The organism is Pseudomonas paraglycinae (genome assembly GCF_021601625.1).
Classification (GTDB): Bacteria; Pseudomonadota; Gammaproteobacteria; order Pseudomonadales; family Pseudomonadaceae; genus Aquipseudomonas; species Aquipseudomonas paraglycinae.
This window is the reverse complement of the sequence record NZ_BQHR01000028.1, coordinates 1-52,464: the sequence shown is the minus strand read 5'-3', so window position 1 is coordinate 52,464 and position 52,464 is coordinate 1. Positions and strand designations below refer to the sequence as shown.

48 protein-coding genes and 1 tRNA gene are annotated in these 52,464 nt (G+C 62.2%); 10 read left to right on the top strand and 39 right to left on the bottom strand.

Annotation, left to right across the window (positions count from 1 at the left end; translation table 11 throughout):
• Positions 1–153 precede the first annotated feature (153 nt).
• Positions 154–1,227 carry a fatty acid desaturase gene (locus tag L6D82_RS27415; protein ID WP_236192045.1) on the bottom strand — a complete coding sequence of 358 codons (1,074 nt, stop codon included), beginning with the start codon at positions 1,225–1,227 and terminating at the stop codon, positions 154–156.
• A 100-nt stretch (positions 1,228–1,327) separates the two neighbouring features.
• Between L6D82_RS27415 and L6D82_RS27410 the strand changes: the two genes are divergently transcribed.
• Positions 1,328–2,332 carry an AraC family transcriptional regulator gene (locus L6D82_RS27410; RefSeq protein ID WP_236192044.1) on the top strand — a complete coding sequence of 335 codons (1,005 nt, stop codon included), beginning with the start codon at positions 1,328–1,330 and terminating at the stop codon, positions 2,330–2,332.
• 131 nt (positions 2,333–2,463) lie between these two features.
• Here the strand turns inward: L6D82_RS27410 and L6D82_RS27405 are convergent, their stop codons facing one another.
• Both L6D82_RS27405 and L6D82_RS27400 read right to left on the bottom strand, forming a co-directional pair.
• Positions 2,464–3,849 (bottom strand): heavy metal sensor histidine kinase, encoded by a 1,386-nt coding sequence (locus L6D82_RS27405; RefSeq protein ID WP_236192043.1) that lies wholly within the window; start codon positions 3,847–3,849, stop codon positions 2,464–2,466.
• Positions 3,839–4,519, bottom strand: a complete 681-nt coding sequence (locus L6D82_RS27400; RefSeq protein ID WP_085697973.1) for a heavy metal response regulator transcription factor — start codon at positions 4,517–4,519, stop codon at positions 3,839–3,841. The genes L6D82_RS27405 and L6D82_RS27400 overlap by 11 nt, the downstream gene beginning before the upstream one ends.
• 136 nt (positions 4,520–4,655) lie before the next feature.
• On the opposite strand from L6D82_RS27400, the gene L6D82_RS27395 reads away from it, so the two are divergent.
• Positions 4,656–5,138, top strand: coding sequence for a GlcG/HbpS family heme-binding protein (locus tag L6D82_RS27395; RefSeq protein ID WP_102687467.1), 483 nt, complete (start codon positions 4,656–4,658; stop codon positions 5,136–5,138).
• Positions 5,139–5,154: 16 nt separating this feature from the next.
• On the top strand, positions 5,155–5,565 hold the full coding sequence (gene uraH, locus L6D82_RS27390; RefSeq protein WP_085746301.1) for a hydroxyisourate hydrolase: 411 nt from the start codon (positions 5,155–5,157) through the stop codon (positions 5,563–5,565).
• 124 nt (positions 5,566–5,689) lie between these two features.
• On the opposite strand, the gene L6D82_RS27385 is transcribed toward uraH, so the two are convergent.
• Both L6D82_RS27385 and L6D82_RS27380 read right to left on the bottom strand, forming a co-directional pair.
• Positions 5,690–6,010, bottom strand: coding sequence for a hypothetical protein (locus L6D82_RS27385; RefSeq protein ID WP_085746300.1), 321 nt, complete (start codon positions 6,008–6,010; stop codon positions 5,690–5,692).
• Between the two features lie 70 nt (positions 6,011–6,080).
• Positions 6,081–6,764, bottom strand: coding sequence for a Crp/Fnr family transcriptional regulator (locus tag L6D82_RS27380; protein ID WP_236192042.1), 684 nt, complete (start codon positions 6,762–6,764; stop codon positions 6,081–6,083).
• An 85-nt stretch (positions 6,765–6,849) separates the two neighbouring features.
• Between L6D82_RS27380 and L6D82_RS27375 the strand changes: the two genes are divergently transcribed.
• The gene (locus tag L6D82_RS27375; RefSeq protein ID WP_236192041.1) at positions 6,850–7,374 is read left to right on the top strand and encodes an Mpo1 family 2-hydroxy fatty acid dioxygenase; all 525 of its coding nucleotides are present in this window, start codon (positions 6,850–6,852) and stop codon (positions 7,372–7,374) included.
• Positions 7,375–7,497: 123 nt separating this feature from the next.
• Here L6D82_RS27375 and L6D82_RS27370 read toward each other — a convergent pair whose 3' ends face one another.
• The 6 genes from L6D82_RS27370 to dibA form a co-directional block, all read right to left on the bottom strand.
• A complete protein-coding gene (locus L6D82_RS27370; RefSeq protein WP_102687462.1) occupies positions 7,498–8,487 on the bottom strand; it encodes a sulfate/molybdate ABC transporter ATP-binding protein in 990 nt (329 codons plus the stop codon).
• A gap of 3 nt (positions 8,488–8,490) precedes the next feature.
• Entirely contained in the window at positions 8,491–9,363 is an 873-nt protein-coding gene (gene cysW, locus L6D82_RS27365) for a sulfate ABC transporter permease subunit CysW (RefSeq protein WP_011331905.1), read from the bottom strand.
• A 13-nt stretch (positions 9,364–9,376) separates the two neighbouring features.
• Positions 9,377–10,195, bottom strand: coding sequence for a sulfate ABC transporter permease subunit CysT (gene cysT, locus L6D82_RS27360; RefSeq protein WP_007952818.1), 819 nt, complete (start codon positions 10,193–10,195; stop codon positions 9,377–9,379).
• A 70-nt stretch (positions 10,196–10,265) separates the two neighbouring features.
• A complete protein-coding gene (locus L6D82_RS27355; protein WP_011331904.1) occupies positions 10,266–11,279 on the bottom strand; it encodes a sulfate ABC transporter substrate-binding protein in 1,014 nt (337 codons plus the stop codon).
• 132 nt (positions 11,280–11,411) lie between these two features.
• Positions 11,412–11,594, bottom strand: coding sequence for a sulfur starvation response protein OscA (gene oscA / locus L6D82_RS27350; RefSeq protein ID WP_007952821.1), 183 nt, complete (start codon positions 11,592–11,594; stop codon positions 11,412–11,414).
• 190 nt (positions 11,595–11,784) lie between these two features.
• The gene (gene dibA / locus L6D82_RS27345) at positions 11,785–13,704 is read right to left on the bottom strand and encodes a phosphodiesterase DibA (protein WP_085746295.1); all 1,920 of its coding nucleotides are present in this window, start codon (positions 13,702–13,704) and stop codon (positions 11,785–11,787) included.
• Positions 13,705–13,850: 146 nt separating this feature from the next.
• On the opposite strand from dibA, the gene desA reads away from it, so the two are divergent.
• A complete protein-coding gene (gene desA, locus L6D82_RS27340; protein WP_134021910.1) occupies positions 13,851–15,035 on the top strand; it encodes a delta-9 fatty acid desaturase DesA in 1,185 nt (394 codons plus the stop codon).
• Positions 15,036–15,180: 145 nt separating this feature from the next.
• Positions 15,181–16,170 carry a GGDEF domain-containing protein gene (locus L6D82_RS27335; RefSeq protein ID WP_102687460.1) on the top strand — a complete coding sequence of 330 codons (990 nt, stop codon included), beginning with the start codon at positions 15,181–15,183 and terminating at the stop codon, positions 16,168–16,170.
• A 27-nt stretch (positions 16,171–16,197) separates the two neighbouring features.
• Here L6D82_RS27335 and L6D82_RS27330 read toward each other — a convergent pair whose 3' ends face one another.
• The 3 genes from L6D82_RS27330 to gabD all read right to left on the bottom strand — a co-directional run bounded on the left by L6D82_RS27330 (position 16,198) and on the right by gabD (position 20,457).
• Complete coding sequence (locus L6D82_RS27330; protein WP_236192040.1) at positions 16,198–17,409, bottom strand: response regulator; 1,212 nt, start codon at positions 17,407–17,409, stop codon at positions 16,198–16,200.
• A gap of 141 nt (positions 17,410–17,550) precedes the next feature.
• Positions 17,551–18,828, bottom strand: coding sequence for a 4-aminobutyrate--2-oxoglutarate transaminase (gene gabT, locus L6D82_RS27325; RefSeq protein ID WP_236192039.1), 1,278 nt, complete (start codon positions 18,826–18,828; stop codon positions 17,551–17,553).
• A gap of 186 nt (positions 18,829–19,014) precedes the next feature.
• Positions 19,015–20,457: an NADP-dependent succinate-semialdehyde dehydrogenase gene (gene gabD / locus L6D82_RS27320; RefSeq protein ID WP_129973829.1), complete on the bottom strand. Its 1,443-nt coding sequence runs from the start codon at positions 20,455–20,457 to the stop codon at positions 19,015–19,017.
• A gap of 443 nt (positions 20,458–20,900) precedes the next feature.
• Here gabD and L6D82_RS27315 point away from each other — a divergent pair.
• Positions 20,901–20,977, top strand: a tRNA-Arg gene (locus tag L6D82_RS27315).
• Between the two features lie 65 nt (positions 20,978–21,042).
• Here L6D82_RS27315 and L6D82_RS27310 read toward each other — a convergent pair.
• From L6D82_RS27310 to L6D82_RS27290, 5 genes are all read right to left on the bottom strand, one after another.
• Positions 21,043–21,312, bottom strand: a complete 270-nt coding sequence (locus L6D82_RS27310; protein ID WP_011331897.1) for a hypothetical protein — start codon at positions 21,310–21,312, stop codon at positions 21,043–21,045.
• Positions 21,313–21,332: 20 nt separating this feature from the next.
• Positions 21,333–21,947 (bottom strand): hypothetical protein, encoded by a 615-nt coding sequence (locus tag L6D82_RS27305; protein WP_236192038.1) that lies wholly within the window; start codon positions 21,945–21,947, stop codon positions 21,333–21,335.
• Complete coding sequence (locus L6D82_RS27300) at positions 21,944–22,525, bottom strand: RNA polymerase sigma factor (RefSeq protein WP_039773061.1); 582 nt, start codon at positions 22,523–22,525, stop codon at positions 21,944–21,946. The genes L6D82_RS27305 and L6D82_RS27300 overlap by 4 nt, the downstream gene beginning before the upstream one ends.
• 29 nt (positions 22,526–22,554) lie before the next feature.
• Complete coding sequence (locus L6D82_RS27295; RefSeq protein WP_236192037.1) at positions 22,555–24,246, bottom strand: vWA domain-containing protein; 1,692 nt, start codon at positions 24,244–24,246, stop codon at positions 22,555–22,557.
• Positions 24,247–24,334: 88 nt separating this feature from the next.
• Positions 24,335–24,895: a YbhB/YbcL family Raf kinase inhibitor-like protein gene (locus L6D82_RS27290; RefSeq protein ID WP_236192036.1), complete on the bottom strand. Its 561-nt coding sequence runs from the start codon at positions 24,893–24,895 to the stop codon at positions 24,335–24,337.
• A 139-nt stretch (positions 24,896–25,034) separates the two neighbouring features.
• Between L6D82_RS27290 and L6D82_RS27285 the strand changes: the two genes are divergently transcribed.
• Positions 25,035–26,564 (top strand): FAD-dependent oxidoreductase, encoded by a 1,530-nt coding sequence (locus L6D82_RS27285; RefSeq protein WP_236192035.1) that lies wholly within the window; start codon positions 25,035–25,037, stop codon positions 26,562–26,564.
• Here L6D82_RS27285 and pgaD read toward each other — a convergent pair.
• From pgaD to L6D82_RS27210, 15 genes are all read right to left on the bottom strand, one after another.
• A complete protein-coding gene (gene pgaD, locus L6D82_RS27280; protein WP_074689361.1) occupies positions 26,557–27,090 on the bottom strand; it encodes a poly-beta-1,6-N-acetyl-D-glucosamine biosynthesis protein PgaD in 534 nt (177 codons plus the stop codon). The two genes, L6D82_RS27285 and pgaD, sit on opposite strands and share 8 nt — an antisense overlap.
• Positions 27,087–28,442, bottom strand: coding sequence for a poly-beta-1,6-N-acetyl-D-glucosamine synthase (gene pgaC, locus L6D82_RS27275; protein WP_085746287.1), 1,356 nt, complete (start codon positions 28,440–28,442; stop codon positions 27,087–27,089). The genes pgaD and pgaC overlap by 4 nt, the downstream gene beginning before the upstream one ends.
• Before the next feature lies 1 nt (position 28,443).
• On the bottom strand, positions 28,444–30,441 hold the full coding sequence (pgaB, locus tag L6D82_RS27270; RefSeq protein WP_085746286.1) for a poly-beta-1,6-N-acetyl-D-glucosamine N-deacetylase PgaB: 1,998 nt from the start codon (positions 30,439–30,441) through the stop codon (positions 28,444–28,446).
• A gap of 12 nt (positions 30,442–30,453) precedes the next feature.
• Entirely contained in the window at positions 30,454–32,934 is a 2,481-nt protein-coding gene (gene pgaA, locus L6D82_RS27265; protein ID WP_236192034.1) for a poly-beta-1,6 N-acetyl-D-glucosamine export porin PgaA, read from the bottom strand.
• A 257-nt stretch (positions 32,935–33,191) separates the two neighbouring features.
• Positions 33,192–34,697 (bottom strand): YdgA family protein, encoded by a 1,506-nt coding sequence (locus L6D82_RS27260; RefSeq protein WP_236192033.1) that lies wholly within the window; start codon positions 34,695–34,697, stop codon positions 33,192–33,194.
• Between the two features lie 199 nt (positions 34,698–34,896).
• Positions 34,897–35,532 carry an NADH:ubiquinone oxidoreductase subunit N gene (locus L6D82_RS27255; protein ID WP_085746283.1) on the bottom strand — a complete coding sequence of 212 codons (636 nt, stop codon included), beginning with the start codon at positions 35,530–35,532 and terminating at the stop codon, positions 34,897–34,899.
• A 93-nt stretch (positions 35,533–35,625) separates the two neighbouring features.
• On the bottom strand, positions 35,626–37,068 hold the full coding sequence (locus tag L6D82_RS27250; protein WP_236192032.1) for an efflux transporter outer membrane subunit: 1,443 nt from the start codon (positions 37,066–37,068) through the stop codon (positions 35,626–35,628).
• Positions 37,065–37,952: an efflux RND transporter periplasmic adaptor subunit gene (locus tag L6D82_RS27245; protein ID WP_129973835.1), complete on the bottom strand. Its 888-nt coding sequence runs from the start codon at positions 37,950–37,952 to the stop codon at positions 37,065–37,067. Before L6D82_RS27245 ends, L6D82_RS27250 begins: the two co-directional genes overlap by 4 nt.
• Positions 37,949–38,158 (bottom strand): DUF1656 domain-containing protein, encoded by a 210-nt coding sequence (locus L6D82_RS27240; protein WP_007957657.1) that lies wholly within the window; start codon positions 38,156–38,158, stop codon positions 37,949–37,951. Before L6D82_RS27240 ends, L6D82_RS27245 begins: the two co-directional genes overlap by 4 nt.
• Positions 38,155–40,218: an FUSC family protein gene (locus tag L6D82_RS27235; protein ID WP_085746280.1), complete on the bottom strand. Its 2,064-nt coding sequence runs from the start codon at positions 40,216–40,218 to the stop codon at positions 38,155–38,157. Before L6D82_RS27235 ends, L6D82_RS27240 begins: the two co-directional genes overlap by 4 nt.
• Positions 40,215–40,643 carry a MarR family winged helix-turn-helix transcriptional regulator gene (locus L6D82_RS27230; protein WP_011331882.1) on the bottom strand — a complete coding sequence of 143 codons (429 nt, stop codon included), beginning with the start codon at positions 40,641–40,643 and terminating at the stop codon, positions 40,215–40,217. The genes L6D82_RS27235 and L6D82_RS27230 overlap by 4 nt, the downstream gene beginning before the upstream one ends.
• A 124-nt stretch (positions 40,644–40,767) precedes the next feature.
• Complete coding sequence (locus tag L6D82_RS27225) at positions 40,768–41,049, bottom strand: type II toxin-antitoxin system RelE family toxin (protein ID WP_039773012.1); 282 nt, start codon at positions 41,047–41,049, stop codon at positions 40,768–40,770.
• Positions 41,039–41,284, bottom strand: coding sequence for a type II toxin-antitoxin system Phd/YefM family antitoxin (locus L6D82_RS27220; RefSeq protein WP_039773014.1), 246 nt, complete (start codon positions 41,282–41,284; stop codon positions 41,039–41,041). The genes L6D82_RS27225 and L6D82_RS27220 overlap by 11 nt, the downstream gene beginning before the upstream one ends.
• 95 nt (positions 41,285–41,379) lie before the next feature.
• The gene (locus tag L6D82_RS27215; RefSeq protein WP_085608554.1) at positions 41,380–41,622 is read right to left on the bottom strand and encodes a DUF2789 domain-containing protein; all 243 of its coding nucleotides are present in this window, start codon (positions 41,620–41,622) and stop codon (positions 41,380–41,382) included.
• A 128-nt stretch (positions 41,623–41,750) separates the two neighbouring features.
• Complete coding sequence (locus L6D82_RS27210; RefSeq protein ID WP_007957669.1) at positions 41,751–42,212, bottom strand: aminoacyl-tRNA deacylase; 462 nt, start codon at positions 42,210–42,212, stop codon at positions 41,751–41,753.
• Positions 42,213–42,408: 196 nt separating this feature from the next.
• On the opposite strand from L6D82_RS27210, the gene L6D82_RS27205 reads away from it, so the two are divergent.
• On the top strand, positions 42,409–42,936 hold the full coding sequence (locus tag L6D82_RS27205) for an NfeD family protein (RefSeq protein ID WP_085746279.1): 528 nt from the start codon (positions 42,409–42,411) through the stop codon (positions 42,934–42,936).
• A gap of 2 nt (positions 42,937–42,938) precedes the next feature.
• Positions 42,939–43,697: a slipin family protein gene (locus L6D82_RS27200; RefSeq protein WP_236192031.1), complete on the top strand. Its 759-nt coding sequence runs from the start codon at positions 42,939–42,941 to the stop codon at positions 43,695–43,697.
• On the opposite strand, the gene L6D82_RS27195 is transcribed toward L6D82_RS27200, so the two are convergent.
• The 5 genes from L6D82_RS27195 to L6D82_RS27175 form a co-directional block, all read right to left on the bottom strand.
• Positions 43,663–44,637: a sulfotransferase family protein gene (locus L6D82_RS27195; protein WP_236192030.1), complete on the bottom strand. Its 975-nt coding sequence runs from the start codon at positions 44,635–44,637 to the stop codon at positions 43,663–43,665. The genes L6D82_RS27200 and L6D82_RS27195 overlap by 35 nt on opposite strands.
• On the bottom strand, positions 44,625–45,410 hold the full coding sequence (locus L6D82_RS27190; protein ID WP_236192029.1) for an aspartyl/asparaginyl beta-hydroxylase domain-containing protein: 786 nt from the start codon (positions 45,408–45,410) through the stop codon (positions 44,625–44,627). The genes L6D82_RS27195 and L6D82_RS27190 overlap by 13 nt, the downstream gene beginning before the upstream one ends.
• Positions 45,407–46,012, bottom strand: a complete 606-nt coding sequence (gene cysC, locus L6D82_RS27185) for an adenylyl-sulfate kinase (protein WP_236192028.1) — start codon at positions 46,010–46,012, stop codon at positions 45,407–45,409. Before cysC ends, L6D82_RS27190 begins: the two co-directional genes overlap by 4 nt.
• Entirely contained in the window at positions 45,996–47,510 is a 1,515-nt protein-coding gene (locus L6D82_RS27180) for a TolC family protein (protein ID WP_102717897.1), read from the bottom strand. Before L6D82_RS27180 ends, cysC begins: the two co-directional genes overlap by 17 nt.
• Before the next feature lie 48 nt (positions 47,511–47,558).
• The coding region (locus tag L6D82_RS27175; RefSeq protein ID WP_236192027.1) for a beta strand repeat-containing protein at positions 47,559–52,464 on the bottom strand (4,906 nt) is incomplete at its 5' end.

Sequence of the window (52,464 nt, the reverse complement as noted above, 5' to 3'; positions counted from 1 at the left end):
CTGTACCTTTGCAACTTCTGTTTAGGCAGGCTTGAGCGCGGTGCCAACCGCGTATCAAGCCTGTAAAAGGTGTAAACGATGTCCCCGGTCTAATGTGTAAAGGATGTACCGGTCTCTACAGTGAGGGCTGGATCTCCAGCCGAAAACACAAAGTCAGTTCACCTCGATCGCCTTACCCGCCAACCCTTCATTTTCCTTGCGAACAAACCTGTTCGCCCGCCCAAACGTCCCGAAATCGTTGAACCGAACCCCCATCTCCCGCATCACCTTATGCGCCACCGGCACCGTCAACTGGCGAATGTAAAACGGCTCCCTCACCACGAAATGATGAATCCCGTGACTGCTGCCGAAATTGAAGCAGAACGCCTGCAAAGGCCACAGCCACCAAGGATTCAGCACCTGACATTGCTGAAGCACATTACCCGGCTCCACATCCCCGTAGTAATGCATGTTCGAACTGATGAAGTGCAGGCAGAAAGTGCGCAATACGTTCGGGCCAATGATCACCACGGCGGCGATGTCGATCACCTGCATCACCGACAACGTGGTCGCCGACCATTCAATCGGCGAGCCCATCAAGTAAGCGACGCCATTGGCGGCATGGAACCCGAGAAACACATACCACGCGCCCCAATGTACTAGCGCCAACGGTGCGTACACCTTCAGCGTGCGTTTGATAATGCTGAACTTGTGCGCCCAGGTCTTGGCCCGCAGCATGCGGATGAACGCTGACATCACGTTGTCGCCGACCATCAGCAACCGCGCGAAACCCCAAGGCTCGCCATTGGTGATCGCCCGTTCTTCCATGTCGGTTTCGGTACCGGACACCTTGTGATGATTGAGGTGCAGATGGCGGCGGATCCACGGGTTGATCGTGCTCGGCCGCGCCAGCCATACCAGGCCCATCATCAGGTTGTGCGGCACGCGCTGTTTGCGGAAATACATGCTGTGGATCAGGTCGTGTTCGAGTTCGTGGGTCAGCGAAGCGAAAAACGCGTTGAGCAACAGGCATACCCACCACGCCAGGTGCCCGCTGATATAGAGCGCTGCCGAACCGATCATTCCGGCCAGAGCAAAGGCGAGAATCCCGGCGCCGAGTGCATCCTGATGCTTGAGAATCGGGTAGCGCTCGCGCAGTTCCACGCCCTTGGCCAGCACCACTTCGCGAATATGCGCTGATCGCTGGGCAGCATTGTGTCGCTGGGGACTTGCAGAAGTACGGTCCATGCTTCCATCCTCTGGTTATTGATGTTCGCATCCTGCCCCGCGCGGACTCCAAACGCGGTAGCCGAGAACGCCAACCTGTTGACCGGAAGCGCCAATCAGCATGAAGGAACCGACTTCTCTCGCTAGCTGGACCCGTGCCCTGCGCAAGCAACTCGACGCGCTGGGGCTGGACAGCACTGCCCTGTGTCAGCAGGCCGGGCTCGATCCGCAACTGATGGACGACCCGAACGCCCGCTATCCGTTGTCCGCCACCACGCGTCTGTGGGAAATCGCGGTGCAGGTCAGCGGCGATCCGGCAATCGGCTTGCGGGTGTCGCGGTTCGTCAGCCCCACCACCTTTCACGCACTGGGCTATGCGTTAGTGGCCAGCGGCAGCCTGCGGGAAGTGTTCGAGCGGATCGTGCGTTATCACCAGGTGGTCAGCGACGCGCTGGAACTGGAGCTGACCCGCACCGAGGACCGCTACCGCTTTCGCCTGAAAATCCCGGCCGGCAACCCGGCCCCCGCCTTCGAAGCCATCGACGCCTTTGCCGCCATCTACGTGCGCACCTGCCGCAATCGCCTGGGTCGCGACTACGCACCACTGGCGGTGTACCTGCGCCGCCCGGAACCGATCGATGCGCATCAATGGCACAAGGTGTTCCGCTCGCCGGTGCATTTTTCCGCCGAAGAAGACCGCATCGAATTCGCCCTCGCCGACTTCGACAGCCACCTCGACGACGCCAACCCGGAACTGGCCGAGCACAACGAAGCAGTGCTCAAACGCACCCTCGCCCAACTCAAGCCGCTGACCTGGGAGCGCAAGGTACGCGACGCCATCGAAGAACAACTGCCCGAAGGCGAACCCAGCGCCGAACGCATCGCCCAGACCCTGCACCTGAGCCTGCGCAGCCTGCAACGGCACCTGGCGGACGAGGGTTGTCGCTTCGACACCCTGCTGAATGAAAGCCGCGAAAACCTCGCGCTGCTGCACCTGCGCGATCCGCAATGCTCGCTGAGCGAGGTCAGTTATCTGTTGGGATTTGCCGATACCAGCAGCTTCAGCCGCGCGTTCAAGCGCTGGACGGGGATGACGCCGGGGCAGTTTCGGGATCAGTTGCGCTGAAGGGGTTGGAATTTGTTCTGAATCGACCAGCCTCTTCGCGGGCAAGCCCGCTCCCACAAGGATTGGGGCGTACAAAAATCCGCGTCACACCTCGACTACTGTGGGAGCGGGCTTGCCCGCGAAGAAGCCATTCAGATCGCTGCAAATCCAAGCTCAAAAACCGTACCCGTTGCATCACTGCTGACCCGCACCCGCCCCCCATGCAACTGCATGATCGACTGCACGATTGCCAGTCCCAATCCGCCGGAGTCTCCTGGCTCCGCGCGGGACGGGTCGACGCGGTAGAAGCGGTCGAACAGTTTGCCCAGATGCTCATCCGCGATGACCGGGCCGAGGTTGTGCACTTGCAGCCAGCACAGGCCTGGCTCATCGCGTCGGCGCAGGCTGATGACCGAGCCGGCATCGGCATGGCGTACGGCGTTGGCCAACAGATTGCCCAAGGCGCGTTGCAGCAGTTGCTGATCCGCCAGCAACTCTCCGCTGAACGTGTTTTCGAGGCGGATTTCCCGGTCATCGGCCAGAGCTTCGAAGTAGTCGCACAACTCTTCGCCGATTTGGTGCAGCTCCAGCGGGCGCAGATCGAGCGCTCGCTCAGCCTGCTCGGCGCGGGCGAGAAACATCAGGTTTTCGGCCATGCGCTTGAGCCGTTCGAACTCTTCCATGTTCGACGCCAGCACTTCCTGATACTCGGTGCTGCTGCGCGGATAATTCAGTGCCTGGCCGTTGCTTGCGAGCAAGGTGTGCAGCGGCGTGCGGATTTCATGGGCGAGGTCGGCGGAAAACTGTGAGAGGCGCTGGAAGCCGTCGTCCAGCCGCACCAGCATGCCGTTCAGCGCGTGCACCGGCTCCAGTAATTCCGCTGGCGTGCCGGCGGTGGGGACGCGTTGGTCGAGGCTGCGCAGGTCGATGCCGCGCAGCGCTTCACTCAGCTTGCGCAGAGGCCGCAAACCACGGCGCAACAGCACCAGGCCCAGCGTGAAGGCGAGCACGGCACCCAGGCCGACGGCCAGATACAAGCGCAGGCGATAGCTGCCGAGCATCTGCTCGCGCTCGCTCAAGACCTTGCCGGCGATCACGGTCAGCGCTTCGCCGTTCGGCCCTTGGGCCTGTCCTGACAACAGGGCCAGTTCGACACCGTCCGCCGCCTGCCAGGTCAGCACATCGCTGCGTTGCGGCGGTTGATCCCGGGGGATGGCCTGCACCGCAGGCAGTGCACGTTGGCGAGGATTGATCGTGATTACGTTCGAGCCGTCCGCGCGTTGCACCAGCAGCAGACTGTCGAGGTTGCCGAGCATGTTCTGGTACAACCGTGGCCGTGCCTGCAAGGCGTCGAGGCTGTCACTGTCGGCGAGCAGCGCGCGCACCTGTTCCAGGCGACCGAGCAACGCCATGTCGTCGCGCCAGGCGATTTCCGAGGCCAGCGAGCGATACAGGAACACGCCAATCGCGCTGAGTACCAGCGCGCAGACGGCAGCGAACGCCAGAGCCAGGCGCCAGGCGATGGATCTAGCGCGCATCGTCGGGCGCTTCGAGTTGATAGCCGACCCCGCGCACGGTGTGGATCAGTTTGGGCATGTACGGATCATCGACTTTCGAACGCAGCCGACGCACCGCGACTTCGACCATGTTGGTGTCGCTGTCGAAATTCAGGTTCCACACCTGCGAAGCAATCAGCGTGCGCGACAGCACTTCACCCTGTCGGCTGGCGAGCAAATGCAGGAGGGCGAATTCCTTGTTGGTCAGGGCGATGCGCTGGCCGCCACGGCTGACCCGGCGGCGCAGCACGTCGATTTCCAGGTCAGCGATGCTGTACGACTCGGCCTCGCGCATCGGCCCGCGCCGCAACAACGTGCGCACCCGCGCCAGCAGTTCGGCGAAGGCGAATGGCTTGAGCAAATAGTCATCCGCCCCCAGTTCGAGGCCACGCACGCGGTCTTCGATAGCGTCCTTCGCCGTCAGGAACAGCACCGGCGTGGCGCCGCGCTGGCGGATCAACTGCAGCAATTGCCAGCCGTTGAGGCCCGGCAACATCACGTCGAGGATGATCAGGTCATATTCCTGCTGCTCGATGAAGTAGCGCCCGTCGAGACCATTGAGCGCCACATCCACGGCAAAACCCGACTCGCCCAGCCCTTTGGCGAGGAAATTCGCAGTTTTGGCTTCATCTTCTACGACCAGCAAACGCATGGCACACCTCGATTGATCAGAGGCACAGGCTAGGCTCCTTCGGCGGCGTTGCCCATTACAAACTTGTAATCCGGCTGACGAGGTTTCGACGGGGACCGGCGGATAAGGTGGCGGCCTTCGCTTCTGGAGCCTACCCATGTCCGCTAAATACTTGGTTGCCAGCCTGGCAATCGGCCTCGGCACTGCCGCAATCGCCGCGCCTGAGCTACCCCGTCACGCCGATCTCGATCTGAAAACCGCACGGCTGCTGGCCGACACAGCGCTGGAAAACTGCACCGGCACGGTATCGGTGCTCGACCGTGGCGGCAACCTGTTGGTGACCCTGCGCGGCGACGGTATCGGCCCGCACAACACCGTCGCCAGCCAACGCAAGGCCTACACCGCGCTGTCGACGAAAACCCCGACCCGGTTGTTCGCCGAGCGCGCCCGCAGCAACCCGGAAACCGCCAACCTCAACACCCTCGACGAGCTGCTTTTGCTCGGCGGCGGCATCCCTCTGTTCGCTGGCAAGGAACTGGTCGGCGCCATGGGCGTGGCCGGTTCCGGCGGCGGCGAGCAAGACGAGAACTGCGCGATCAAGGCTGCCGACATCGTCGGCCTTTCCATCAACCGTATTTGAACCCAGGAGCATCACCATGACCCCACTGCGCATGACTTTTGCCGCGCTCGGCCTGAGCGCTTTTTCGAGCCTGGCGCTGGCCGCCGGCAATCCGCTGAGCGTGCATGTACTCAATCTGGAAAACGGCCTGCCATCGCCGGGCATCAACGTGACGCTGGAGCGCCATGTCGGCCAGGACTGGCAGCCGCTGGCGCAGGGCACCACCAATGAACAGGGGCGGATCGCCGAACTGTTCCCGGCGAACAAAACGTTCGAGGCGGGTGAATATCGGGTGGTATTCAAGACAGGCGAGTACTTCGAGAAGACGAAGCACGAGACGTTTTTTCCGGAGATTCCGGTGATCTTTCAAGTGAAGCAGACGGATCAGCACTATCACATTCCGTTGCTGCTGAGCCCGTATGGTTTCTCCACTTATCGCGGTTCGTAACTCAAACAGACTCCTCAAAAAAGCCCCTGCCCATCGACAGCAATGTTGAATGTTCAGGGGCTTTCTACTTCACTAACCGTCCCAGTGCGGCAGGGTTGGAAATCAGCTTGCGGCTGGTGCGTCCTTATTCGACCTTGAACTTGAAAAACGGGCTCCAATCAGACCTTTCACGATTATCCGTCTGCACAGCGAAAGCCTCATATTCAGCTGCAAGCAGTTTCTCTTTCACAGACCAAATACCATCCGGGCCGACTTGAGTTGAAGCAAACGAGTCACCATCAATCGGAACTTTCATGATCCATACCCACCACCCAGCCAGACCAGTACCCGAAAATTCAACCGGGTTGTTGACGTCACCTTGGGGTTTGACAACGACTGGTGCGGGGACGCTTTTATTGATAGGGAGGTTAGAGTAATCAGCGGTGCCGGTAGCTTTACTGTTCATCGGTTCCAACTCCTTGGGCGGTCGTATTTGACACACTTGTTGTACACCGCCCAATAGGAGCCCACCACTGTCAGATCTGACAGGTGGCACGCAGTTTTTCCATGTCCAGAATCTCGATTTCCCCATAGCCGAGACCAATAACTCCCTGATCTTTCAAGTCCTTGAGGATCTGGTTGGTGGTCTGCCGCGACAGCGACAGCATCGACGCCAGTTGCTCTTGAGGCAGTTGCAGCACCCGGCGTGGTGGGTCGAGTTCGCCGTAGCCTTCGGCGATCATCAGCAAGCGATGGGCCAGTCGCGCCGGGGCCGGCAGCAGGCTCAGCTGTTCGAGGTTGATGAAGGTCAGGCGCAGCTTGTGGCTCATCAACAGAGCGAGATGGCGCCAGTAGACGGGTTGCTCGTCGAGCAGTTTAAGCAGCGTGGCCTGGGGAATGTTGAGCAGGGTGCAAGGCCCGACCGCGTAAGCGTCATGCGTGCGGGGCTGGCCATCGAACAGGCAGATTTCGCCGAACCAGTGCGGCGCCTCCACCAGGCTCAGCAACGCCTCCTTGCCCTGCTCGCTGACCGCGCCGATGCGTACCGCGCCGTCGAGCACCGCGTACAGGCCGCATGGCGCATCGCCGCGCTGGAACAAGCGCTGCCCCGCCGCCAGCCGCCGCTCCCGGGCCGCCGCCAGCAGACTATCCTGAAAGGACGAAGGCAGATGACTGAACCATTGCCCGATCAACAGGCGCTCGCGCCAGACCTTATCCATGCGTTCTCCTAAAGATTGTCGCCTGCCTGACAGAGCGAGCCGTGAACCCGGGGCATGATTCGATCACCCTACAGGAGGAACAACAATGAAAAGCCTCGTCGATCATTTGAGTCAATACGCCGCTTACCACCGTGACCCGCGCAACATCGCCAGCCACTTTATGGGGATTCCGTTGATTGTGGTGGCAGTGGCCGTGCTGTTGTCGCGGCCGGAATGGTCGGTGGGCGGATTGTGGGTTTCCCCGGCGGTGATTGCCGCCCTCGCTTCGGCTTGGTTTTACCTGCGTCTGGAGCTGAAGCTCGGGGTTCTGATGACCGTGTTGATGGGGCTGTCGGTCTGGGCCGGGCATGCCCTGGCGCAGCAGAGCACCATGGTCTGGCTCAGCAGCGGTCTGGCGATGTTCGTGATCGGCTGGGTGATCCAGTTTGTCGGGCACCACTATGAAGGACGCAAACCGGCGTTTGTCGATGACTTGAGCGGACTGATTGTCGGGCCGCTGTTTGTGGTGGCCGAGCTGGCGTTCATGCTCGGGATGCGGCATGAGCTGAAAGAGCAGATCGAGGCGCGGGCGGGTGTGGTGCGGGTCAATCCGAATCGTGCGGCTGTCTGAACCACTGCCCGGCTCGCTCGTTCCCACGCTCTGCGTGGGAATGAATCCCGTGACGCTCCGCGTCACAGTGGATGCGGAGCGTCCATAGCGGCGTTCCCACGCAGAGCGTGGGAACGAGCGAGATCAAACGTTGGCGACTTTCTGCCAGACCTTCGGCTTGAAGAACAACGTCTCACCTTTCGCCAAACCGGTCAGGCTGTCGTGGTCCTTCACCACTTCCGCCTCGATCAGATCGCTCTGCCCCTCAACCTTCAACGTCACCCGCGTGGTCGCGCCCAGCGGCCGGATATCGCGGACTTCAGCGGCGTGGTGATCCTCCAGCTCATGCCGCGACAGCGATACTTCGTGCGGACGGAACAGCACGTGATTGTCATCGCCCAGATGCAGGCGGTTCGAATCGCCGAGGAAGTGATAGACGAAATCGCTGGCCGGGTTTTCGTAGACATCGCCCGGTGAACCGATCTGCTCGATCACACCCTTGTTCATCACCACGATGCGGTCGGCCACTTCCATCGCCTCTTCCTGGTCGTGGGTCACGAACACCGAGGTCAGGTTGATGTCTTCGTGCAGGCGCGCCAGCCAGCGGCGCAGCTCTTTACGCACCTTGGCGTCGAGGGCGCCGAACGGCTCATCGAGCAGCAGCACTTTCGGCTCCACCGCCAAGGCGCGGGCCAGGGCGATACGCTGACGCTGGCCGCCGGACAGTTGCTCCGGATAACGATCCGACAGCCAGTCCAGTTGCACCATGTTCAGCAGCTCGTGGACCTTGGTCGCGATCTGGCTTTCAGTCGGGCGCTGGTTCTTCGGCTTCATGCGCAGGCCGAACGCGACGTTGTCGAACACCGTCATGTGGCGGAACAAAGCGTAATGCTGGAACACGAAACCGACATTGCGATCCCGCACGTCGTGGCCGGATACGTCTTCGCCGTGGAACACGATGTTGCCGTTATCCGGAGTTTCCAGACCGGCAATAATGCGCAGCAACGTGGTCTTGCCGCAGCCCGACGGGCCGAGCAGCGCTACCAGTTCACCGCTGTGGATGTCCAGGCTGATGTTGTCCAGCGCCTTGAACGCATTGAAATTCTTGCTGACGTTACGCACTTCGATCGACATGAATTATTCCTCCGCGGCGCTGGCGCGCAGGCGGTTGATACGGTTTTCGCTCCACTGCTTGAGCAGCAGGATGAAGAGCGCCAGGATCAGCAACAGGCTCGCCACGGCGAACGCGGCCACGTGGTTGTATTCGTTGTAGAGGATCTCGACGTGCAGCGGCAAGGTGTTGGTCACCCCGCGAATGTGCCCGGAGACCACCGACACCGCACCGAACTCACCCATGGCCCGCGCGGTACACAGCACCACGCCATAGATCAGGCCCCATTTGATGTTGGGGACGGTCACGTGCCAGAACATCTGCCAGCCATTGGCGCCTAGCAGACGCGCGGCTTCCTCCTCCTGAGTGCCTTGTTCCTGCATCAGCGGGATCAGCTCACGGGCCACGAACGGCACAGTGACGAAGATCGTCGCCAGCACGATGCCCGGCAGGGCGAAGACGATCTGGATGTCGTGATCCTGCAGCCACGGCCCGAACAGGCCCTGGGCGCCGAACATCAACACGTAGACCAGACCGGCGATCACCGGCGATACCGAAAACGGCAGGTCGATCAGCGTCACCAGCATGCTCTTGCCGCGGAACGAGTACTTGCTCACGCACCACGCGGCGCTGACACCGAACACCAGGTTCAGCGGCACCGACACCAGCACCGCGATCACGGTGAGTTTCAACGCCGACAAGGCATCCGGTTCAAAGATCGCAGTGAAGAACGCGCCGAGGCCGTTCTTCAATCCCTGGGACACCACGATGAACAGCGGCAGCAGCAGAAACAGGAAGAAAATCAGCCAGCCGAGGCCGATCAGGATCCGCCGCGAAGTGGCACTGCCACGGCGGGCGGCGTTGGCCGAGGAAGCGGCCGCAATAGACGATTGGGACATGGTTCGCGCCTCCTTATGGGGTTTCGATGCGCCGCTGCAGCAAGTTGATCAGCAGCAACAGGACGAAGGAAACCACCAGCATCAACACGCCGATGGAGGTAGCGCCGGTGTAATCGTACTGGTCGAGCTTGACCATGATCAGCAGCGGCAGGATCTCGGTTTTCATCGGCATGTTGCCGGCGATGAAAATCACCGAACCGTACTCGCCGACGCCACGGGCAAACGCCAGTGCAAAACCGGTCAGCCAGGCCGGCAACAGCGCCGGCAGCAGGATGTGACGGAACACCTGCAATGGTTTGGCACCGAGGCACGCCGCGGCTTCTTCGACTTCACGCGGGATGTCGGCCAGCACCGGCTGCACCGTGCGCACCACGAACGGCAGGGTCACGAAGGTTAGCGCCAACGTGATCCCGAGCGGGGTGTAGGCGATCTTGAAACCGAGGTCAGCGGCGAACTGCCCGACCAGCCCGGTCGGCGTGTACAGCGCCGTCAGCGCAATACCGGCCACGGCGGTCGGCAGGGCGAACGGCAGATCGATCATCGCGTCGATCACCTTGCGTCCCGGGAACGTGTAGCGCACCAGCACCCAGGCCAGCAACGTGCCGATGATGCCGTTGATGATCGCGGCGCACAGCGCGGTGCCGAAGCTCAGCTTCAATGCGGCGAGAACGCGGGGCGCGGAGATGATCGTCCAGAACTGATCCCAGGTGAGTTGGGCGGCGTGGACGAACATCGCCGCCAGCGGGATAAGCACAATCAGGCTGAGGTACACCAAGGTGTAGCCCAGCGTCAGCCCGAAGCCGGGTATGACGGGGGAGATACGACGCGACATAAAAGTCCTTGGTTTGAGAACGCGCAAAGCCCCGAACATAAATCCGGGGCTCGTTTTAGGCTATTGAAACTTACTGCGCCTGATAGATCTGGTCGAACACGCCTCCGTCGTTGAAGAATTTCGGCTGTGCGGTTTTCCAGCCGCCGAAGTCCTTGTCGATGGTCACCAGCTCCAGTTTCGGGAACTGCTGGGCGTACTTGGCTGCCACGTCCTTGTCACGCGGGCGGTAGAAGTTCTTCGCCGCGATTTCCTGGCCGGCCGGGCTGTACAGGTGCTTGAGGTAGGCTTCGGCGATCTGCTCGTTGCCCTTCTTCTCGGCGTTCTTGTCGACCACCGCCACCGGTGGTTCGGCGAGGATCGACAGCGAAGGCACGACGATGTCGAACTTGTCCTTGCCGCCGTCTTCTTTCAGCGCCAGGAAGGCTTCGTTTTCCCAGGCCAGCAACACGTCACCCTGACCGTTGTTGACGAAGGTGATGGTCGAGCCACGGGCGCCAGTGTCCAGAACTGGAACGTGCTTGAACAGGGTCTGTACGTATTCCTTGGCTTTGGCTTCGTTGCCGCCGTTGGCTTTCAGGCCGTAGGCCCACGCGGCGAGGAAGTTCCAGCGTGCACCGCCGGAGGTTTTCGGGTTCGGGGTAATCACCGAGACGTCGTTCTTGATCAGATCGCCCCAGTCCTTGATGCCTTTCGGGTTGCCCTTGCGCACCAGGAAAACGATGGTCGAAGTGTAAGGAGTGCTGGCGTCCGGCAGACGCTTCTGCCAGTCGGCCGGCAGGGTCTTGCCGAGTTTGGCGATTTCGTCGATGTCGCCGGCCAGGGCCAGGGTCACGACGTCAGCGCGCAGACCGTCGATCACCGCACGGCCCTGCTTGCCCGAACCGCCGTGGGATTGCTGGATTTTCACGGTGTCGCCGGCGTGCTCCGACTGCCAGTACTTCACGAACTCGGCGTTGTAATCCTGATACAGCTCGCGCGTCGGGTCATACGACACGTTGAGCAGTTCGTAATCCTTGGCAACCGCGGAACCGGCAAACACAGCACTGGCCAGGGCGGCCAAAGCGTAACGGCGAATCGACGACATGGTGAAAGCTCCTGGAATTCTTGGTGGTGGCTTTTTCTTATGGATTGCTGGAATCGGGTTGCTCATTCAACGACCGCAGCCTGTGGCAGCTTCTGCCAACAGCTCACCGCAGGAGCTGCCGCAGACTACGAATCAGGCCGGTTTGTTACCCGGTTGCTGCAGACGGAATTTCTCTTTGCGTTCGATCTGGACCACCTGGGCGTTATGCACAGTGATTTCCACCGCGCCGAAACGCAGGTCGCGCAAGGCGCTCTGGATTTCGCGCAAGATGGTGCTTTCGTCCTGACCGTCAACGCTACGCAGGGATGCGCTCATGGTGCTGCTCCTTTGTATGGGATATGCCTGGCAGTGGGCGGCACTGCGTTCGGCGTGGGAGCAATATAAGAGAGCTTTGGATATTCTTAAAAAGACTATTTAAGAATGTTTATATAACTGGAAAACATTATGTGATGCAGCAAGGGTTTGCGGCGGATTTGCCCGCCGACAAACCCGCCGCAGGCCGCCCTTAACCGATCAAGGGCGCCCGATTCCAGTCGATTTGCGCTTCCGGAACCGGCCGCCCGAACCAGTAGCCCTGCCCCAGATCACAGGCCTGGCCCAGCAGGAACGCCGCCTGTTCCGCCTGCTCGATGCCCTCGGCGTGCACCTGCATACCCATGCTGCGGGCCAGGGCGATGATCACCCGGACGATCGCCGCGTCGTCCTCGTCCCACGGCAGGCCGGCGACGAATCCCTGATCGATCTTGAGCTTTTGCACCGGCAGGCGCTTGAGCCGCAGCAACGACGAATAACCGGTGCCGAAGTCGTCGATGGCCAGACGAATGCCCAGCTCGCGCAGACGATGCATCTGCTCCAGCGCGACCTCCGGATCGTCCATGACCGCGCTTTCGGTGACTTCCAATTCCAGATAGGCCGGGTCCAGACCGGTCTCGTGCAGCACCTGCGCAACCTGCTCGTACAACTCGCGACGGGCGAACAATCGTGACGACACGTTCACTGCAACGAACGACAGCACTACTCCGGCCTGCTGCCATTGGCACATCTGCCGGCAGGCCTGCTGCATGACCCAGGCGTCGATTTCCGAGATCAGCCCGGTGCGTTCGGCAATCGGGATGAACTCCGCCGGCGACACCAGGCCACGTTGCGGATGTTCCCAGCGCACCAGCGCTTCGACGCCGATCAGGCGACTGGTTTTCAGGTCGTGTACCGGTTGGTAGTAGACCCGCAGCTCCTGCTGTTCCAGCGCGCGGCGTAATTCGAAGGCGATTTCGACCCGCTGCTGGGCGTGGGCCGTGAGTTCTTCGGTGTACAGCGCGTAACCGTTACGGCCACTGCTCTTGGCCTTGAACAGCGCCGCATCGGCGTTGCGCAACAGCTGCTCGGCGCTCAACGCATCGCTGGGAAACAGGCTGATGCCGAGGCTGGCATTGATGAACAGTTCATGGCCGTCGAGACAGAACGGCTCCTTGAGCGCATCGAGAATACGTTGGGCCAGCGCCGCCGCCTGCGCCGGCTGTGGACAACTTTCCAGCAGGACCGCGAACTCGTCGCCGCCCAGCCGCGCCAGGGTGATGCCCGGCCCGAACAACGCCTGCAAACGCGCGGCGACCGCCTTGAGCAAACGGTCACCGATAGTGTGGCCGAGACTGTCGTTGATCAGTTTGAAATGGTCCAGATCGATCATCAGCAGCGCGCAACCGCGCTTGTGGGTCTGCGCCGACGCCAGCGCCTGTTCGGCGCGGTCGCTGAACAGCAGGCGGTTGGGCAGGTCGGTCAGCGGATCGTGGTGGGCCAGATGCTTGAGTTCGTGCTCGGAATCCTTGATCGCGCTGATGTCGGAAAACACCGCGACGTAGTGGCTGAGCCGACCGTCTTCGTCGCGGATCACCCGGATCGTCTGCCACTGCGGGTAGATCTCGCCGCTTTTACGCCGGTTCCAGATCTCGCCGCTCCACTCGTCCTTGGCCTGCAAGGTGGCGAACATCGCCTGATAGAACCCCGGCGGATGGTGCCCGGACTTGAACAGGCTGGGCTGCTGGCCAATGACTTCCTCGCGCTGATAACCGGTGATTTCCATGAAGGCGCGATTGACGTGCACGATCAGCCCCTGCCGGTCCGTGACCAGCACGCCTTCGCGGGTGCAATCGAATACCGCAGCGGCCTGACGCAGGCGTTCGCGATCCGCCTGGCGTTCACGCAATCGGGCGCCGATGCCCAGGCATTCGAACAGCCGCGCCCGGGCCAGGAAGATCAACCCGGCGCTGAGCGCCACGAACAGGTAGCCGTTGATCAGTTGCCAGCGCAGCAACTCGTCAGAGCTATCGAAGAAACTGTTCAATAAATAACCAGTACCTTGCAGCCAGACCACGGCAAGGACCAGGTAAAGCAGCGCTGCACGCAAGGCATCGCGGTAAGTGGCAGACATTCGGCCGTCCATGTCCCTACAAAAATGTCGGGATTATAGGTCAAGAAACATCCAGCCATCTCTTATCTGAAAGGGCGACTGGTTTTATCTGTGTGCTTGGTGATAATGCAACGGCTGTTTTTTCTTTATCGAGGGCCCTATAGCCTATGTGGTACGAAGGTTTTCTTGGCTTGTCGGCCTGGTCGCTGGTCGCCGTCACCCTGGTGATGACCCACGTGACGATCGTTGCCGTCACGGTCTACTTGCACCGCTACTCGGCCCATCGCTCCCTGGAGCTGAATGCCGGGCTGAAGCATTTCTTCCGTTTCTGGCTGTGGCTGACCACGGCGCAGAACACCCGCGAGTGGACCGCCATCCACCGCAAACACCACGCCAAATGCGAAACCGAAGATGACCCGCACAGTCCGGTCGTCAAGGGTCTGTCCACGGTCCTGCGCAAAGGTGCCGAGCTGTACCGCGAAGAAGCGCAGAACCCGGAAACCCTGCGCATCTACGGCAAGAACTGCCCCGAAGACTGGATCGAGCGCAACCTCTACAGCCGTTACCGGCTGCTGGGCGTGGCGATCATGGCCGTCGTCGACCTGCTGCTGTTCGGCACCATCGGCATCACCATCTGGGCAATCCAGATGATGTGGATTCCGGTCTGGGCGGCCGGTGTGGTCAACGGTCTCGGCCATGCCGTCGGCTACCGCAACTTCGAATGCCGCGACGCGGCGACCAATCTGGTGCCATGGGGCATCCTGATCGGCGGCGAAGAACTGCACAACAACCATCACACCTACCCCAACTCGGCCAAGCTGTCGGTCAAGAAGTGGGAGTTCGACCTCGGCTGGGCGTGGATCCAGGTCTTCAGCTTCCTGCGTCTGGCCAAGGTGCAACGGGTCGCCCCGATCGCCCACCGCGTCGAAGGCAAGGGCAGCCTGGACATGGACACCGCCATGGCGATCCTCAACAACCGCTTCCAGATCATGGCCCAGTACCGCAAGCTGGTGATTGGCCCGCTGGTCAAACAGGAACTGGCCAAGGTCGATCATTCGGTACGCCACCAGTTCCACCGGGCCAAGCGTCTGCTTTCCCGTGAAACCAGCCTGCTGGAAGATCGCCACCACGCGCGCATCCAGAACATGCTCGAGCACAGCCAGGCGCTGAAGGTAATCTACGAGAAACGTCTGGCCCTGCAGCAGATCTGGGTCAAGACCAGCGCAAATGGCCACGACATGCTCGCCGCCATCAAGGAATGGGTACACGAGGCCGAGGCCAGTGGCATCCAGTCCTTGCGTGAATTCGCCGACCAGTTGAAAACCTACTCGCTGCGCCCAACAGCCGTCTGATGCCGTTGATCGGTGCGCCCCATTCCCGGGCGCACCCTTCGGAACTTCACCCCCGTTCCCCTATCTCAAAGACACTTCGCCACCCCCGGCGGGCTTTCCCGTGGCCGTTGTCGACTTCCCGGCACGCCCTTTGAGATTCGTGTCGATGGTCAACAACAATCAAAAAGACTCATCCCCTCCCCAGTGGCCCGAGGCCGCGCAAACCCTGATGGCATTGATGCACGCCCAGGGCGAAGTCGCCCGGCTTAGCGAACGCGAGCAGCTGTTCAGTTCGCTGCTGGTCAGCGTCAACGCCGTGCTTTGGGCCTTCAACTGGGAAACCCGTCAGGTGCTGTACGTCAGCCCCGCCTACGAACGGATTTTCGGCCGCTCCGCCGCCCTGCTGCTGGCCGACTACAACCAGTGGCGCGACAGCATCTATCCGGACGATCTGGAATACGCCGAACGCAGCCTCGCCGAAGTGCTGCACAAAGGCGCCGTGGAAGACCGCGAATACCGGATCATCGCCGCCGACGGCCAGGTGCGCTGGATCAGCGACAAGTGCTTCATAAACCGTCAGGACGAACCAGGGCAACCGGTGATCATCGTCGGCATCGCCGAAGACATCACCGACAAGAAGCAGATGGAAACCGAGCTCCAGCGACTGGCCACCACCGACGTGCTGACCCAGAGCAGCAATCGCCGGCACTTCTTCGAATGCGCCCACCGGGAATTTGAACAAGCCCGCCTGCAAGGTGCGCAAATGGCGTTCCTGCTGCTGGACATCGATGACTTCAAAGTGATCAACGACACCTACGGCCACCCGGAAGGCGACAACGTGCTGCAACGAATCGCCGAATGCGGTCGTGCCTCGTTACGCCGGGGCGACCTGTTCGGGCGGATTGGCGGTGAAGAGTTTGCTGCGGTTTTCCCGGGCTGTGCGCCGGACATGGCGATGCAGGTGGCCGAACGGCTGCAACGGGAAATTCAGCGCTTGAACTTCAACCACGGTGATCAGACGTTCGGCATCACCGTCAGCCAGGGCCTGACCAGCCTTACCCCGGAAGATGAAAGCCTCGACACCCTGTTCGCCCGCGCAGACGCGGCGATGTACGAGGCCAAACGGCAGGGCAAGAACCGGATCATTTCCGCCTGATTCAAGAGCGGATGCGCAATCAAGCCGCTATTTGCGCATCCGCATCAGCTCCGGCAAGCCGATTTTGAGCAAGCGCGCCGTGCGGCTCTTCGCCAGCTCCTCAACGCCCTCATGCTCGGTCAGCCGCGCCATCTGCGCCGCCATGTTCATCACCAGCGCCTCTCGGGAGTACACCCCGCCCCCGAGCTGATAGACCGAGGCAATCAGCTCGCGCAGTTCCAGCGGCAGGCGCCAGCGAGTGCGCAACGCCGAACCGTACGCCGCACCGAATTCGGCCAGCGCATCGCCGACTTCCTCCAGCTCGTCCAACTCGCCGCCGGCCTGCTTCCATTCCTGCAGACATCGCAGCAACGCCAGATCGCCGAGGCGATGGAGCATGCCGGCGCAGTAGCAGCGCTCCTGATCCAGATCGAGCAGCCGCGCCAAGGTGCGGGCGTACTCGGCAGTGTGCAGTGACAGGCCCCAATAGCGCTCGGCGTAGTCGGCCAGACACGGGTCGCTCAGTCGGGCACTGCGCTTGAGTGCCAGGCCAAGAATCAGGTTCATGCTCTGCCCGGTGCCCAGTCGATGCAGCGCCTGCGCCAGAGTCTGCACTGGCGCGCCATGATGCTGAGCGGCGCTGTTGGCGGCGGCAATCAACACGGCGGTGATCTGCGGATCGGTGCGAATTTCCTCTTCCAGCAGCTTCAGGTCCAGGCCGTTGGGGTTGAGGCTGCGTTTGACCGCCACCTGCACGTCAGTCATCAGCGGTGCGCCGTCGGCCTGCTCGCGGCGACGTTCGAGGAAAACCGAGAGGGTCATGCCCGGCGCCAGCGCCGGTACTTCACAGAACACTTCTTCGCCGGCATTCAGCAGCAATCCCTGCAAACGCTCGGTCAGGCTTTCCATGTTCAGGGGTTTGGCCAGGTAGGCGGTCGGCGCCAGCGGCAGGGCTTCGCGCACGCTGGCGCTGTCGTTGCGACTGCTCATCAGAATGAACGGCAGCGGCGGATTGCGTTTGCGCTGGCGGACACTGCGTAACACGCTCAAGCCATCGACGCCGGGCAACTCCCAGTCGACGATCGCCAGGTCATAGGGGACTTCGCTGAGCAGCGACATCGCCTCCTGGCCATCGGCGCACAAGTCCAGCCGCGCATCGCAGCGCACATTCAGCAACACTTGTTTGAGCAGGTCACGAGACCACGGGTCGGCCTCGGCAATCAGGACTCTCGGTACAGCGGGTAAATCGACGGCCGTCATGCTCGCCCTCCCTTGCAATGCTTGAACCTTAGCCAATGCTGGCGTTTCGGTACAACCTGAAATCCGCGCCCGTGTTTCTCCAGGCATGAAAAAACCCGCCGAAGCGGGTTTTTTGTCGATCCAATCACACGGTGCTGCGGATTACAGCTCCGAGAAGCACTCTTCGATGATCGCCAGGCCTTTGTCCAGTTGCTCGTCCGGCGAGGTCAGCGGTACCAGGACGCGCAGCACGTTGCCGTAGGTGCCGCAGGACAGCAGGATCAGGCCCTTGTCACGCGCCTTGGCCACGACGGCAGCGACTGCGGTCGGGTTTGGCTTGTGGCTGTCGCCGTTTTCGAACAGCTCGACCGCGATCATGGCGCCCAGGGCACGGACTTCGCCGATCACCGGGTACTTGGCCTGGATGGCTTTCAGGCCGGTGACCAGACGCTCGCCGACAGCTTTGCAGCGGTCCAGCAGTTTTTCTTCTTCGAACACTTCCATCACGGCCAGGGCCGCGGCGCAAGCGATCGGGCTACCGGCGTAGGTGCCGCCCAGGCCGCCTGGAGCGATGGCGTCCATGTACTCGGCCTTGCCGCACACACCGGCCAGCGGGAAGCCGCCAGCGATGGATTTGGCGAAGGTGGTCAGATCGGCAGCAACACCCATCTGTTCCATGGCGAAGAAAGTGCCGGTACGGCCAGCGCCGGTCTGCACTTCGTCAGCGATCAGCAGGATGCCGTGCTGGTCGCACAGGGCACGCAGACGCTTCATGAACTCCTTCGGCGCGACGTAGAAACCACCTTCACCCTGCACAGGCTCGATGATGATCGCGGCGATGTCTTTCGGCTCGGCGTCGTTCTTGAAGATGCGTTCGATGGAAGCGATCGAGTCGTCGATGCTCACGCCGTGCAGTTCGTTCGGGTACAGCGCGCGGAAGATGCCGCCTGGCATCAGGCCCATGCCGGCCGAGTAAGGCACGACTTTACCGGTCAGGCCCAGGGTCATCATGGTACGACCGTGGTAAGCGCCGGTGAAGGCGATCACGCCAGCGCGGCCAGTGGCGGCACGAGCGATTTTCACGGCGTTTTCAACGGCTTCGGAACCGGTGGTCACCAGCAGGGTTTTCTTGGCGAAGTCGCCCTGTACGCGAGCGTTGATTTTCTCGCACAGCTCAACGTACGGCTCATAAGCCAGAACCTGGAAGCAGGTGTGAGTCAGCTTGTTCAGCTGCTCGGTCACGGCGGCGATGATTTTCGGGTGCACGTGGCCGGTGTTCAGTACAGCGATACCGCCAGCGAAGTCGATGAATTCACGACCTTCAACGTCGGTCACGGTCGCGTTTTTCGCGGACTCGGCGAAGATCGGGTGAATCTGGCCAACACCACGTGGAACAGCTGCGGTACGACGGGCCATCAGTTCAGCGTTAGTCTTACTCATTACAGTCCTCATTCGCCGCTCATCGGGCGGCGTGGTTCAAGGATAAAGCGGGAGGAATCGGCGGTGGCAGCATGCGATGATCGACTGCCACGGCGTTCCCGGCCGCAGAGAAAATTCCGGTTTGAAACGACGCAAAGGGACAGCGCTCTCGTGCCCTTTGCGTTTACAGCGATCTTCTACCGAGGCTTAGATGCCCAGGCAGAGGTATTTGATTTCCAGGTAATCTTCGATGCCGTACTTGGAGCCTTCACGGCCCAGGCCCGAGGCCTTGATGCCGCCGAACGGCGCGACTTCGTTGGAGATCAGCCCGGTGTTGACGCCGACCATGCCGTATTCCAGGGCTTCAGCCACACGGAACACACGGCCCAGGTCGCGAGCGTAGAAGTACGAAGCCAGACCGAACTCGGTGTCGTTCGACATTGCGATCACGTCGGCTTCGTCTTTGAAGCGGAAGAGCGGCGCCAGCGGACCGAAGGTTTCTTCCTTGGCCACGGCAGCGTCTTTCGGCACGTTGGTCAGGATGGTCGGCTCGAAGAAGTTGCCTTCCATCGGCTTGCCGCCGGCCAGAACGGTTGCGCCTTTGCTCACCGCGTCAGCGATGTGCTCTTGTACCTTGGCCACGGCTTTCTCGTCGATCAGCGGACCCGTGGTGGTGCCTTCTTCCAGACCGTTGCCGATCTTCAGCTTGGCGACTGCCACTTTCAGCTTCTCGGCGAACGCGTCGTAGACCGAATCCTGAATGTACAGACGGTTGGCGCAGACGCAGGTCTGGCCGTTGTTGCGGTACTTGGAAATGATCGCGCCTTCGACGGCCTTATCCAGGTCCGCGTCGTCGAACACGATGAATGGCGCGTTGCCGCCCAGTTCCAGGGAAACTTTCTTGATGTCCTTGGCGCATTCCGACATCAGCTGACGACCGATTTCGGTCGAGCCGGTGAAGGACAGTTTGCGCACGATCGGGTTGCTGGTCAGCTCGCTGCCGATGTCGCCGGCGCTGCCGGAGACCACGCTGAACACACCTCTAGGAATGCCGGCGCGCTGGGCCAGTTCGGCCAGAGCGAATGCGGAGAACGGGGTTTGCGAAGCAGGCTTGAGCACCATGGTGCAACCGGCAGCCAGGGCCGGGCCCGCTTTACGGGTGATCATCGCCGCCGGGAAGTTCCACGGGGTGATGGCAGCGGTAACGCCGATCGGTTGTTTGATCACGATCAGGCGCTTGTCCGGCTGGTGGCCCGGAATCACGTCACCGTAGATGCGCTTGGCTTCTTCGGCGAACCACTCGATGAACGAAGCGGCGTAAACGATTTCGCCCTTGGCTTCGGCCAGTGGTTTGCCCTGCTCGAGGGTCATCAGGCGAGCGAGGTCGTCCTGGTGCTCGATCATCAGTTCGAACCAGCGACGCAGCTTGCCTGCACGCTCCTTGGCGGTCAGTGCACGCCAGGCCGGCAACGCCTTGTCGGCGGCTTCGATGGCGCGGCGGGTTTCGGCAGCGCCCATCTTCGGCACGGTGCCCAGAATCTCGCCGGTGGCCGGGTTGTTGACCTTGATCGTCTGACCGCTGTCCGCGTCGACCCATGCGCCATCGATGAAGGCTTGCTGGCGGAACAACTGGGTGTCTTTAAGCTGCATGTCGGCTTTCCTTAACAGCACCGCGCAAGGCGCGGAGCAAAATTATGATTGTAGAAAGGCGCCTCGCAAGGCTGCCGTCAGGGAAATCATTCACCGGGCTGGCACATCAATAGCGCACGACTCAAAACGCGTGCGGCTCAGCACCTGGATAAGGAGCGTTTGAAATCTCAAACGAATCCTAGGTTCAAAGGGGTTGAAGGACAATAGGGCGTTCGAAAAAAAGAACAAAAACGCCGCAATTGCTGAACATTTCAGATCAACGTACCAACAGCTCGGGTCGCAGGGAAACCATAGAACAGCCTCTCAAAAGCGCCAAGCGAGCCTTTTGCAGGACGTTACAGCTTTATGGAATGCAGTGCTTTTCAACCGACATGCGCACTGAGAATACGCACCAAAACCCGGCATGGACGCCCCGAGCCGACCTAGGTATGATGTCGCCCGCTGCACCAGTAGCTCAGCTGGATAGAGTACTGCCCTCCGAAGGCAGGGGTCGTGGGTTCGAATCCCGCCTGGTGCGCCATGAACAAAACGAAAAAGCCCCGGACTGCAAGGTCCGGGGCTTTTTTGTGCCTGCTGGCTGGCGACTCACTCCGTCGTCCAGTCAAACTCGTCGTATTCATCATCGTCTTCTTCGTCCTCGATCAAGTCATCATCGAGAACGTCTTCCTCCAGATCCTCTTCGGCCTGCTTGGCCAGAAGAAACTCCTTGCGACTCTCCGTCACTGCCCGCCGCAGTTCCTCACCCTTCACCGGGCAGTTGAGCATTTGGGCGATGCGGTCGATTTTTTGGGCCACGGCATCCTCCAGCGCATCGGCAATGACCCGATAGTGCGCGTTTTTGCGGGTCAATGCCAAATGGCGGATGGCTGATACGGTCAGTTCTTGCGGATTTTTTCCAGCCGCAGGTCGAGATTCACGTTCGGGTAGCGCTTGTGCAGGTTGTTGAACAGGCTGTCGGCCGCTTGCGACTGGCCGGACTGGCGCAGGCGCAGGACTTCGCGCAGTTGCTCGTCGAGACCGTTGACCGGGGCGGCGGCGCGCTTGCTGACCTTGGCTTCGTCTGCCGTGTCGGCGCTGATCGATTCGCTCTGCATCGGTGCAGCCATTTCCGCCATTGGCGCGGGAGCCATTGCGGGTGCAGGCGCGGAAAGTGCGCCGGCGGGAGCCGACAGCGATCGGGCCTCCTGGCGCGCCACGGGCGCAGCCGGTTTGGCAGCAGGGGCGAAATCGTATTGAGCCACGGGTTCCGGCGCGCGTTGCACCAGCGACAGCATCAGCGCGATGCCGACCAGACTGGCAAAGGCCACCTGGTAGCGCGGTTGCTGGCAGGCCTTGAGCCAGCGTTGCCACAGGCTCTGCCGTGGTGCCGGGGTTTCTCGGCGGGCGGCGTTGAGGATCAGCGCATCAAGATGCGCCGGCGGCTCGGCGTTGTGCTGTTCGCGCACGTGCTTGAGCAGTTGCTCTTCGGGTGTCGGGCGGACGTCCGTCATGTCAGTACCTCCTCGGCCAGCAGCCGACGCAGTTTTTGCTGGGCGTAGCGCAAGCGGCTCTTGACGGTTTCCAGCGGTGTTTCGGTGAGGCTGGCGATTTGCGCCAAGTCGAGATCGCCGTGAGCGCGCAGCAGGAACACTTCGCGCTGGTCGGCGGGCAAGGATTGCAGGGCGCTCTCCAGGCGCTGGCTGTCGCGGCTGAGGTTGAGCAATTGTTCGGGATCGGAGGCGTCGTCGCTGACGGCGTGGAATTGCTCGTCGTAGCTGTCATGCAGCGGTTGCCGGGCGCCGTGTTTGCGCCAGTGGTCGATCAGGCGATTGCGGGCAATCTGGAACAACCACGTACGAAAGGTCGCCCGGCCTTGTGGCTGACTGGCACTGCGGATCAGGCTCAGCCAGGTCTCCTGGAAAACCTCATCGGCTAGTTCCGGTTTGCCGCTCAAACCGAGCAGAAACCGGTAAAGGCTCTGGCGATGGCGCGCGTACAGGATCTCGAACGCCTTGCCGTCACCCTCGCGATAACGGGCCAGCAGCGATTCGTCGCTGCTGGCCTCAAGGCTGTCTGCAGAAGCAAACAGCTGTGTGATGAAGACTTTGAGGCGGCTCACTATTCAATCCGTCGCTCAGTGGAGATTACGTTGGAGGCGGTGGAGGTACGCAGGCTTTGCGCCAGTTCAACCAGTTGCACGAACTCGTTGCGCAGGCCGAAGCGGTCATCGCCACGGGCACCTCGGGCCAGGGCTTCGGTGTCCTTGAGGCTGAAATCGCCAGTGTAGCGACCGTCCTTGAGTTGCTGGGAAAACGCGGCGACGGCGGCAGCAAAGCGCAGGTCTTCACTGGCCGGCGCAACCTGATTGGCAATCGGCCGCTCGATCAGCAGACTTTTCCCACCCTCAGGCTTTTGATATCGCACACGCAGCATTGCCAATTCTCCTTTCTTCTCGGAAACCACTGCATCGGTTTTTCCGTAACGCAGCGGTTCCAGCCAGCCCTTCTCGCCTGTCGGGACAATTTCATACAACGCCGTCACCGTATGGCCTGCACCGATTTCACCGGCATCGACCTTGTCATTGCTGAAATCCTCACGCTTCAACGCGCGGTTTTCATAACCAAGCAACCGGTATTCGCTGACCTGCGCCGGGTTGAACTCGACCTGCAATTTGACGTTTTTCGCCACCACGGCGAGGGTCGAACCGAGTTGATCCACCAGCACCTTGCGCGCTTCGCGCAGGTTGTCGATGTAGGCGTAGTTGCCGTCACCGGCATCGGCCAGTTGTTCCATCAGGTGTTCATTGTAGTTATCCACACCGAAACCCAGAGTGGTCAGGGAAATCCCGGTCTTGCGTTTATCCACAGCCATTTGTTTCAGACTGTCGAAGTCGCTGATGCCGACGTTGAAGTCGCCGTCGGTGGCCAACAGGATGCGGTTGATGCCTTTGGGGATGAACGCCTGCTGCGCCATCTGATAAGCCAGCTCGATGCCTGAAGCGCCGGCGGTCGAGCCACCGGCGGTCAACTGCTCGATGGCTGTGCGAATTTTCGCCTTTTCCCGTCCGGAAGTCGGCTCCAGTACCACTCTGGATTCGCCGGCATACACCACCAGCGACACCCGATCCTGCTCGCGCAATTGATCGACCAGCAACTTCAGGGTGCTTTTGACCATCGGCAAGCCTTCACGGCGGTCCATCGAGCCGGACACATCCACCAGAAACACCAGATTGGCCGGGGCCAGTTCCGCCACCGCGCGGTCGAAGGCCTTGATGCCGATACGCAGCAAGCGGGTGTGCGGGTTCCACGGTGAAGCGGCCAGTTCGGTAGTCACGCCAAAGGGCGAGCCATCGCTCGGCAACGCGTAGTTGTAGGGAAAGTAATTGACCATCTCCTCCAGCCGCACCGCGCCTTCCGGCGGCAGTCGACCCTGATTGAGCAGGCGCCGCACATTGGCGTAGGCGCCGGTGTCGACGTCGGCGCTGAAGGTCGAGACCGGGGTTTCGGCGACGCTGTGGATCGGGTTGTCGGCCAGCTTGGCGTACTGCTCGCGTTGTTCGTCACGATAGCCTTGTGGATAACTTTCACTGGCCGGCATCGGTGCAAAACGGGCGATCGGCGCCGCCAGTGCACTGCGTTTGGCCATCGCGCTATCGGCCATGACCGCTTCAGGCTGCACGGAAGATTTCAGTTCGGTCTGCGCCGGAGGCGGCGCGACGGTGGTTTCCGGGCTGGAGGAAACGCCGCAACCGGCAACCACCAGCAACACACTGGCAGCAAGGGGGCGCAGAAGCGTGGAAGGAAGGGACATGGGGGCTGACCTCGGGGATGAATTTATCCATTCATCCCCTGAGACGGGCAGCCCTGTCAGTTCGGGTTAAACCTCGCCGAAATTTTTTTCAGCGGTGATAACGCCGCACCGCACTGCTGTTGCGCAGCACGTGGCCTTTGATTTTTTCCATCAGCTGGGCGCGGGTCAGGCCGGCGGGCAAGGCGTCCGGGGCCAGATCCAGGGCGTAGATCTGGATGATGTAGTGGTGCGCGCTGTCGCCCACCGGTGGGCACGGGCCGACGTAGCTGGTGGTGCCTTTGCTGTTGGTGCCACCGACGCCTTCGAGGGCCGATTTGGCTCCGACACCGGCCGGAATCTGCCGGGTCGTGGCCCTGATCCCGTAGTGAACCCAGTGATCGACGCCCGCGCCTTTCTGGCCGTCCGGATCGTGCATGACGATGGCGTAGCTCAGGGTTCCGCTCGGGCCGGCATTCCAGCTCAGGGCCGGCGACTGGTTCTTGCCACCGCAGCCGGCCGCATCGCTGGCCGCCGCCGAGGTGAACAGGCGGTTATCCGACACACCGGGAATGCTGAGGGTGAAACGCTCCTGGGCCTGCGCCGGAAACTGCACGCAAAGGGCGACGGCAACGGCCGCCAGCCAAGGGTTGAGAGAGGTCAATCGGGTCATTCCGGGAGCACCTTGTGCAGTTGGGCCTTCGTCGGCCTGCAAACTATAGCCGTACCGTTCGTGCCGTGGCAGTGGGAAATGGCTGAACCTCGCAATGCGGCCCAAACTCGTAAGAGAAATGCCTGTGAGGAGCACGACCATGACCCTGCACCGTGTCGCCCGTTTCGCCGATGTGCCTGAAGACCGTGGGCTGGAGGTGCAGATTGGCGACTGCAAGATCGTCCTGCTGCGCGCCGCCGGCCAGTTACGCGCCTTTCAGGGGCAATGCCCGCACGCCGGCGCGCCGCTGGCGGAAGGTGCGTTGTGCCACGGCCGGCTGATCTGCCCGTGGCACAAGGCAGCCTTTCGCGCCGAAGATGGCGCCCTGTGCGAACCTCCGGCGCTGGACAGCCTCAAGCGCTATCCGCTGGAACTGCACGGCGACGAGGTGTGGGTCGATGACCAGCCGTTGCCGGATCCGCACACTCCGCCGCAGGACGATCCGCGCACCTTTGTCATCGTCGGCGCCGGTGCCGGGGGAACGGCCTGCGCCGCCGCCCTGCGGGAAAAAGGCTTCGGCGGGCGGATCGTGCTGATCGACCGCGAGCCGGACGCCGGCTACGACCGCACGGTGCTGAGCAAATTCGTGCTGTCCGGGGAAATGCCGCCGCCGGAAACCCCGCCCCTGCGCGATGACGATTTTTACCGCGAACAGCACATCAACCGGGTTTCAGGCGAGGTCACCGGGCTCGATGCCGATACCAAAACCCTTCACCTGAGCGATGGCCGCACACTGCATTACAACGCGGCGGTACTGGCCACCGGTGCAACGCCAAACGCGCTGAAACTGCCCGGCGCCGACCTGCCCCAGGTGTTTGTCCTGCGCTCCAAAGCTCAGGCGCAATCCATCATGGACGCCGCCCAACCCGGTCAGCGCGCGGTGATCATCGGTGACAGTTTCATTGCGCTCGAATGCGCTTCGGCCCTGCGCCAGCACGGTCTCGAGGTGACGGTGCTGGCGCGCCATGCGATTCCCTTCGCGGCGCAATTCGGTGAAGCCGTCGGCAAGGCGATCCGTGCGCTGCACGAAGAAAACGGCGTGAAATTCATCACTGATCACGAAGCCAGGAAGATCACCGGCGACGGCAAGGTCGAGGCGGTGTTGCTCGACAACGGCCTGCGCCTGTCGGCGGATCTGGTGTTGGCGGGAATCGGCGTGCATCCAGCCACCGAAGCGTTCAGCGACTTGCCGCGCGAGGACGATCAATCACTGTTGGTCGATGCCAGCCTGCGCGTCGCGGACAGTCTGTGGGCCATTGGCGATATCGCCACCTTCCCGCTGAACGGTAAACCGCAACGCATCGAACACTGGCGCCTGGCCCAGCAGCACGCGCGAATCGCCGCCGCGAACCTGCTCGGTGGCGATGAGCATTACCTCGACGTGCCGTATTTCTGGACCTGGCATTTCGGCCGCAACTACGACTATCTCGGCCACGCCGAGGCGTGGGATGCAGTCGAATTCATCGGCGAACCCGAACAGCCGCCATTTATCGGGCTGTTCGGGAGCAAGGGCGTGGTGGTGGCGGCGGTGGCCTGTGAGCAGGAACGGGCGATGGCGCTGCTGGCCGAACGCATGAAGCAACCGCTGCCGATGGAGGAAGCTTGGCGGCTGATTCGCGCCGTCAGGTGATCCGGTTCAGCGGCTCGCGGTTGTCGTCGTCCTCGGCGTGCAGAAAGATCACCCGAGGATGCTCCAGCGGGGCCAGCGGTGGCGGAAGCTCCTGCGGCTGAACCGGCCACAGATGCGGCACCACATGACTGACATCGCCGTCCTGATCGTTGTGGATGGTCATCACGCCCGGCCCGCGCAGCTTCTGAAAGCGCTCGTCGCACAGTTTGAAGCTGCGGCTCAGCCCCTCATCGTCGACCACCGGGGACGGCAGGCGGCGTTGAGCGAAGCTTCGGCTCTTGCGTTGCTGATAGCGCGCCCAGCCGATCAGGATCACCGCGTTGACCAGCGCCACCCACAGGTAAATCTGCAAGGTGCCAAGGGCTTCGAACGCCGAATTGTCGATGCGCGGCCCGCCTTCGTGGGTCTCGATCAGCGGCCATAAACCCCGCGCCAGCAGATACAGCAGACCGATCCAGGCCAGCACCGTGAAGAACGCATCGACCACCACCAGAAACGGCCGTTGGCGGGTCCGGATGATTTTCATTTGATAACCTCCTCTTCATCGTCCCCGAGCGGCTTGATACCCCGGTCGGGACTGACCCAGCGCGCACGCTTCTGGTGTTGGCCGAACAATACTTTGGGGAAACTGACCAGCGTGGTCAGCAGGCTGACGAACCAAAACGCAATCGGATACCAGACCACCCAGAACATGGTCTTGCCCAGGCCCGGTTCGTAACGACGGTCAATGATGATGCTGACCGCGAACTGCACCAGGCAGACAAACGCAAGCAGCAGACCGGTAAACGCCGGGGGCATCAGGTGATCGACGGCAATGGCTTCAGGCATGACCACGAACTTGCCGACGCCCCAGAAGATCACCGACAACAGGAAGGTGAACGCCCAGCCGGTCGACAGGCAGTATTCGAACAGCAGCGGCCACAGGTAACGGTGACGGTACTGCCAGATCCCGCGGATGTTCTTGAACAGCACTTCGGCACCGCCCTGGGCCCAGCGCAGGCGCTGCTTCCACAGACCGCGCAGGGTTTCCGGCATCAGGATCCAGCACAGGGCACGGGGCTCGTAGAAGATGCTCCAGTGATCCAGTTGCAGCTTCCAGCTGATGTCGATGTCTTCGGTGATCATGTCCGGGCTCCAGTAGCCGACCCGGTTCAGCGCGGTGCGGCGGAACGCGACGATCACACCCGACACGGTGAAGATTCGCCCGAACACCCGCTGAGTGCGCTTGATCAGCCCGATGATCGACGAGAACTCACCAACCTGAACCCGCCCGACCAGGGTCGAACGCGTGCGGATTCGTGGGTTGCCGGTCACCGCACCCAGTCGTGCGTTGTCCAGCATCGGCGCCACCAGATAAGCCGCAGTGTTCGGCGCCAGCAGCGCGTCACCGTCGATGCACACCAGATATTCGCTGCGCGCCGCGATGGCGCCCATGCGCAGGGCCACGGCCTTGCCCTGGTTTTCCGCCAGGTGCAGCACGCGCAGCCGCGGGTCTTCCTTGGCCAGCGCATCCAGCACTTCGGCGGTGTTGTCCTTGGAGCCGTCGTTGATCGCGATGACTTCGATGTTCGGGTAGTGCTGCGCCAGCGCCGCGTGGATGGTGTCGGCGGCGTTGTCGCCCTCGTTGTAGCAAGGGATCAGGATCGAAATCAGCGGTTCGCCTTCCAGCGGTGGCGGCAGGGTGTCGTCCTTCCACGGCCAGTGCCGCTCCCAGTGCAGCCAGAAATACAGGCCACCGGAAATCCACAACCCGGACATGAACAGCGGGTAGAAGAACACGAAGTCCATCAGGAATTGCCCGGTGACCAGGAAGATCAGCCCCAGCGGGACGCCGAGGACGATCGCCAGAACAAGCAGGGCCAGCAGTCTATCCAGCATGTCATGGGTTCCATTTGTTGGAGAGTGCAGGCCGCACGGTTTTCAGGTCCGGCAGGTTCTCGAGAAAGTTGTCCGGGTAGTAGCCGAAACTGGTGGCGCCCTGACGCTTGAGGCGGCTCATCCAGTCGGCCAGTTGTGCGCCGTCGATGTCGGCCTGGTCTTTTTTCGTCCAGTCCCGGGCCTGCAGTTCGAACACCGTGCGATCCAGCGCACCGGGGCGCTGTTTGATCTTCGCCACCAGCGCTTCGAGCCACGGGCCGGATTGCGCCTGGGTCTGTTTTTCCATGAGCGGCATGGCCATCGGCGCCGTCCAGTCGTAAGTCCCGAGGAAGTCGTCGAGGTTCTGCGCGAACCACGCTTCGCTGTGCGGATTGAGCACCGGCTCGGCGAAGATGTTGCGTGCGGTGAGCACTTGCGGGCCACGAATCGCGCGCACCTTGGCGGTCAGTTCGTTGGTGAAGTCGATCAGGTAGCGGCTCTTGAAGCGCGTCCAGCGCTGCATCGCCGCCGGATCGTCACGCAGAGCGGCGATCGAGCCCGGCAGGCCGTTGGCGGCATAGGCCTTCAGCGCCTGAGGGCCGGCGTCTTCGAAGTCCGAGAGCACTGCGTCGTCGTGGTAGAGAATGCCGTCGACCGAAGTCAGGCGCGCCACGTCTTCGTAGATCTCGCCAATGATCCGCCGTACCTCGGGATCGAACGGCGACAGGCGCTTGTATTGATCCGGATCGACAGCGCTCGTACCCGTCTTCGGATCCCAGCGCGTTACCCGTGGCAGCTTCGAATCCAGTTCGAAACTCAGCACCGGCATCCAGGCGAAAACCTTCACATGAGCCCGGGTGCGCAATTGCCAGGCGACGCGGTCGAACAGGTCGGCGCGCATCGGCAGATGACGGTTCGGGAAGTACAGCGAATGCACCAGGCCATCGCCCTTCGGATCGGCGAAGGCTTGCAGGAACACGGTGTTGGCGCCCATGTCGGCCATGCGCTGGATCAGTTTGCCGAGGTTGATTTCCTGCTGCGCCGGATCCGGGTCGTAGACGTTGTCCAGATCCACATGCACGACGCGCATGGTGAAATCCGATTGCACGCCGACCACGCTGTTGGCGAAGTGCTCGCCATCAGGGTCGGAAGCCACCAGGAAACGCGGCCCGCTCATCAGGTTGTCGAGGGCATCGAGACCGTCATCGAGGGTCAGGGCCATTTCGTAGCCTTCCTCACTCACCACGGTCAGCGACGTGCCGTCCGCCGTCCCGTAAGGCCAGACCCAGACGCGCGGTTTCTTCCCGGTGTTCTTGCGGATCTTCTCCGAGATCGCCTGCACGTCGGCGCGGATCCGCGCCTGGAAATCGGCTTCGGATTCGTAGCGTTTGCTCACTGGATCGTAGCGTCGGGTCGCGGCCGCCGGCTGCAGGTTGCCTTGCGGGTTGGCGAGGATGCCTTTGTGGCTGGCGTCGGTGTGAGCGGCGATTTCCACCAGGCCCGATTGCGAGATTTCCCGCACCTGAGCCCAGGTCAGGAAGTCCGAGCGCGGACGCGGCGTGCCAGCGAAGTCCACCGGTTGGTTCAGCGGCGTATCTATCCAGGTGCCGACCGGCGCCAGCAGCGCATGCCAGTTGTAGGCGCGCAACACCGGCAGTACGCGGGTGTAGAAGCTTGAGTAACCGTCGTCGAAGCTGAGCAGGATCGCCTTGGGCGGCAGTTCCGGCCCGCCTTTGCGCGCGGCCATGATCTGGTCGACCGTCACCGGTTTGTAGTTGTTCTCCCGCAACCAGGCGAGCTGTTCGAGCAGGCGCTCGGTGCGCACCGCCACCACTGCCTGATCGGGATCACGGTCTTCGACGTCGTGGTAGGCAATGCCCAGCACGTGGTTTTTCGGCCAGGGCTTTTCATTGGCTGCCAGCGGTCGCTCGGACGGCGGCACGAAGGCCGGGGCTTGCTGGGCGCAGGCGCTGACCAGCAGCACTCCCAGCAGAAGGATGAAACGCGAAATCAAAGGCATCTTCAAACTCTTCTAGAAGCGGAAAGTGAGGTCGACGAGCAGACGCAGATCGGTTTCCCGGTCACCGTCGTAGGGCCGGTTGATCACGCTGAACAAACCGCCCACCTCGAACACGTCGTTCCAGGCGTAGCGCTGGCCGTAACCGAGCAATGCCATGCCGCCGGTGCCGTGATCACGCTGGCTGTAAGTCCCCGCGCCGGCCTGGAATTGCTGGCTCCATACCGTTTCGTAGCGGTGGTACAGCATGTGATTGACGTTCAGCAGCGGCATGACGCTGAAGTCCGACTTCGGGTTGAAGTACGGCACGTCATCGGACTTGGAGTTGTGGCTGGTGCCCACTTCCAGGCCCGCGTCGACTTGCAGGTTCGGCGCGCTGTAGACGCCCTCTTTTCCGGTCAGCAAGGCTTCGACGCGATTGTTGCCGTCGCTGAAGTGCGACGGGCTGACCGCCAGCCGCCACTCGCGGCTCTCGTTGGCGCGCCAGCGGATGAAACCGCTGCCGCCGTTGGCCTTGATGTCGCTGTTGAGAGCCCGCAGCGGGGTCTCGGCCGACAGGTATTCGAGGCTGCCGCCGTATTGCCAGTGATCGTCGATGTCGCGGGCAATCGCCAGACGCGCGCCCTGCTTGTCACCGAAACCATAGGAATGATTCGACACCTCGGCTTCAAGGGTCATGTCGCGGGTGCGACGCTCCAGACCGACACGCTGGAAGCGGTGGTGGCCGGTGCCTTCGGCAAAATCGCCGGTGGCGTATCCGGCCCCGGCGAACACCCGCCAGTCTTCATCGATCGGCGGGCTGTAAAGCGTGGTCTGGATGCCGAAATCGCGGCTGCCGGAGACCGCGCCTGCATCGCCACCGCTGCCTCCGTTGGCCTTGCCGCCATAGGCTTCGACGCGCAGCTCGGACATGTCGTGCACTTCGCGTTCACGGGCCAGACGCTGGACCTGACGGTTGTCAGGAAAGCGCGCCACCACGTCATCGGTCAGCGCATCCATCTGCCGCCATTCCTGCAAGTCCATGGCGGTGCGGGCCTGCGCGACTTCGAGGCCCATGTCGCGCGGCGCGATGCTCTCGGTTTCCTTGAGCTGGTTTTCCGCGCGGCGCGGCCAGTTACGGGCCAGGTATAGATCGGCCTGGGCCAGGCGCAGGCCGATGTTGCCCGGCGCCTGATCCACCAGGGTCTGCAAACGTTCTTCGCCGTGGGGCAGGTCGGAACCGTAAGTTCCGGCCTGCGCCGCCAGTTGCTGGGCGTCCATCCATTCGTCGTTGGGGTTGCCGATCGGCAGGCCCTTGAGTTCGACGCGCGGCTTCTGCGCCCTGGCCTGATCTTCAGCGACTTTGCGCGCCTCTTCGGCGCGGTCGCTTTCCAGCAGCGCGTAATACAGCGCCGTGGTGTCTTCGAGTCGGTCGCCGACATCGGCGTCCGGCGCTGCCAGCACCTGACGGTAAAGATCGGTGGCGATTTCCGGCTGGCGCTGATCCAGATAGGACGCCGCCACCCAGCGCAGGGCGTAGGTCGGGATCTTCACGCCTTCGGCTTGCAGCTTCTGGTATTCGCTGATGACTTCGGCGGTGCGCGCCCGGGCCTTGAGCGCGCCCATGCGGTCGATGCGCCAGCGGGTCACGTCGTCGTGGGCCGTAGAGTCCGGGGTCCAGGTGGCGAGCAATTGGTCGTAGTCGGCCAGGGCGCGGTCGGCGATCACGTAGCGTTCTTTTTCGCTGCGGGTGGCCAGTTCGGCGAGTCGCACGCGTTCCGCAGCCAGATCGCCTTCAAGACGGCGCAAGGTGACGGGATCGATCAGCCCTGGACGCTGTTTGGCCAGCCGCAGTGCCGGCTCCGGCAGACGCGCCTTTTGCAGGGCGACCACGTATTCGCGAGCGACCTCGGGTTTGTTGCCGGCGCGAACGAAAGCCTGGTCGTATTCGAACAGCGCGTCGTATGGCTTGCCGGCGCGATTCAGGGCGTAGCCCAGCGCCAGTCGGCGGGAAGGATCATCGGGTTTGGCGGCGACCAGCGAACGGGCGCGGATCACGCCTTCGTCAGGCTTGCCGGAATCGGCCTGGGTCAGCGCCAGACCGAGTTGAAGGTCGGCGTTATCCGGCTCCAGCGTCAGGGCCTTGTTGTAGACCTCGATCGCCTGATCCCAGCGCTTGAGGTTGCGATAGGCCCGGGCTGTGGCGGCCAGCGCCTGAACCGGCAGTGCCCGGCCACGACCCTGAGTCTCGTAGACCTGCACCACTTCGGCGTCGAGACCGGCCCAACCGGCGATTTGCAGGTGATCGCTGACATGGCCGGTGGTGGCCTGGGCCGGCGGCACCTGACGCAAAACGGTCAGCGCGGGTGTGTAATGCCCGGCCCGGGCGTCGAGCACCATTTGATCGTAGGCCGTATCGGCGTACGCGAAAGCCGGCCAGAGCAACTGGCTGCACAGCGCGACTCGAAACAAAGGGCGTAAACCACGATGTAATACAGGAACATCAATACGCGGCATTCGTCAGCATCCTTACATGGCCAGCCGGGTAGCAGTGCCCCCCCCTTGCCCAATTCGTAACGGAGGCCAAGTAGATCACCTGGCCAAGCTATCCAAGCAGTCTTGCACGCAAGCGTAGATCAATATTCAGAACACAATAATTGTTCAGATTCGTGACGATGACTGGCCCCGGCTAACTGTTAACCCGGATGCCAGACAGCAAAACGCCCGGCGTCTGCGGGTGCAGAGGCCGGGCGTTTCGGTGACGCGCGAGGCGTTTACTGAGGCTGTTCGATACTGCCGAACTTGCTCATCAGGAAGCCCACGAACTGCTCGACGGTCATCTTCTGGCCGTTGAATTCAACCTGATTGGCGGCGTAATGCAGCTTGGTGACAACGTTGGTGCCATCCAGTGTCGCCAACTGCGAACCAACGGCCATGCCGGCGAACATGTCGGCGCCAGCACTGGCCTGGTCAACGATGGCCTTGGCATCGGTCTGGCCATCGATTTGCGCCTGCACGCTGAGCAGGTCGACCAGCATCGGCTTGGACACCAACACATTGATGTCCAGCAGCGCGATCAACTGTTTGCCCAGTTGATCCGGTGGCAGGTCCATCGATGCAGGCTTGGTCAGATCAAGCACCAGATTCGCCCGGCTTTCGCCGTTGGCGGTTTTCAGCGACAGGTCTTCCAGCGCCAACTGCGGCCCGGCTGCCAGCAGTTTCTGCAGGTCGGCCTTGACCTGGGTCGACTCGGCCTCGGTCAGGTTCAGCTCCGGTGCCGGCAGGCCGGCGGCGGTGGCTTCGGCAGCGGCTTTTTCGTATGGCTGCAGCTTGGTCTGGTAGATCTGCATCAGCGACATGGCCGACGGGATGTCGAGGTTTTTCAGGCTCATGGCCAGATTGGCCGAACCGATCTTCTTGTCGTTGAGGGTTACTTCAGCGACCTTGTAGTCGGCACGGCCGGAGGCGTTGCTGCCGTTCTCTTCGGTACGGTTCTTCATTTCGAAGTTCTTCACGCCCAGCACCGATTGCTTGGCGCCGAAGGTGGTTTTGCTGGCGGTCAACTCCAGGGTGTTTTCGCCGGTGTAGTAGCCGTAGGTGCTCTTGGCGAGGTTGCTGGCCAGGGTCAGGCCATTGAGTTCGATCTGCACCGGCGTCTGGTCTTCGGCGACCGTGGTCAGGTGCAGGCTGTCCATGTAGCCGTCGGCCTTGACCTTCTGGGCCTGAGCGCTGGCGGAAATATCCATGTTCAAACCGGAAAACTTCAGGTTCGATTTTTCATCCAGCGCAGTTTCCAGTGGCAGCAGTTCGAGGTTGCCGGTGGTGGACTGGTCGTAGCCGATGTTGACCACACCTTTGAGCGGCGCCGCGCCCTTGGTGGCGGCAAACCATTTTTCGGTGATCGGGGTCTTTTCCAGTTCGTAGTGACTGGTGGCCATGACCGGCAGCCATTTCAGCGACACCAGTCGCGAGAACGGCAGCGGGCCGTGTTCGATGTGATCGACGAACAGCAACTCGACCGGCGTCTCGCCGAACATTTCACCCTCGCCCTTGAGGCGATAGTGCGCGGTGCTGCTGAAGGTGTTGCGCTCAAGCGATACCAGCTCCAGCGATGCACTGCCGTTGGAGCCGGCCATGGCGGTCTGCAACTCGCTGTTGGCGTTGGCGACGGCATTGTTCAGCACGCCTTCGATTTTGGTGCCCGTGTACCAGGCCCCGCCTACGCTGATGGCGCCAATGGCCACAACAATTCCGAGAAGCACGCCTGCTGATTTATTCATGAATGACCTGATCGATTTCCGTGGCTGAAAGTGTGGTCGTCTTCCCTGAACCCGTGACCGGGCCGTGGCGCGACTCCGCTGAATTTAGCGGTGGAGATTAGCACTGGCAGTGCGACGCGGCCCAATGTTTAAAGGTTAAAGAATGTCCACGAGACATGGACAAACAAAAAGATCGCCGGGTTCGGCGATCTTTTAATGATCAGGAATATTGCACCTCGATCTCGTCGAGCTGATGGTCGAAGCTTTTCAGCCGTGCGGTCCAGGTGTACACCAGCACTTCGAAATCCCGGTCGATCACCGTCCCGCCCGGCCCGTCGCTGCGCGGGTCGCAGAAGTCCAGTTGATAACGCTCGCGGGCCATGGCGGTTGCGACGTCCGACAGTTCGCGGGCGTTGTTGAGCCAGTGCCAGCCGTCGCCGGCGACTTGTCGGTCGAGGGCCAGACATTGTTTTTTCAGGGCTTCGAGGCTTTTTTCCAGCGGCGTGCCGGTGAGCTCGCCCATGACTTCGGCGAAGGTCCGCCCCGGTTGCCAGTAGCCGCCCCAGAAGTAGCGGTCGAATACGGTTTCGACTTTGCGCAGCGCGACCTTGGTGTCCCAGATCAGCAGCAATGTCTTGCTTTGCTCGAGCTGGCGTTTCTTGAGTCGCTGGGTCTGCACCAGCGCCGACGCCACGACCACGATCGCCATGACCGCGATCAGCGCCACGGTGCTGTCGAGGAAGACCATTGCCTTGTCGATCTGGTGGGCCAGCATGATGCCGTAGAAATAGGTGGCCGACAGCAGCACCAGGGCTACCAGGGCGCACCAGAAGCCGAGAGCGTAAGGGTTTTTCATTATTGGTTTCCCCTAGACCTGCGCTAGCGATGTGCACTGAAAAGGCGCCTGGTTCGGGGCGCCCTTTCAATACTTCAAAGCATAGCAACGGCCTCAGGGTTTGCTGGCGCTCGAGGCTTGCGTTCGTCCGCTTTCCCAACCGCCACCCAGGGCAAGGAATAAATCGATCTGGCTCATGGCAACCTGGGTGTTGGCGGCGGCCAGTTGCGCAGTGACGTCGGTGTAGGTGCGGGTGGCCTGCAGGTCGGCGAGGAATGACTCGCGGCCGGCCTGGAAGAAGCGGTGCGTCTGGTCGGCCGCCAGCTTCGCCGACTGCTCGGCATCGGCCAGCGCATCGCGGCGTTGCAGCAGCGCGGAGTACTGGGACAGGCCGGTCTGGGTTTCGCGGATGGCGTTGAGCACCACGCCGTCGAAATGCGCCAGCGCGCCCTGGGTCGTGGCTTCGGCTTCGCGGATTCGGGCCCGGGCGCCGTTGGTCGGCACGCTCCAGCTCAGCGACGGGCCGAAGCCCCAGCGGTTGGTGGACGGTTTGCCAAGGTTGTCCAGAATGCCGACAGTGCTGATCGTCGCGCCGAAGCTGATGTCCGGGTACAGCTCGCCGGTGGCGATACCGATACCAGCCGTCGCAGCCGCCAGACGCCGCTCGGCCTGACGGATGTCCGGCCGACGCTTGAACAGCGCAGCGCCATCGCCCACCGGCACCAACTGGGCGATTTTCGGCAGTTCGGCGCAGGTCGCGGTGCCGGCCGGCAATTGATCGACAGGCTTGGCCAGCAGCATCGACAGACGGAACAACCCGGCCTGCCGCGCCGCCTCATAGCGCGGCATGTCGGCGCGCAGGGATTTGAATTGGGTCTGCGAACGGGTGACCTGGGTTTCGTCGCCGCGCCCGGCATCGCGCAGACGCTGGATCAGGGTGGTGCTCTGGGATTGCAGGTCGAGGGAATGCTGGGCGATTTCCCGCTCCTCGTTCGCCGCGCAGACCTGGGTGTAGGCCCGCACCACGTCGGCGACCAGAGTGATGCGCGCGGTATCGGCAGCGGCCTGGGTCGCGTCGGCGTTGGCCTTCGCCGCTTCAATCCCGCGTTGCAGGGTGCCCCACAGGTCGAACTGGTAGGACGCGCTGATGCCGATATCGCCGACGTTGGCCACCGGCACTTTCTCCGGCAGCAGGAATGCCTCGCCGGATTCCTGCAAGCGTTGCGCGCCCATCTTCACGCCGCCGCTCCAGCCACCGGCCGCCTCGGCTTCATCGACCTGCGCACGGGCCCGCGACAGGTTCGCCGCTGCCACCCGCAGATCGGTGTTGGACGCCATGGCCTGCTGCACCAGTTGATCAAGACGCGGATCCTGATACAGCCGCCACCAGTCCGCCGGCACCGGGGCCGACACCACCGGTTTGCCGGCCACCGCCAGGTCGCCCTGGAAATCCTTGCGCTGGATCGCCGCGTCTTCGGGCACGTGATAATCCGGCCCGACCATCGAGCAGGCCGACAGCATCATGCCCAGTCCGGCGATCATCAGAGCCCTGCTCATTTTGCGGGCTCCTGCGGTTGATCGTCGATGATCGACACGGTGGCGGTACGCCCGGCGATCATGCGGAAGTCATCCGGTACGTCGTCGAAGGCAATGCGCACCGGAATCCGTTGCGCCAGTCGCACCCAGCTGAACGCCGGATTGACGTTGGGCAGCAGGTTGCTGCCGCTCGAACGGTCACGGTCTTCGATACCGGCGACGATGCTTTCGACGTGCCCGCGCAGGCGAGCGCGGTCGCCGATCACGCGGATATCCACCGACTGCCCGATGTGGATGCCGTCGAGTTTGGTCTCTTCGAAATAGCCATCGATGTGAAACGAATTGCTGTCGACCACCGACAACACCGGACGCCCGGCGGTGACGAACTCCTGCGAACGCGGCGCACGGTCGTTGACGTAGCCGTCCACCGGACTGCGGATCACCGAGCGGTCGAGGTTGAGCTGAGCGCTGTCCACCGCCACCAGCGCTTCGGCCAGGGCCGATTGCGCTCGGGCCACTTTCGACAGGCTTTCTTCCAGCTGTTCGGCTGGCACCAGATTGCCCAGACCACGGTTACGCTTGGCTTCACGCTGCGCCTGAGCCAGGGTTTCTTCGCGATCGGCTACCGCGGCCTTAGCCTGGCGCAGCGCCAGTTTGAAACGGTCCTGGTCGATGCTGAACAGCACCTGGCCGCGCTTCACCAACTGGTTGTCCTTCACTTCGACCTGCTGGATCAGCCCGGACACGTCCGGGGCGATCTGCACGATGTCGGCGCGAATGTGGCCGTCGCGGGTCCAGGGCGCAAACATGTAATACATCACCATGCGCCAGACCACGACGACGGCGAAAGTCACGATCAGCAGCGTCAGGACGACGCGACCGAGGGTCAGAAACGGTTTTTTCATGTCATCAGGTATCGACTGAGTGAATCCACGCCGTACAGCATCACGGCGTAGAGAGCCACGTTGAACAATGCCCGGTGCCAGACCAGACGGTAGAAATGCAGGCGTGTGAGCACGCCGTGTACCAACACAAACAGCACATAAGTGATGCCCATCAACACCAGCAGGGTCGGCAGGAAAATGCCGCTGATGTCCAGATCACCGATCATAGGGGCGCTCCTTCGGGCAGCGGTTCTTCGGGCTCTGCGTTGGAAACGAATTCCACGCCGGGCAACAGCGCCAGGCGCAAACCGCTCAAGGCGTGCAACAGGTTGAGCCGGGTTTCTTCATCGCCGTGGCCGTTGAGCGCGCGGCGGGTGCGATCCATGGTCATCAGCAAGGCACTGGGCGCCGGCAGGCGTTCGCCGGCCTTGAGGCAGGCCCGGAAATACTCGCCCACCTCTGCCACCACTTGCTTGAGCAACGCGTTGGGCGCGCCCGTCACTCGCGGTGTGTAGGCGAGCAGGTCGAGCAGGTTCAGCCCCACGCGCACTTCGCGCATGGCGATGCCGGTGTCCTGGCCAGTCAGCGCCAGACGCGGCAGGTGCTGCATCAGGCGGTCGAGCAGTTGCACGCCAAGCTGTCGGTGTTCGGCGAGGTTGGCCGGTTCGGTCATGCTGACGATATCTTTCCAGCTGAAACGGGTCAGGCGCTTGGCCGCCAGTTCGGCGCCGAACGGCCGGGCGATCAGCGTCCAGATAAACGCAAACAACAACCCGATCGGGCCCGCCAGGTTGGAATTGACGAAGGCAAAGAAGTCCGCGTCGTAAGCACCGGAAATGCTGATGAACGACGAAGTGTTGACCAGCGTCAGCAGCATGCCGAGGTAGAAGCGTGGCTGCACCGTCAGGGTGCCGACACAGATGAACGGCACCGCGAACGCCAGCACCAACATCGGAAAGTCATGCAGGTTCGGCAGCACCAGAAACAGGTACAGACTGGCAAACAGCACCGACATCCCGGTCCAGAAAAAGAACCGGTAGATCTGCGGCGCCGGGTCGTCCATCGAGGCGAAGAAGCTGCACGAGACCGCCGCCAGAATCACCGCGCTGCCACCGTCGGTCCAGCCCAGCAGGATCCACAACACCGAGGCAACGATGATCGCCAGAATGGTCGAGGCCACCGAATACAGCATCAGCCCGCGGTCGATGAATGGCGTCAGGCGACCGAGGCGCCAGTGACGATACACCGCGCGCCAGCTGTCCTGGCGCTCGCACAGGATTGCGTCCTGCAGACTGCGGCAGTCCTGCCACAGATCGATGAATTCGCCGAGGCGATACAGCGCGTTGGAAAACAGCAACTGTTTGCGATCTTCCAGGGCTTCGGCGCTCGGTTGCAGCGCTTCGAGCTGATCCCGCAGCGCTTGCCAGCGTTCCAGATCGGCGTCTTTGTGGCCGAGCCATTCGCGGGTCGCAGTGAGCAGCGGGGCGAATTTTTCCACCAGCTCGGGCGTGCGCCGTTCGAGGGCGTACAGCGAATCTTCAAGGGCATCGATCACCGGCAGCAGATGGATCATCCGCCCGCGCAGTTCCTTGGTGTTGCGCACCGTCTGCGGCCGCGCACCCTCGTGCGGCAACTGGCCGATCATCAACTCCAGGCTGTTGAAACTGCCGACCATCGCCATGCGCAGGGCTGCGACCTCTTCGGGCTGCACGTCGCGGTTGAGGAATTTAAGGCTGTAGGTCGTGGCGTCGGCGAACCATTTGCCCACGGCGTCGTTGAACACCGGCGCCAGGCGTCGTGGCCAGAACATCGCGCCGACCACCGCCGCCACGGCGATGCCGAGAAAGATCTCTTCAGTCCGCGACTCGGCCACGTCCCACACCGCCAGCGGGTTATCCACCACCGGCAGGGCGATCAGCGGCAAGGTGTAGCCGGCCAGCATCAGCGCGTAGTTGTTGGCGGTGCGCAGGTGCAGGGACAGGAACAGCAAAATCCCCGTCCACAAGGCGATGACCACCACCAGCACATACGGGCTCTGGACGAACATCGGCACGAACAGCACCGCCGCCGCCGCACCGAGAAACGTGCCGATCGCCCGATACAGCGCCTTGGAACTGGTCGGGCCGAGGAACGGGCTGGAAACGATGTACACCGTGGCCATCGCCCAGTAAGGGCGCGGCATCTGCATGAGCAGGGCGATGTACAGCGCAGTCATCGAGGCCGCGAACGTGCGGACCCCATAGAACCAGTCCCGCGCCGGGGGCATGCCGGAAAAGAACCCGTTCACGGATTGATCACCGTTGGCGGAGTGGCCGCCTCAAAAGCTCTCAGTACTCGAAGCGTAGCCTCCAGATCGCGCTGGTCGATGCCTTCGAGCACTTCATGACGCAGACGCACCAGTTGCGCCTCCACCGCTTGCACCAGCTCACGGCCGGTGTCGGTCAGGCTCAGGCATTTGGCGCGACGGTCCTGGGCATCTTCGGTGCGGCAGACAAACCCGGCGTGACACAACTGATCGAGCAGGCGTACCAGCGACGGCGACTCCATCCCCGCCGCCTGCGCCACCTGCACCTGGCGCACACCCTCGCCCAGCCGCCCGATCATCAACAACGGGACGGCGCAGGCTTCGGAGATTCCATAATTGACCAGCGTGGTCTGGCAGATCTTCCGCCAATGCCTGGCGGCCACCACCATGGCACTGCTGATGTTCATCTGGAGAGCGTCGAGGTTATTCGGCACGAGGGAATGCACACACTGTTAGTTTGCTAACTATCAATATCGCATTGGTGGGGAAATTCAGTCAAGTTTTGAAACAAATTGGGTTGCGTGCTTCAACTCAACGTCTTTTCGCGTTTTCGTAGACGTCGCTTCGCTCGCGCTTACCCACGGCGACTACCGAGACAACCACCCGCTCTTCGATCACTTGGTAAACCAGTCGATAACCGGACGCTTTGAGTTTGATCTTGTAGCAATCAGGCATGCCGTGGAGCGAGTCAGCCGGAATACGCGGACGCTCAAGACGCTCAGCCAGCTTCTTTTTAAATTGATCACGCAGCGTATGACCCAGTTTGTTCCACTCTTTGTGAGCGGAAGGCAGAAATTCGAGCTTATAGGTCATCCAGGCTTACCGGTATGGGAGTCTCGTGACTGCGAGAACGAACGATTTCTGCCAACTCGAGATCATCGAGCCGCTCCATCATGGCTTCGTAAACGTCAGCCGGCACCATGTAGCCCATGACCCGGTTGTGATTCAGGACAGCAACTGCTCCTCCGTGCGCGCCGTTTAGCACTGCGGAGGGGTTTTTTTTCAGTTCAGAAACACTGACAGCCATATCGGCCAGAACACTTTGCATAATAAAAGACCTCAATTGAGGTCGTAATTCTGGTCTAAGGAAGCATTACTGGCAACCGGATGAGTCGATTCAGCTTACGAACGGCAAGCTGATAATTACCCCCGCCCCTTCCTCAACATCACATCCAACTGATCCACCACCTCCGCCCAATCCGCATCATCGAGAATCTCGTCGCGCAGGAAATCCGCCTGGCTCTTGGTCCAGAAAAACGCGTCGCACAGGTGCAGTTCCGGTTTGAGCGGAGAATGGGTGGCGATGAACTGGTCGATGCTGACCGGGTCGTTGTCCAGGCCGAGTTGCTTGAACAGGGATGGGAGGCTGTGCGTCGGGTTTTCCATGTCGGAACTCCTGCGAGATTTATAGGGTGTGAAAGATTTTTCGCGAGCAGGCCCGCTCCCACAGGTCTAGCGCAGAACCTGTGGGAGCGAGCCTGCTCGCGATTAGCGTCGTCAAAAGCGCCGCAAACCTACTGACTCAACTCCCGCACCTGCGCATGCGGCACCATTTTCAGGAATTCGGGCATGCTCATGTGCAGCAGGTTGTTGTGGTTGCCGGCTTCCAGGTAGATGTCTTTCTGCCGGGTCAGCAGCGGGTCGATGACCATGTCCAGGCCGTAGGAATCGCCCAGTGGCGGTACAGCGCCGCGTTCGCAGTCGTCGAAAATGTGCGCCAGATTGCTTTCGCGGGTGATTTGCCATTCGCCGCTGCTGCGCACTTTGCTCAAGTCCAAGTGGCGGCTGGCGGGCAGCACCGCCATCAGGTAGTGCCCGTGACGGTCGTCCAGGATCACCGATTTGGCCACCCGTTCTGCGGCAATCCCGGAGACCCGCGCCGTTTCCAGGCTGCTGGACGAGTGCGGGTGGGTGACGATGTCATATTCGCATTGCGCCCGGTTGAGGCTGCTCTGCACTTTCTTGGCCATACGCATGATGCACCTCGGTGCCCGCCGACGCTGCGCGGCGGACGGTAATGAAACGCTGTGGCTGTCCTTGAAAGTCTAGTCCGGCGGGCCGCGAACACCGGGAAATCCGCCCACTGGCGAGGCGGGCAAACTGGTTAAAAATCATCCAGCCGCAGCCTCAACTAGACTGTAAGAACAAGTCCTGACTCTCGCGGAGGGTCACGTGAACATCCGTTGCTGTGCGCTTGCCCTGTTGCTGCTGAGTGGATCGGTGGTTGCGGCGGACGGTCCGTTTACCGCCGTCAGTCCGGTCGGCCTGTGGCTGATTACCTTGGGCATCACATTTCTGATCGCCGAAGCCGCGCTGCCCAACTACGGGCTGATCGGCCTCGGCGGTATCGTCATGTTCGTGATCGGCGCGCTGATCCTGAGCAACGCCGAACTGCCGGTGCCGATGATGATCGGCCTCGGGTTGGTGAGCGCCCTGTTGCTGATCGCATTGCTGATCCGCGCCCTGAAAACCCGACCGCGCCAACCGGTCAGCGGCGATGCCGGCCTGCTCGGCAGTGTCACGGCGGTGACGGTGGTGCAACCGGAAGACAGCCGCAACGGCTGGGTGCAATTACAAGGAGAACGCTGGCAGGTGCTGAGCGCCACGCCGCTGCACACCGGGCAACCGGTGCGCGTGGTCGGGCGCAAGGGTCTGTTGCTGCAAGTGGCCGCGACTGACGCGGCACCGCTCGGAGAGTGATCATGGGTCTGCAAATCGGTTTTGTCGCGCTGCTGCTGTTGCTGATCGCCCTGGCCGGCTCGACGTTCCGCATCCTGCGCGAATACGAACGCGGCGTGGTGTTCCAGCTCGGACGCTTCTGGCAGGTCAAGGGGCCGGGGCTGATCCTTTTGATTCCGGTGGTGCAGCAAATGGTTCGGGTCGACCTGCGCACCATCGTCCTCGACGTGCCGTCACAGGACGTGATCACCCGCGACAACGTGTCGGTGAAGGTCAACGCGGTGCTGTACTTCCGAGTGCTCGACCCACAGAAAGCGATCATCCAGGTCGAAGATTTCCTCATGGCCACCAGCCAACTGGCCCAGACCACCCTGCGCGCAGTGCTCGGCAAACATGAGCTGGACGAACTGCTGGCCGAGCGCGAACGCCTGAACATCGACATCCAGCAAGTGCTCGACGCCCAGACCGACGCCTGGGGAATCAAGGTCGCCAACGTCGAAATCAAGCACGTCGATCTCAACGAATCAATGGTGCGCGCCATCGCGAAACAAGCCGAAGCCGAGCGGGAACGGCGAGCCAAGGTGATCCACGCCGAAGGCGAATTGCAGGCCTCGGAAAAGCTCATGCAGGCCGCCGAAATGCTCGGCCGCCAGCCCGGCGCCATGCAACTGCGCTACATGCAGACCTTGAGTTCGATTGCCGGCGACAAGAGCTCGACCATCGTCTTTCCGTTGCCGATCGAGTTGCTCAAGGGGATGGCGGATCTGTCGGCGAAATCGTGAGCGCGCGCAAGCGTTCCAGCGCGGCATAGGGCGCACGGGCGCAATCTTCGATCCGTGCCTGCAACAGCGCCGATGCTTCGCGCCGCTTGTGTTCGCCATCGACGACAAAGGGTTGTGACGGCTGCTTCGCGTGCTGCGCCGTCGCCGCCATCGCCTGTTCACACTGCGTGGCGCTGAGCCCGAAAAACCGCGCCAGCCGCCCGCTCATCGCGTCGGGCAATTCGCTGTAGTTCAGCGCCAGCCCGGCAGAATCACGGCAATGCACCCACCCCGCCTCCAGCAGGCGCCCCAGCCGCCGGGCGATGAAATCCTCGCTGCCCTCGAACGGCAAATCGTCGTCCAGCACACAATCGCCGAGTGCACCCGGCACCATGTGCAGGCCGGGGCGGCGCAGGTGCGAGACGGCGATTTCCAGCGGATCGCGATAGACAAACAGCCAAGGCGTATCGGGAAAGCATTCCTGCAGCAACGGCCATTCGCCGATGTTCCAGGCGTCGAGCTTGATCACCAGCCGCTGCTCCGTACCGCGCCGCCGCTGACCATACGCCGAGAGCAATCCAGCGATGGCCGCGCGGCGTTCTTCGCCCGGCAGATCGCTACGCAGCAAGGCATCGAGGGACGGCGGCTCCGAGACCACGATGTGATCGTCGAGCCGGGCGAGCATCTGGCTGATCAGCGTCGAGCCGCAACGAGAGGCGTGCAGGATGAAGGCACTCGGCGGCAGACCCGGACTGAGCGCCTGCCAATCCATGAGTGCCGACAAGGGCGTTTGCCGGCGGAACGCCTGATTGAACGGCAGGCGCAACGCGTCTTCGACGGCTTCACGAAAGAACGGCTGATGCAGCGGTGTGTCGCCAAACCAGCACCAGTCGACCTGCCATTGCCCGGCGGTTTTCCAGATGCGGATCGGCAGCCAGCCGTCGAAATTCACAGACGCCATTGTTCGTTCCATGACCGGCGACCATTGCGCATCGCCGCCAGCAGTTCTTCACGGGAAAAGGGCAGACCGCGTTCAGCGGCCAGCGCCAGCGTCTGAGCGGTGAATGCGTCAGGGTCGTGCAGTGCCTGCAACGTTGCGGACAGCAACGGATCCGTGACCAGCAACCGTTGAAAACGCTGCAGCGCCGTCTCCGCGCCATCGGGCCGCGGAGTGCTCGGCAAACCGTCAACAATCATCTGCTCCAGCCAGGGCGCGGGGCGGCAATCGAGCACCAGATGAACCCGAACCGTGCTGTCGCGATTGTCGACTCGATGCGGTCGGGCGAGATCGAGAAACCAGCATTCTCCCTTCGCCATCGGCATCCGCTGGCCGTCGAGCCAGAAGTCCACGGCAGGCGGACTGAGCAGCGGAATGTGCAGGCGCAAATCGGCGTCCACGCCCTCAAGGTCGTAGTCGCGATGTTCATGAATCTGCCCGCCCGGCCCCAGTCGCAACAGCCGCGCACTGACGATGTCCAGTGGCAGATCCCGAAGGGCCTGCTGCCAGCGACGGTCATTCAGCCAAGGATTGCGCTTTACGGGTTCGGCGCTGCCGGGGGACAGTTCGGTCAGCGCATCGGCGGCAGAAATCAGCGCCACACCGCTCCAGTCGCCGGCGAAATAAGCGGTGTTGAAATGACCGCGCCAGGCAGCGTCTTCAATCGCCGCCAGCGCCTGCAACAGCAACGGCAGGTCCACCGTCACTGGCAACCGTGAGAACGCCGGCCGGCTCATGCGTTGGGCAACACCGCGGATTCGCCGAGCCAGGTCAGCAACCGGTCGAGACAGGCTTCGACCGTCAGCGTGCCGGTGTCGAGCACCAGCGAAGCCTGGGCCGGTGCCTCGTAAGGCGCCGACACGCCGGTGAACCCGGCCAGCTCGCCACGCCGGGCCCGGGCGTAATGCCCTTTCGGATCGCGCTGCTCGCACACCGCCAGCGCGGCGCTGCACCAGACTTCGCGATAGTCCTCGCTCAAACGGCGGGCAAACACTTCGCGCAGTTCCGCCAACGGCGCGATCATCGCCAGAATCACGATCTGCCCGTTCTCCACCAGCAACGCCGCCAGCTCACTGGCGCGGCGGATGTTTTCCAGGCGGTCGGCATCGGTAAAACCCAGGTCACGGTTGAGCCCGACGCGCAGGCCATCGCCATCGAGCACCACACTTTGCAGACCACGACTGAACAACTCGGCATGCAACGCCTGGGCAAGGGTCGATTTGCCTGCCGCCGGCAAGCCGGTCAGCAGCATCGCCGTGCCGCGATGGCCGTTGCGGGCCTCGCGTTGGGCACGGCTGATGCTGGCAGTCGGCGCCAATACGTCACTGCGCGGCGGCATGGGCCACCGGCAGCGAAATATCCCCCGAGGCCCACGCGGCTTCGCGGTTGGCCAGAGCGGTGGCGATCGACTGGACTTCGGTCGACTGCACCTGATCCGGCAGCGGATCGAGGCCGGCGCTGGCGAAGATCTGGCCATAGGCATTGCGCAGATCGGCGTAAGACAGGTCACGCCGCAAGTCGGCCTGCAAGGTGTTGAGCTCGCCCTGAATCAGGTCCAGCTCACCAATGCCGTCGGCCTGACGACGGTTACGCAACTGACCGACAATTTGCCCGTCGATGTCCGACAGTTGCTGGTTGGTCTTGAACTGGCGCAGCGCCTCCTGATAGTTGGCATTGGCCACGTAGAGCTGCGCCAACACCGCAATCGACATCGCCTGACGGCGTGCAGCAGCGACTTCTTCACCGGCCTTCGCCACATCGATAGCCGCCGGGGCAGAGATCACGTTGAACAGGTTCCAGGTGACTTTGACGCCGTAGTCGGCCCAGCCCTGTTCGACCAGGAACGAGTTGCTGTCGTAGTGCCCGCCGGCGGAGAACTCCAGGCCCGGCAGCAGACGCAGCATGGCCTTGCGGGTTTCGGCGGCGCTGATCCGGGTCTGGTAGTCCTGCTCGCGCAGTTCCGGGCGGCTGGTAAGGGCTTCCTGTTCGAGCTTGCTCAGATCGACCTTGAGTTCCGGGATCCGGTAACCGTCATCGGTGGCCAAGGTCAGGTTGGTGCCCAGCGGCAGGTTGATCAGGGTCGCCAGTTCGGTTTTCGCCAGCGACAGCGCGCGGCGTTGTTCTTCCAGTTGCCGGGTCGCCTCGATCAGCGAACGCTGGTAACCGAGCGACTGCACCGGATCGCCGATGCGCTGTTCACTCATGCTTTCGCTGTTGCGGCGGGCGGTGTCGACTCGCGCCATCAGGCTGTCGATCTGCTTGAGCAGGCGTTCGGCAGCCATCGCCCGCCAATAGGCCGAGCGCACGTCCTGAACGATGGTGTTGATCACCTTGCGCCGGCGCTCCTGAACGATCAGGCGCTGGTCGCCCTGCTGCTTGGCGCTGATGTAGCTGACACCGAAATCGAGGACGTTCCAGACCATGGTCAGGTCGGCGACGTCGCGGTCGCGGTCCTGAGAGGTCGACGGTTCCAGGGACTGGGTGCCGGTGCGCACACTCTGGCTGCTGGAGGCGCTGACGTTGTTACGTCCGACGTAACCGGCGTCCAGCGCCATGCGCGGCAGCATGTCGAAACTGGCGAGGTCGAGCTGCCGCTTGGCCAGCGCTTCCTCCATGATTTTCAAGCGGCCTTCGAGGTTGTATTTCACCGCGCGGGCCATGGCCTGGTGCAGGGTCAGCGGACCGCTCAGCGGCTCCTGGCCCTTGTACATGCTTTGCAGGTCGGCCCGGGCCCTTTGTTCACTGACACTGCGTTCGATCGGTTCACTGGTCACTGCACATCCGCTGATCGCCAGCGCCAGCAGGCTGGCGCCGAACAACTTCTGACTTTTCTTCATCCCTGGATCGCCCCTAGGTCCCGCACATATGTGAGTTGTTGTGTGTTGTCAGGCCGGCATTTCGCTGATGCCGACCTGTTGCAGTGCTGCCGCCAGGTTGTCGACCCGGTGCTGCTCGCTGTCCTTGATCTGTTGCAGTTGCTGGCCCAGGGTCGGCGCGCCGAACACACCGCGCAGGCCCTGGGAAATATCGCCGCCCTTGATCGAATGACGGTCGAAGGCATTCAGCGAATCGCGCTCGGTGCTGCTGTCCTGATTGAACAGGCTCGACAGCGTGCTGCTGCCGAACACCCCGCCATCACCGCCACCAAACCCGAGGAAGCCATGACCGGAACCGTCACCCAGGTTGTCGCTGCTGCTGAAAACCTGGGCAATGAAGCTCGGGCTCAATGCACCGCGGTTGATGAAAATATCCCCCAGCGGACGGATGCCGTTGCCGATCACCCGTTGCTCGAACAACGGCGCGAAAGTCAGCGGTGAACCGAGGTCGCCAGTGGGCGCGGTGAAGACGATCGGCTGCAGCGGAACGTTCGGCGGTGGCGGCGGCGCGACCGGATCGCTGCTGCGGAACTCCGGATCCGGTGTCACCACGATCAACGGAGTAGTCGGTGTCACAGGAGGCACAGGCACCGTGTTGATCACGTAATTGCCGGAACTGCTGACGCTGCTGCCGCTGTTGCCCGACAGGTCGCTGACCCCGGCGGTGTTGATGCTGATCGCATTGCTGGCGCTGTTGACGTTGGCGTTCGGCGTCAGGGTCGCGGTCCAGGTCTTGCCACCGTCGCTGCTGCTCAGGTTGGACAGAGTGCCGTTGGCTACGCTGAGGTCCGACAGGTCGAAACCGCTCACCGCTTCGTTGAAGGTGATGGTCACCTGCGAAGTCTGACCGACGCCCAGGTTCGGATTGGCGATTACCACCGTCGCGGTCGGCCGTTCGCTGTCGAGGGCGTAGTTGTTCGACACCGCCACCGTGCTGCCGGCGTTGCCCGCAAGGTCGGTGACGTTGCTGGTGTCCAGCGCGATGAAGTTGCTCGGGTCGGTGACATTCGCGGTCGGCGTGAAAGTCGCGGTCCAGGTCTTGCCGCCGTCACTGCTGGTCAGGTTGCTGAGGTCACCGTTGGTCACGCTCAGGTCGGACAGGTCGAAATTGCTCACCGCCTCGCTGAAGGTGAAGGTCACCGTGGTGCTCTGGCCGATGCCCAGATTCGGATTGGCGACCACGATGTTCACCGTCGGCCGGGTCGCGTCGAGGATGTAGTTGTTGGAGATGGCGATGCTCGCCCCGAGGTTGCCGGCCAGGTCCTGGACGCCGCCGGTGTCGATCAGGATCAGGTTGGTCGGATCGTTGACGTTGGCTGTCGGCGTGAAGGTTGCGGTCCAGGTCACGCCGCCGTCGCTGCTGCTCAGGTTTGACAACGAACCGTTGGCGACGCTGATGTCCCCCAGATCGAACCCGATCACCGCTTCGTTGAAGGTGAAGGTCACGGTGGTGGTTTCACCGATACCGAGGCGGTTATCGGCAACCACAATGGTGGCTGTTGGCCGCGCGGTGTCGATGGCGAAGTTGTTGGAATCGGTGGTGCCGATACCGCTGTTGCCTGAGACGCTGGTCACTCCGGCATTGTTCAGGCTGATCAGGTTGGTGGCGTCAGTGACATTGGCAGTCGGGGTGAACGTCGCAGTCCAGGTGATGCCGCCGTCACTGCTGCTGACGTTGCTCAGCGTGCCATTGGCGATGATCAGGTCACTGTTGTCGAACCCACTGACCGCTTCGCTGAAAGTGATGGTCACCAGCGAGGTTTCCCCGGCCTTGAGCGCAGGGTCGGCTACCACGATGGTGGCAGTCGGCACCTGGGTCTGCACTTGGTAATTGGCCGAGTTGGTGGTGCCAGTGCCGGTGTTGCCGGCCAGGTCGGTGATACCGGTGTTGTTCAGGACAATCAGGTTGGTCAGGTCGCTGACACCGATGTCCGGCGTGAAGGTGGCCGTCCAGGTGAGGCCGCCGTCGCTCGACGAGACATTGCTCAGCGTGCCGTTGGCGACGCTCAGGTCAGAGTTATCGAAACCGGTCACCGCCTCGCTGAAGGTGATGGTCACCAGCGCGGTTTCGCCGGGACGCAGGTCAATGTCGCTCATGACGATGGTCGCCGTCGGACGCTGACTGTCGACCGCATAGTTGTTGGAATCGGTGGTGCCGCTGCCGGCGTTGCCTGCCAGGTCGGTGATGCCGGTGTTATCCAGGGTGATCAGGTTGGTGGTATCGGTGATGCCCGCCGCCGGCGTGAACGTCGCCGTCCAGGTGATGCCGCCGTCGCTGCTGCTGACCGCGCTCAGCGTACCGTTGGCGATCGTCAGGTCGGCGTTGGTGAAACCGGTCACGGCTTCGCTGAAGGTGATGGTCACCAGGCTGGTCTGGCCGACGCCGAGCGCCGTGTCGGCGACCACGATGGTGGCGGTCGGACGCACCGTGTCGATTGAATAGTTGTTCGAATCGGTGGTGCCGCTGCCGGCATTGCCCGACAGGTTCTGCACGCCAGTGTTGTCCAGCGTGATCAGGTTGGTGGCGTCGGTGATATTGGTGGTCGGCGTGAACGTGGCCGTCCAGGTAATGCCGCCGTCGCTGCTGCTGACCGCGCTGAGCGTGCCGTTGGCGATGGTCAGGTCGGCGTTGGTGAAACCGGTCACGGCCTCACTGAAGGTGATGGTCACCAGCGAGGTTTCGCCGATTTTCAGGCTGGAGTCCGCCACGACAATGGTCGCGGTCGGCACCACGGTGTCGATGGTGTAGTTATTGGAGTTGGTCGTGCCGCTGCCGGTGTTGCCCGAAAGGTCGGCGATGCCGGTATTTGCCAGGGTGATCAGGTTGGTCGCGTCATTGACGCCCACGTTCGGCGTGAACGTCGCAGTCCAGGTGATGCCGCCGTCACTGCTGCTCACGGCGGTCAGCGTACCGTTGGCAATCGTCAGGTCGGCGTTGGTGAAACCGCTGACCGCTTCGCTGAAGGTGATGGTCACCAGCGAGGTTTCGCCGGCAGTGAGGTTGCTGTCGGCCACCACGATGGTCGCGGTTGGCCGCACCGTATCGATCGCATAATTGTTCGAATCGGTGGTGCCGCTACCGGCGTTGCCCGCCAGGTCGACGATGCCGGTGTTGTCCAGGGTGATCAGGTTGGTGGTATCGGTGATGCTGGCGCTCGGGGTGAACGTCGCCGTCCAGGTGATGCCGCCGTCGCTGCTGCTGACTGCGCTCAAGGTGCCGTTGGCAATCGTCAGATCGGCATTGGTGAAACCGCTGACCGCTTCGCTGAAAGTGATGGTCACCAGCGAGGTTTCACCGATCCGCAGGTTGTTGTCGGCCACCACGATGGTCGCGGTCGGGCGCACGGTATCGATGGCGTAGTTGTTGGAGTCGGTGGTGCCGCTGCCGGCGTTGCCGTTCAGATCAGCGATGCCGGTGTTGTTCAGCGTGATCAGGTTGGTCGCGTCGGTGATGCTGGCGGTCGGCGTGAATGTCGCCGTCCAGGTAATGCCGCCGTCGCTGCTGCTCACGGCAGTCAGCGTGCCGTTGGCAATGGTCAGGTCGGCGTTGGTGAAACCGGTCACCGCTTCGCTGAAGGTGATAGTCACCAGCGAGGTTTCGCCGATTTTCAGCGCGGTGTCTGCGACCACGATGGTCGCGGTCGGACGCGCGGTGTCGATCGCGTAATTGTTGGAATTGGTGGTGCCACTGCCGGCGTTGCCGGCGAGATCGACAACCCCGGTGTTATCCAGGGTGACCAGGTTGGTGGTGTCGGTAATGTTGGTGGTCGGCGTCAGCATGGCGGTCCAGGTGATGCCGCCGTCACTGCTGCTCAAACCGCTCAGGGTCCCGTTGGCCACGGTCAGGTCGGCGGTGGTGAGGCCGCTGACCGCTTCGCTGAAGGTGATGGTCACCAGCGAGGTTTCACCGCCCGCCAGATTGGTGTCGGCCACCACAATGGTTGCCGTCGGCCGCACGGTATCGATCGCATAATTGACCGAATCGGTGGTGCCGGTGCCGGCGTTACCGGCAAGGTCGGCGATACCGGTGTTGTCCAGGGTAATCAGGTTGGTGGTATCGCTGATGCTGGCGCTCGGGGTGAACGTTCCGGTCCAGGTGATGCCGCCGTCGCTGCTGCTCACTGCGCTCAACGTGCCGTTGGCGATAGACAGATCGGCGTTGGTGAAACCGGTCACCGCTTCACTGAAGGTGAAAGTCACCAGCGACGTATCGCCGATCTTCAACGCCGTATCGGACATCACGATGGTCACGGTCGGCCGCGCGGTGTCGATGGCGTAGTTGACGGAGTTGGTCGTACCGACACCCGCCACGCCGTCGTTGATCGCGGTCACCCCGGTGTTGTCGAGGGTGATCAGGTTGGTGCTGTCGGTAATGTTGTTGGTCGGCGTGAAGGTTGCCGTCCAGGTCAGGCCGCCGTCGCTGCTGCTCACTGATGTCAGCGTGCCGTTGGCAATCGTCAGGTCGGCGTTGGTGAACCCGGTCACCGCCCGGCTGAAGGTGATGGTCACCAGCGAGGTTTCGCCGATTTTCAGGGCCGTGTCGGCCATCACGATAGTCGCGGTCGGCGGCTCCACGTAGGCGGTGTTGAGCGTGCCGCCGTTGTTGTAGATCGCCGAGACAGCGGCCGGTGAAGTACCGTTTGTGCCACCACCCGATGCCGTACCACCGGCACCGCTGCCTGCGGCGTTGCCGCTGATGGCGGCGAAGTTGGCCGCCGTGATAAGCACCGTGCCGCCCTGGTTCCAGATGGCGCCGACGCCGCGCCCGGCGATGCCGCCGTTGGAAGCATTGCTGCCCAGTCCGCCGCCACCACCACCGCCGCCCCCCGCACCGAGGTTGTTGCTGATGACCGAGGTGCCGACGATTTTCAGGGTGCCGGTCGAAGCATTGTAAATGCCACCGGCGGCATTGCCG

Excerpts from the sequence above, each read along its gene's own strand:
- uraH (WP_085746301.1), top strand. The coding sequence starts at position 5,155 with ATGACCCCACTGCGCATGACTTTTGCCGCGCTCGGCCTGAGCGCTTTT.
- L6D82_RS27290 (WP_236192036.1), bottom strand. The coding sequence starts at position 24,895 with ATGACCCGATTGACCTCTCTCAACCCTTGGCTGGCGGCCGTTGCCGTC.
- L6D82_RS27415 (WP_236192045.1), bottom strand. The coding sequence starts at position 1,227 with ATGGACCGTACTTCTGCAAGTCCCCAGCGACACAATGCTGCCCAGCGA.
- L6D82_RS27375 (WP_236192041.1), top strand. The coding sequence starts at position 6,850 with ATGAAAAGCCTCGTCGATCATTTGAGTCAATACGCCGCTTACCACCGT.
- L6D82_RS27230 (WP_011331882.1), bottom strand. The coding sequence starts at position 40,643 with ATGAACATCAGCAGTGCCATGGTGGTGGCCGCCAGGCATTGGCGGAAG.
- dibA (WP_085746295.1), bottom strand. The coding sequence starts at position 13,704 with ATGTCTGCCACTTACCGCGATGCCTTGCGTGCAGCGCTGCTTTACCTG.
- L6D82_RS27255 (WP_085746283.1), bottom strand. The coding sequence starts at position 35,532 with ATGAAAAACCCTTACGCTCTCGGCTTCTGGTGCGCCCTGGTAGCCCTG.
- L6D82_RS27395 (WP_102687467.1), top strand. The coding sequence starts at position 4,656 with ATGTCCGCTAAATACTTGGTTGCCAGCCTGGCAATCGGCCTCGGCACT.
- L6D82_RS27225 (WP_039773012.1), bottom strand. The coding sequence starts at position 41,049 with ATGACCTATAAGCTCGAATTTCTGCCTTCCGCTCACAAAGAGTGGAAC.
- cysW (WP_011331905.1), bottom strand. The coding sequence starts at position 9,363 with ATGTCCCAATCGTCTATTGCGGCCGCTTCCTCGGCCAACGCCGCCCGC.
- L6D82_RS27400 (WP_085697973.1), bottom strand. The coding sequence starts at position 4,519 with ATGCGTTTGCTGGTCGTAGAAGATGAAGCCAAAACTGCGAATTTCCTC.
- L6D82_RS27305 (WP_236192038.1), bottom strand. The coding sequence starts at position 21,947 with ATGACGGACGTCCGCCCGACACCCGAAGAGCAACTGCTCAAGCACGTG.
- L6D82_RS27405 (WP_236192043.1), bottom strand. The coding sequence starts at position 3,849 with ATGCGCGCTAGATCCATCGCCTGGCGCCTGGCTCTGGCGTTCGCTGCC.
- pgaA (WP_236192034.1), bottom strand. The coding sequence starts at position 32,934 with ATGCCGCGTATTGATGTTCCTGTATTACATCGTGGTTTACGCCCTTTG.
- L6D82_RS27250 (WP_236192032.1), bottom strand. The coding sequence starts at position 37,068 with ATGAGCAGGGCTCTGATGATCGCCGGACTGGGCATGATGCTGTCGGCC.
- L6D82_RS27385 (WP_085746300.1), bottom strand. The coding sequence starts at position 6,010 with ATGAACAGTAAAGCTACCGGCACCGCTGATTACTCTAACCTCCCTATC.
- L6D82_RS27295 (WP_236192037.1), bottom strand. The coding sequence starts at position 24,246 with ATGTCCCTTCCTTCCACGCTTCTGCGCCCCCTTGCTGCCAGTGTGTTG.
- pgaC (WP_085746287.1), bottom strand. The coding sequence starts at position 28,442 with ATGCTGGATAGACTGCTGGCCCTGCTTGTTCTGGCGATCGTCCTCGGC.
- L6D82_RS27180 (WP_102717897.1), bottom strand. The coding sequence starts at position 47,510 with ATGAAGAAAAGTCAGAAGTTGTTCGGCGCCAGCCTGCTGGCGCTGGCG.
- L6D82_RS27200 (WP_236192031.1), top strand. The coding sequence starts at position 42,939 with ATGGGTCTGCAAATCGGTTTTGTCGCGCTGCTGCTGTTGCTGATCGCC.
- L6D82_RS27195 (WP_236192030.1), bottom strand. The coding sequence starts at position 44,637 with ATGGCGTCTGTGAATTTCGACGGCTGGCTGCCGATCCGCATCTGGAAA.
- gabD (WP_129973829.1), bottom strand. The coding sequence starts at position 20,457 with ATGCAGCTTAAAGACACCCAGTTGTTCCGCCAGCAAGCCTTCATCGAT.
- L6D82_RS27260 (WP_236192033.1), bottom strand. The coding sequence starts at position 34,697 with ATGAATAAATCAGCAGGCGTGCTTCTCGGAATTGTTGTGGCCATTGGC.
- pgaD (WP_074689361.1), bottom strand. The coding sequence starts at position 27,090 with ATGAAAATCATCCGGACCCGCCAACGGCCGTTTCTGGTGGTGGTCGAT.
- gabT (WP_236192039.1), bottom strand. The coding sequence starts at position 18,828 with ATGAGTAAGACTAACGCTGAACTGATGGCCCGTCGTACCGCAGCTGTT.
- L6D82_RS27285 (WP_236192035.1), top strand. The coding sequence starts at position 25,035 with ATGACCCTGCACCGTGTCGCCCGTTTCGCCGATGTGCCTGAAGACCGT.
- L6D82_RS27190 (WP_236192029.1), bottom strand. The coding sequence starts at position 45,410 with ATGAGCCGGCCGGCGTTCTCACGGTTGCCAGTGACGGTGGACCTGCCG.
- L6D82_RS27215 (WP_085608554.1), bottom strand. The coding sequence starts at position 41,622 with ATGGAAAACCCGACGCACAGCCTCCCATCCCTGTTCAAGCAACTCGGC.
- L6D82_RS27370 (WP_102687462.1), bottom strand. The coding sequence starts at position 8,487 with ATGTCGATCGAAGTGCGTAACGTCAGCAAGAATTTCAATGCGTTCAAG.
- L6D82_RS27410 (WP_236192044.1), top strand. The coding sequence starts at position 1,328 with ATGAAGGAACCGACTTCTCTCGCTAGCTGGACCCGTGCCCTGCGCAAG.
- pgaB (WP_085746286.1), bottom strand. The coding sequence starts at position 30,441 with ATGCCTTTGATTTCGCGTTTCATCCTTCTGCTGGGAGTGCTGCTGGTC.
- L6D82_RS27355 (WP_011331904.1), bottom strand. The coding sequence starts at position 11,279 with ATGTCGTCGATTCGCCGTTACGCTTTGGCCGCCCTGGCCAGTGCTGTG.
- L6D82_RS27220 (WP_039773014.1), bottom strand. The coding sequence starts at position 41,284 with ATGCAAAGTGTTCTGGCCGATATGGCTGTCAGTGTTTCTGAACTGAAA.
- L6D82_RS27330 (WP_236192040.1), bottom strand. The coding sequence starts at position 17,409 with ATGACGGCCGTCGATTTACCCGCTGTACCGAGAGTCCTGATTGCCGAG.
- desA (WP_134021910.1), top strand. The coding sequence starts at position 13,851 with ATGTGGTACGAAGGTTTTCTTGGCTTGTCGGCCTGGTCGCTGGTCGCC.
- L6D82_RS27210 (WP_007957669.1), bottom strand. The coding sequence starts at position 42,212 with ATGCGTATGGCCAAGAAAGTGCAGAGCAGCCTCAACCGGGCGCAATGC.
- L6D82_RS27245 (WP_129973835.1), bottom strand. The coding sequence starts at position 37,952 with ATGAAAAAACCGTTTCTGACCCTCGGTCGCGTCGTCCTGACGCTGCTG.
- L6D82_RS27380 (WP_236192042.1), bottom strand. The coding sequence starts at position 6,764 with ATGGATAAGGTCTGGCGCGAGCGCCTGTTGATCGGGCAATGGTTCAGT.
- cysC (WP_236192028.1), bottom strand. The coding sequence starts at position 46,012 with ATGCCGCCGCGCAGTGACGTATTGGCGCCGACTGCCAGCATCAGCCGT.
- cysT (WP_007952818.1), bottom strand. The coding sequence starts at position 10,195 with ATGTCGCGTCGTATCTCCCCCGTCATACCCGGCTTCGGGCTGACGCTG.
- L6D82_RS27240 (WP_007957657.1), bottom strand. The coding sequence starts at position 38,158 with ATGATCGGTGATCTGGACATCAGCGGCATTTTCCTGCCGACCCTGCTG.
- oscA (WP_007952821.1), bottom strand. The coding sequence starts at position 11,594 with ATGAGCGCATCCCTGCGTAGCGTTGACGGTCAGGACGAAAGCACCATC.
- L6D82_RS27335 (WP_102687460.1), top strand. The coding sequence starts at position 15,181 with ATGGTCAACAACAATCAAAAAGACTCATCCCCTCCCCAGTGGCCCGAG.